Raw genomic sequence first — 52,687 nt, forward strand, 5'->3', positions numbered from 1 at the left:
GGTGCCGCCGGAGCCCTTGCCGCCGGACCCCTTTCCGGCCGCGGAGCCCTTGCCCGCACCGCGCCCGCCGCCGCGAGCACCCTGCGCCCCGCCTCGTCCGGCGCCCGCGCCCTTGCCCCGGCCGGGAGCGCCGCCGCGCCGCGGTCCCCCGCGGCGCTCCTGCGGCTCCTCGTCCCAGGAGGCGCGGCGCTCCTCGTTCGTGCGTCGCGCCTCGGCCTTGCGCTCGTCGGCGCCGCGGGAGCGGGAGAGGTCGAGCTTGCGGGGCGCGCCCTTGTACTTCACGCGGGCGGGGTCCTCGACGGGCTCCCCGGCCGGGGTGCGGCCGCCGAGCTCCTCGAGCACGGGGTGCTCGGCGTCCTCGACGTCCTCCACCCAGCGCGGCCCGACCTCGGCCTCGCCCAGGATCCGACGAGCCTGACGGGTCTGGTGGGGCAGGGCGAGGGTGACCACGCTGCCGGCGCCGCCGGCGCGTGCGGTGCGGCCGGAGCGGTGGACGTACTCCTTGACGTCGTCCGAGGGGTCCACGTGCACCACCATCGTCACGTCGTCGATGTGGAGGCCGCGGGCGGCGACGTCGGTCGCGACCAGCACGGGGAAGGCGCCCTGGCGGAACCCGGCCAGCACGTTCGTGCGCAGCCCCTGCTGCTTGTTGCCGTGCAGGGCCGCGGCGCCGATCCCCACCTCGACGAGCTCCTGGGCGACGCGCTCGGCGCCGAGCTGGGTGCGGGTGAACATCAGGGTGCGTCCCTCGCGGGCGCCGAGCTGGGCGGTCACGGCGCGCTTCGCGGCCGGTGCGATCGCCAGGACGGTGTGGTCCATGGTCTTCACCGCCGCGGTGACCGGGGTGGTCTCGTGGCTGATCGGGTCGACGAGGAAGGTGTCGACGATGTCCTCGACCTGCCCGTCGAGCGTCGCGGAGAAGAGCATCTTCTGGGTGCCCATCGGGACGGCCGCGAGGATGTCGCGCACATCGGGCAGGAACCCGAGGTCGGACATGTGGTCGGCCTCGTCGATCACGGTCGACTCCACCAGGTCCAGCTGCAGCGCGCCCCGCTCGGCGAGGTCGATCAGGCGTCCCGGGGTCGCCACCACGATGCCGACCCCGCGGGCCACGGCATCGGCCTGCTTCTCGATGTTCATGCCGCCGGAGACCAGCTGGGCGGAGATCCCGACCGCGCGGGCGAAGGGGTGGATCGTGTCGACGACCTGCACCGCGAGCTCGCGGGTGGGCACGAGCACCACGCCGAGCGGCCGACGGCGACGCACCTTGCGGCCGCGGAAGCGGGAGGTCATCGCGAGGGTGAAGGCGAGGGTCTTGCCGGAGCCGGTCTCCGCGCGGGCGAGCACGTCGCGGCCCGCGAGGGCGTCGGGCAGGATCGCGGACTGGATCTCGAAGGCGCGCTCGAGCCCCTGCGAGGCGAGGACGCCGAGCAGCTCGTCGGGCAGCGCCATGTCCTCGAACCGCTCCGAGAGATGGGCGGAGCGGCGGCGAGCCTTGGGCATGGTGATCCTCCTGACGACGACGTGCACTCCCATCATCCAGCATCTCGCACTCATGGGATACTGGGAGCGATGTTGCGCACTCTCATGACCTCGAAGATCCACCGGGCCACGGTCACGCAGGCGGACCTGCACTACGTGGGCTCGGTGACGATCGACCCCGTCCTCACCGAGGCCGCGGGTCTCGTCGAGCACGAGCAGGTCACGATCGTGGACATCGCCAACGGCCACCGCCTGACCACCTACGTGATCGAGGGTGAGCGCGGCAGCGGCGTGATCGGCATCAACGGCGCCGCGGCGCACCTGGTCTCCCCCGGCGACCTCGTGATCATCATGGCCTACGGACAGCTGGACGCGGCCGAGGTCGCCTCCCATCACCCGCGCGTGGTCCACGTCGACGAGGACAACCGCATCGTCGAGATCGGCGAGGATGGCGCGCAGCCCGTCCCCGGTATGCCCGATCAGATCGACGGCCGCACCTCCCACGGCATCCGCTGACCCCTCGTCTCCGCGGCATCCGGCCGCACGAGCCTCGGGAAGCGGGGCACGGGGTCGCACCCTCCCCACCGGCCGGTGTCCGACCCGCGAACGCAGGAAGCCCCTTTCCGCCTGGCCCTATAGGATCGGTGCGGTGACCTCCTCCGCACCCCTTCCTCCCCAGTGAGCGGCGTCCTCGCGGGCTTCTTCATCGTCTGGTCCATGATCGGCGTGGGCTGGGTGGTGGGGCGCACCGGCGTGCTCGGCGCCCACGGCCGCTACGTCCTGAACCGCACCACCTTCTTCGTCGCCTCCCCCGCGCTGGTCCTGGTGGGCCTGCTCGGCTCCGACGTCCGCTCCGTGTTCTCCCTGCCGATGCTGGTGGCCGGGCTGTCCGGGCTCGCAACGGGCGCGCTGCTGATCGCCGGGGTGGCCCTGTTCACGACACGGCGCGGAGCGGACCTGGTGGTCACCGCGATCAGCGGCTCCGTCGTCAACGGCGCGAACATGGGCTTCCCGATCGCGCTCTACGTGCTCGGCGACATCTCCCACGCCCTGCCGGTGATCCTCTTCCAGCAGGCGGTCTACACGCCGCTGTACCTCTTCGTGCTGCACCGGGTCACGGAAAGGGACGCCCAGGGCGCGGCCGGGGTGCTGCGCAGCATTGTCGCGAACCCCGTCATCATCGCCTCGGCCGTCGGGCTGGTGCTCGTGCTGCTCGGGGTGCAAGTCCCGCAGGTGCTGCTCGACCCGGTCCAGTCGCTCGCCGACATGGCGATCCCGGCGATGCTGCTGGCCTACGGGCTGTCGCTGCACGGCTCGCGTCCGCTCGCGAAGGACGACGGCTATCGTGGGCTGATCGCCGTCGCCTCCGGTGCGAAGCTCCTCGCCATGCCGCTGATCGCGCTCGGGATCGGTCTGCTGCTGGGGATGCGGGGGCCCATCTGTACGAGGTCGTCGTGATGGCGGCGCTGCCCACCGCGCAGAACGTGTACGTCGCCGCCGCCCGCTACCGGGCCTCGGAGAACCTCGCCCGGGACACGGTGCTCATCACGACGATCGGGACGGTGCTCGTGCTGCTGCTCATCTCCGCGGTGCTCGAGGTCTGAGAGCGCCGGGGTCAGGAGAGCGGCGCGCTAGGATGACCGGGTGACGGAACGGCTGCTGCTTATGCAGCCGCGTCGGACAAGGCCCGCGACCGTGTCGCGCTCCTGAGCGAGCGCCCGGCCACGACGAGGCACCGACGCGGCTCCCCTCGCCTGCGCGAGGGTTTTTTCATGTCACGAGACCATCACCCCACTTCCTGACCCACTGCCTGGCGGCCACGGCCGCACTGATCCTTCGGAGGACGATCCACCCATGAGCGAGGCACCCCACCGGTACACGGCCGCGATGGCGGACGAGATCGAGCTGCGCTGGCAGCAGCACTGGGACGAGGAGGGCACCTTCCACGCCGACAACCCCGTCGGCGAGCTGCGCGGCACCGCCCCCTCGCTCGAGGAGGCCACCGCCGCCGCCACCTCCTCGTCCGAGAAGATGTACATCATGGACATGTTCCCCTACCCCTCGGGGTCGGGGCTGCACGTCGGCCACCCGCTGGGCTACATCGCGACCGACGTGGTCGCGCGCCACCAGCGCATGCTCGGCAAGAACGTGCTGTACACGATGGGCTACGACGCCTTCGGCCTGCCCGCCGAGCAGTACGCCGTCCAGACCGGCACCCATCCGCGCACCACCACCGAGGCGAACGTCGCGAACATGCGCCGCCAGCTGCACCGGCTGGGCCTGTCCCATGACGCACGCCGCTCGCTCGCGACCACGGACCCCGAGTTCGTGAAGTGGACGCAGTGGATCTTCTTGCGCATCTTCGACTCCTGGTACGACCCGGACGCCCCGAACGCCGACGGCGTCACCGGGCGCGCCCGCCCGATCGCCGAGCTGCGCGAGGAGCTGCGCGCCGGCACGATCGATCCCTTCGTCCTCGCGGGCCGCCAGGGTCTGGAGATCCCCGCCTCCTGGCAGGGCCGCAGCGCCGCCGAGGTCCCCGGCGCCACCGACGCGGAGATCGCGCAGATCGCCGACGGCTTCCGCCTGGCCTACATCTCCGAGACGCCCGTGAACTGGTGCCCCGGCCTCGGCACGGTGCTGGCCAACGAGGAGGTCACTGCCGAGGGCCGCTCCGAGCGCGGCAACTTCCCCGTCTTCACCCGGCGCCTGCGCCAGTGGAACATGCGCATCACCGCCTACGGCGACCGCCTGGTCGACGACCTGGACCGGGTGGACTGGCCCGAGTCGATCCGCTCCATGCAGCGCAACTGGATCGGCCGCAGCCACGGCGCCCAGATCAGCTTCCCCGTCGCCGGTCTCGCGGGCCGCGAGGACGCCGGCTTCGACGTGTTCACCACGCGCGCCGACACCCTGTTCGGCGCGACCTTCTGCGTCCTCTCCCCCGAGCACTCCCTGCTGACGGACGTCTCCGCCCTACCGGAGGCGTGGCCCGAGGGCACGCACGAGGCCTGGACCGGCGGCGCCGCGAGCCCCCGCGAGGCCGTCGCCGCCTACCAGGCGCGCGCCGCCTCGCTGGACGAGGACGAGCGCACCGAGGAGGGCCGCGAGAAGACCGGCGTGTTCACCGGCCTGTTCGCGACGAACCCGATGGACGGCCGCGAGCTGCCCGTGTTCACCGCCGACTACGTGCTGATGGGATACGGCACCGGCGCGATCATGGCCGTGCCCGCCGAGGACGAGCGCGACTTCGCGTTCGCGGACCGCTTCGAGCTGCCCGTGATCCGCACCGTCCGCCCGCCGGAGGACTTCACCGGCGGGGCCTGGACCGGCGAGGGCGAGAAGATCAACTCCGCCTCCGCGGACCTGGATCTGAACGGCCTGGACAAGGAGGAGGCGAAGGCGCGCGCCACCGCCTACGCCGAGGAGAAGGGCTTCGGCCGGGCCCGCACCACCTACCGCCTGCGGGACTGGCTGTTCTCCCGCCAGCGCTACTGGGGCGAGCCCTTCCCGATCGTCTACGACCCCGCGGATCCCGAGACTCCGATCGCGCTGCCGGAGTCGATGCTGCCGGTGGACCTGCCGGAGGTCGCGGACTTCTCCCCGAAGACCTTCGACCCGATGGACGCCGATACCGAGCCGCAGACCCCGCTCTCGCGCGCCGAGGACTGGGTCGAGGTGGAGCTGGACCTCGGCGAGGGGCCGAAGACCTACCTGCGCGAGACCAACACGATGCCGCAGTGGGCGGGCTCGTCCTGGTACCACCTGCGCTACATCGACCCCACCGAGGACGAGGTCCTGGTGCGGCCCGAGAACGAGAAGTACTGGCTGGGCGCCCGTGAGGAGGGCGGCGTCGGCGGCGTGGACCTCTATGTCGGCGGCGTGGAGCACGCGGTGCTGCACCTGCTGTACGCGCGGTTCTGGCACAAGGTGCTCTTCGACCGCGGCGACGTGACCAGCCAGGAGCCCTTCCACCGCCTGTTCAACCAGGGCTACATCCAGGCCTACGCCTTTACCGACTCCCGCGGCGTGCACGTGCCGGCCGAGGAGGTCGTCGCGGAGGCCGACGGCACCTTCACCTACCAGGGCGAGCCGGTCACCCAGGAGTACGGGAAGATGGGCAAGTCGCTGAAGAACGCGGTCGCGCCCGACGACATGTACGAGGAGTACGGCGCGGACACCCTGCGCGTGTACGAGATGTCGATGGGACCGCTGGACCTCTCCCGCCCGTGGGAGACCCGCGCCGTGGTCGGCTCGCAGCGCTTCCTGCAGCGCCTGTGGCGCCTCGTGATCGACGAGGAGACCGGGAAGCTGACCGTCTCCGACGAGCCGGCCGACCTGCCCACGAAGCAGGCGGTGCACCGGACGATCGACGGCGTGCGCCGCGACATGGACCGGATGCAGTTCAACACTGCCATCGCGAAGCTCATCGAGCTGGTCAACCACCTCACCAAGCAGCTCACCTCGACCGGCTCCGTGCCGCGCGAGGCCGTGGAGCCGCTGGTGCTGATGGTCTCCCCGCTCGCCCCGCACCTGGCCGAGGAGCTGTGGGTGCGCCTGGGCCGCTCCGGCGGGGTCTCCCGCGTGGCGTACCCGGTCGCGGATCCGGAGCTGCTGAAGGCCGATCAGGTCACCTGCGTCGTCCAGGTCAAGGGCAAGGTCCGTCACCGGATCGAGGTCGACCCCGAGATCTCCGCCGAGGACCTCGAGGCCGCCGTCATGGCCGAGGACCGGGTCAAGGAGCTGCTCGAGGGGCAGACGGTGCGCAAGGTGATCGTCCGCGCCCCGAAGATCGTGAACATCGTGGTCTGAGACCGGGCGGCCGTCGGCCCCGTCGCTCCCTGGAGCGGCGGGGCCCTCGCATGTCCGGCCGTGGTCGTGTCGGGCTCGTATTCGGATTCGGACTCGGACCGAGGGCCTGGGACCGTTCCTCCACATCCGGCCGTCGTCCACATCGAGGCCCGGACCCGGGCGGCACGGACCGAGCGATCCCTAGCCTCGCGCCATGGACACCTTCTGCGGATGCGACACCGAGACCCTGGACGATCTGGCCGAGCGGGTGCGCGAGGGCGCGCTGCGCCTGATCCAGCTGATCGAGCTGCTGCGCGAGGCCGCCGAGTCGGTCGACTGGACCGGTCCCGACGCCGATGCCCACCGTCATCGCACCGCGACGATGGCCGAGCACGGCCTCGCCGCCGGCGCCGACCTGCGCGCGAAGGCGCTGGAGCTGAGACGCCATGCGTGGGAGCAGGAGCGGGCCTCGGAGCTCGACCCCGGAGTCGCGGTGCGGGCCGAGCTTCCCGGGGACAGGGGCGGCAAGGAGATCTTCGAGGAACCCGGCCGCTGGATCGGCGGCCCGATGGCGCCCGCGGACCCGCGCGATCCCGCCCCGGGCCTCCGCGGCCTGCCGACGCCGCCCGGCGGCTGGGGTCCGTGGATCGGGGGGCCGATGGCTCCGGCAGACCCGACTTCCCCGGTGCCATCGCTGCCGACCCCGCCCGGAGGCTGGGGTCCGTGGAGCGGCGGGCCCTTCATGCCGTCCCCTCCGCCGCCTGTGGTGTCGGGGCCGCTGCCCGAGGGTGAGCAGTTCGCGCTGGATCCCGGGATCGTCGCCGAGGCGCGCGGGGACCGCGAGCTCGCCCTCGGCTCCGTCCCGGTCGCCGGTCACATCCAGACCGCGCTCGGGCTGCACGAGGAGCTCGGGCACCTCAACGATCGCCTCGACGAGGCGGCCGACGGCACCGTCTTCGAGCCCCTGGCCCGCGTCGCGCGAGTTCCCCACACCGTGACCGAACCGGTGCTGGGCGAGGGCTCCACCGCCGGCCAGCTGGCGGGAGTCCTCGATCGGAGCTGGGCGAACGTCCTCCAGACCGGTTCCGAGGTGACCGCCGCCGTCGGCGAGGGCGACCTCGCAGCGGCCGCGCGCGCCGGCGAGCGCGGGTTGTACCGCAGCGCGGAGAACTCCGCGGACCTGCTCGCGATCACGCCGATCCCGGCCTATGCGGAGACGGGCGCGGATCTCCTCGGCGAGGGGGCCGACGCGGTCCGCGGGATCAGCCCGGAGGCGGCTGCCGCTCTGGAGAGCGCCGAGGCCACGGTCCGGGAGGACGTCGAGGGCCTCACGGACTTCCGCGAGACCCTCACCGACGGGGAGACCTGGTACGACGCACGACGTCGCTACGCGCCGATGCCCTGGGACCCTCAGGGCTGAGCCGTGCGGCCCAGTCCTGAGGGAGGGGCGGCGGGGTCTGTCCGGCGTGGCCGGCTGCAAGCCCGCTCAGTCGGACGGTCGCTCCTCGTCCGCCTCGTCCGCGGGGTGCTCCAGCTCCTCCGCAATGCCGAGCACGAGCCCGTCGCCGTCGGCCGCAGTGGTCACCGTGACCGTCTGGCCGTCCTGCACCTGACCGCGCAGGATGAGACGAGCGAGGCCGTCCCCGATCTCCTTCTGGACCAGGCGCTTGAGCGGCCGCGCCCCGTACATCGGGTCGAAGCCCTCCTCGGCGAGCCAGCGCGTGGCCGACTCGTCGACCTGCAGCTCGATGCGCCGTTCGGCCAGACGCTCCGCGACCTCCTGGATCTGCAGGGTGACGATGCGGCCGAGCTGCTCGGGGGAGAGCGCGTCGAACAGCACGATGTCGTCGAGCCGGTTGAGGAACTCGGGCTTGAAGGAGGCGCGCACCACCTGCATCACACGGTCGTGCTTCTCCTGCTCGGTCAGCGCCGGATCCTGCAGCGCATGGGCGCCGAGATTCGAGGTGAGGATCAGGATCGTGGAGCGGAAGTCCACGGTCCGGCCCTGTCCGTCGGTGAGCCGGCCGTCGTCGAGCACCTGCAGCAGCACGTCGAACACGTCCGGATGCGCCTTCTCGATCTCGTCCAGCAGCACCACCGAGTAGGGGCGTCGCCGCACCGCCTCGGTGAGCTGGCCGCCCTCGTCGTAGCCGACATAGCCCGGGGGCGCTCCGACCAGCCGTGCGACGGTGTGCTTCTCGGAGTACTCCGACATGTCGATGCGGATCATCGCCCGCTCGTCGTCGAAGAGGAACTCGGCCAGCGCCTTGGCCAGCTCGGTCTTGCCCACGCCCGTCGGGCCCAGGAACAGGAACGAGCCGGTGGGGCGGTTGGGGTCGGAGATCCCGGCCCGGGCCCGTCGCACCGCGTCGGAGACCTCGGAGACCGCACGTTCCTGCCCGATCAGCCGCTTGCCGATCAGCTGCTCCATCTGCAGCAGCTTCTCCGTCTCCCCCTGCATCAGACGCCCGGCGGGGATGCCCGTCCAGGCGGCGACCACCTCGGCGATGTCATCGGGGCCGACATGGTCGGCGACCATCGGCCGCTCGTCCTCGCCCTCTGCGCGGCCCTCCTGCTCCTCGGCCTCGCGCAGCTGCTGCTTGAGCGAGGGGATGTCGCCGTAGAGGATCTTCGAGGCCGCAGTGAGGTCGCCCTCGCGCTGCGCTCGGTCGGCCTGCATCCGCAGCTGCTCGAGCTGCGCCTTGAGATCGCCGACCAGGTTCAGCCCGGCCTTCTCGCGCTCCCAGCGGGCGGAGAGCTCCTGCATCGCCTCGGTGCGGTCGGCGAGCTGGGAGCGGACGGACTCCAGGCGGGCCAGCGAGCCCGGGTCGTCGCTCCCGGCGAGCGCGAGCTCCTCCATCTTCAGCCGGTCCACCTGGCGCCGCAGGATGTCCAGCTCCTCGGGGGAGGAGTCCAGCTCCATGCGCTGGCGCGAGGCGGCCTCGTCCACCAGGTCGATCGCCTTGTCCGGCAGCTGGCGCCCGGCGATGAACCGGTCGGAGAGGGAGGCCGCGGCGACCAGTGCGGAGTCGGTGATGGTGACCTTGTGGTGCGCCTCGTACTTGTCCTTCAGACCGCGCAGGATCGTCACGGTGTCCTCGACGCTCGGCTCCCCCACCAGCACCTGCTGGAATCGGCGCTCGAGCGCGGGGTCCTTCTCGATGTTCTCGCGGTACTCGTCGAGCGTGGTCGCGCCGACCATGCGCAGCTCGCCGCGGGCGAGCATGGGCTTGAGCATGTTTCCGGCGTCCATCGAGCCGTCGCCGGAGCCGCCCGCGCCGACCACGGTGTGCAGCTCGTCGATGAAGGTGATGATCTGGCCGTTGCTGGTGCGGATCTCGTCCAGGACCGCCTTCATCCGCTCCTCGAACTCGCCGCGGTACTTGGAGCCGGCGACCATCGACGAGAGGTCCAGGGAGATCAGGCGCTTGCCGCGCAGGGAGTCGGGGACGTCGCCGGCGACGATGCGCTGGGCGAGACCCTCGACCACGGCGGTCTTGCCCACGCCGGGCTCGCCGATCAGGACGGGGTTGTTCTTCGTACGGCGGCTGAGCACCTGCACGACGCGGCGGATCTCGGCGTCGCGTCCGATCACCGGGTCCAGGCGTCCCTCGCGGGCCTGCTCGGTGAGGTCGATGCCGAACTTCTCGAGGCTCTGGAAGGTGCCCTCGGGGTTCTGGGAGTCCATCTGATTCATGCGGTCATCTCCTGAGGTCAGTGTGCGGACGGCATCGCGGAGAGCTCGTGGGGTGGCGCCGACGCTGCTGAGCAGCCTCGAGGCCGCGTCCTTGCCGAGTGCGATGCCGATCAGCAGATGCTCGGTGGACAGGTAGGTGCGGTGGGCGGCGTCGGCCTCCTGGCGCGCCGCCTCGAGGGCGTCGTAGCCGGTGCCGACGAAGGTGGGCGAGGACTCCGCGCCCTCGCCGGAGACGCGGGGCAGGGAGTCGATCGCCTGCTCCGCGCGGCGGACCACGTCCAGGGGATCGACGCCGACGGCCTCGAGCGCGGCGCGGGCGATCCCGTCGACCTGCCCGGCGAGCGCCCACAGCAGGTGCATCGAGGTGATCTGGGGGTTGCCGAGCTCGACGGCCTTCTCCGCTGCCGCGGTGACGGCCTCCTGCGAGCGAGTGGTGAACTGGAACTCCACGGTGCTCCTTCCGCTGTGCGAGCCCTTCCGGGCGGTGGTCTCGGGATGATCATCCCTGCTCGATGGGGTCAACGTCGACAGGGTTGAGTCTATTCCGCTCAACCTTGTCGATCTCGAGCTGTGCGGGCGACGGGTCCGTCCACAGGCGCTCCGGCCCCCCGGTGCGCGGCGAACCTCCCCTGTAGCATCGTCCCGGAGCCGCGCACCGTCCGTCCAGGGGAACCGACACCGACGGGGTCGTCGGCCCCGCCCGCACCCCCGCACCTCCTCCAGAGACCGAGGCCTCCATGTCCCAGTCCCCGTACCCGCCGCAGGGCGGCCAGTACATGCCCAACGGTCGCCCGCGGCCGGGAGCGACCCACTCCGCGCCCGGGGCCCCGTCCTTCCAGCAGCAGCCGCGGTACATCGACTACGGCAATCCCCGGGCCTACGACACCTCGGTGCGTCCGGCCTCTGGGCTCACCGCCGCGCGCTTCGCCCCTGCACAGATCCAGCGTCCCGACCAGGCTCAGCCGCAGTCGGCCTGGTCCACCCAGACCCGTCGGGTGCAGGAGGTCTCGCAGAACCCCACGCAGCTTCCCGCGGTGAGCATCCTGGTGTGGATCTCGGCGATCGTGCTCGGATTCGCCCTGCTGCTGGTGCTGGGCTACTTCTTCCTCGAGTTCGTGCTCACCGCGAGCTCGAGCCCGGTGTGGTGGCCGGTGACCGCATTCCTCGCCGGGATCTCGCTGCTGGTGATCGCGCTGGTGATGTTCCTGGCCGACAGGTGGGACCCGCAGCCCTTCCCGCTGCTGCTGATCGCGGTGTTCTGGGGCGCGGCGATCGCCGCCTTCGGCAGCTACTGGATCAACACCCTCAACAGCCTGTTGGTCTACACGGTCACCGGCAGTGAGGCGGCCGTGAGCTTCGCAGGCCCGGTGATCAGCGCGCCGCTGGTGGAGGGGACGACCAAGGGCGCGGGCCTGCTCGTGCTGATGCTGCTGGCGCGCCGCTACTTCAACGGGCCGCTGGACGGGCTGATCTACGGCTCCCTGATCGGCGGCGGCTTCGCCTTCACCGAGAACATCATCTACTACACCCGGATCCTCGAGGAAGCCGGCGGCGCCGGCGTGCTCATCCTGTTCATCATGCGCGGCGTGCTGAACATCTTCGGCCACGCCATCTACACCGCCTGCACCGGCGTCATCGTGGGCTTCGTGACCCGCAAGTGGGGCACGATCATGGGCTTCCTGGTGTTCATCCCCGCGCTGATCCCGGGCATGCTGCTGCACGCCGCCTGGAACTTCACCGCGGGCCTCGGCGGCGGGATGGCGATGACGGTCCTGATGTACGGCACCAAGATGGTCGTCTCCTTCATCTTCCTGCTGGTCATCATCGCGCTGATCTGGGACGAGTCCCGGCTGACCCGCGTGCGCCTGGGCGACTACGCGAACCAGGGCTGGCTGACCCATGAGGAGGTCGACATGCTCGCGACCTGGAAGGGGCGCCGCGAGGGCATGCGCTGGGCCGCCCAGATCGGCGCGAAGCCCGTGATGAAGAGGTTCATCCGCGAGAGCGCGGACCTCGCCTCGATCCGTCAGCGCCTCCTGGCCGACGGCGCGAACCCGAAGGTCGTCCAGATCGAGCGGAACCTGCTGCAGCGTCTGACCAGCAACCGCCAGGAGCTGCTCTCCCACGCCCGCTGAGCAGAGCCGACACGAACAGGGCACAGCCCTCGCGCACAGGCCCCGCCCCCCGGTCACCGGGGGGCGGGGCGTGTGCCGTGAAGGACAGGTCAGCGCTCGTCCTCGCTCCAGGGGTGCTGGTCGCGGCCTCGCAGGCGCTCGAACTGGCGCCGCTCGCGCTTCGTGGGCCGTCCGGTCCCCCGCTCGCGGCGGGGCGGCGCCGCGGCGAGCTGCGGGACTGGCTCCGGGCTGTGGTCCTCGTAGGCCTCACGTGCGATGGGGGCGCCGACGCGTTTGGGGAGGATCTTCGTGACGACCACGATCTTCTCCCGGCCCGGGGAGCGCACCCGCAGCTCGTCGCCGACGGAGATCCGCTGGGCGGCCTTGACCGGCTCGCCGTTGCGGCGCACATGGCCGCCGCGGCAGGCGGCCGTCGCGGCCGAGCGCGTGGGCATCAGCCGGGCGCTCCACAGCCACACGTCCAGACGCACCGACGTCGGGCCCGACGACGCCCCGGTCCCGGAGGCCTGACCCGCTCCCCCGTCGCTCATGCGGACTGCAGCGTCCGCACGAGCGGCCACGGATCGTGCGCCTCGAGCTGGGCGGCGAGGGCGAGCAGGAGCGGCTCGTCGCCGGGCCGCGTGGCGCCGAGCTGGACGCCGAAGGGCAGCTCCACGCCGTCCACCGTCTCGCGATGCAGCGGCACCGAGAGCGCGGCGGTGCCGAGCATGTTCCAGGTGCTGGTCCACGGGGTGAAGGCGCACTGGGCGGCGAAGTCCTCGGCGCCGTCGGCGAGCTGGAGCGTCTCCGGGAACGCGGGCGGGGCCGCGAGGGACGGGGTGAGCACCACGTCGAAGGGGGCGAGGTCCTCGAGGGTGCCGCGGGCGAGGGCCTGCACCCCGCTGAACGCGGCGGCGAGGTCGACGCCCGTGTATGCCCTGCCCTGCTCGCGCAGCCAGCGGGTCAGCTCCAGCAGCTGCCCCTCCTGCGCGGGCCCGAGGGGGATGCTCGCCGCGCCGACGGTCCACAGCGGCATGAAAGCGGTCCACTGCTCCGGGGTGAACGGGGCGGGGATCTCCTGCGTGCTGTGCCCGAGCTCCTCCAGCAGGCGCACGGCCCGCTCGAGGCCGGCGAGCGCGGCCGGGTGCACCTCGGTGTCCGCGGCCAGCGGCTCGCGCAGCACGCCGATGCGCAGCCCCTGCGGCGCCGCGCCCCGCTCGAGCTGTGCGAGATAGCTCCCCTCGTGGGCGGGGGCCGGCATGAAGTCGCCGGGGCGGGGCCCGGCGATCAGGTCGAGGCCCGCCGCGAGATCGCGCACCTCACGGGCGAGGACCCCGTCGGTGACCAGCCCCATCCCCTCGCCGCCGTACGGTCCGGGCGAGACGAGGCCGCGGGACGGCTTCAGCCCCACGATCCCGCAGCAGGCGGCGGGGATCCGCACCGAACCGCCGCCGTCGGAGCCGTGGGCGATCGGCACGATGCCGCTGGCGACCGCGGCGGCGGCGCCGCCGCTGGATCCTCCGGCGGTGCGTCGCAGGTCCCAGGGGGTGCGGGCCGGCGCGCCGGTCGCGGGCTCGGTGTAGCAGGGCATCCCGAACTCGGGGGTCGTGGTCTTGCCGACGGTGAGGGTGCCGCCGTCGAGCAGACGCTGCGCGACCCCGTCGGTGCGCGTGGCGATGTTCCCGCGCAGCGCCGCGCTGCCGGCCTCGAAGGGGGCGCCGGCGAGCTGGGTGAGGTCCTTGATCGGCATCGGCACCCCGAGCAGGGGGTGGCTGCGGGAGAGCTCCTCGAGGGCGCCGTCGGTGCGGGCCGCCTCCAGGTGCTCCCCCGCCTCGCGGGCCTGGGCGAGGGTGAGCTCCTCGAGGACGTGGGCGAAGGCCCCGACCTCGGCGCCGACGGTGCGGGCGCCGTCGAGCGCCGCCTCGGCGAGGGAGACGGGATCGATCTCGCCGGAGCGCAGGGCCGCGGCGGTGGAGAGGGCGCCGAGCGGCGCATCCGTCGCGGAGGCGCCCCGAGGCGCTCCCGCTCCCCCGTCGGCCCTCAGGGCCGCGCCTGCCGGGTCGCCGGGCTGCGGGGTCGCGGCGGTCACCGCCTGACCCCGTCCTGGGCGCCCTGCTCGAGTCCGGCCCGCACGTGGTCGAGGATCCCGTCGACGGCCTCGGTGATCTGCTCCCAGGTGAGCTCGAAGTCGCTCTCGTCGCCGTACCAGGGATCGCGGATGCCGGTGTCCTCCACGGGCTCGGGGGCGAAGTCGCGGACCATGCGCAGCGTCTCCGCGGCCCGGTCGGCGCCGAGCACCGAACGGATCGGGTCGACGTGGTCGTGGTCCAGGGCGAGCACGAGATCCGCGCCCTTCAGCTCCTCGGGATCCATCCGTCGGGCCCGGTGGGCGGAGGGGTCGATCCCGTGCTCGCGCAGCAGCGCCCCGGCGCGCGGATCGATCGGGTTGCCGCTCTCCCAGCCGGTGGTGCCGGCGGAGGCGATCTCCACCTCCCCGGCGAGGCCCTCCGCCTCGACGGCCTCGCGCAGCGCGTACTCGGCCAGGGGCGAGCGGCAGATGTTGCCGGTGCAGACGGTGAGGATGCGGTAGGTCAACGTCACTCCTGTCAGGTGGTCGAAGGGGTCGTCCCGGGGTCCTCCAGCAGATCCGCGTACTCGGGATGACGCTCGATGAAGCCGCGGACGAACCAGCAGGTGGGGCGAACCTTCAACCCTCGGGCGCGGGTGTCCTCGAGGGCGAAGCGGACGATCGCCGTCCCGATCCCGCGCCCCGAGCGGTCCGGGGCGACGACGGTCGAGCGCAGGTCGCGCACCTCGTCCTCGTCCTCGAAGGCGAGGACGGCCACGACGGTCTCGCCCTCGAGGGCGGCGAAGCGGTCGCGATCGTCGTCGTGGACCAGGCGCACCGCGCCCCGGTCGGCGGAGGTCTCATCCATGCCGGTCACGGTACACTGCCGCTCATGCCCTCGCCCCTGATCTGGCACATCACCGAGTCGGCCGCCTGGGAGGCGGCGGTCCCGGAGGGCGTCTACACCCGCGCGACCCGCGGCAGGGACCTCGCCGAGGAGGGCTTCCTCCACGCCTCCTGGCCCGAGCAGGTCTCTAAGGTCGCCAAGCGCATCTACCCCGACCGCCCCTCGGACCTCGTGATCCTCGAGATCGACGTGGGCCGGGTCGAGGCGGCCGGCATCGCCGTGGACATCGAGGCCGACGTCGACGGGAAGGGCCGCGGCTACCCTCACATCATGGGGCCGCTCCCGGTCAGCGCGGTGGTGCGCCTGCGGCGCACCAAGTGGATCGGGCGGGAGTTCGTGGTCGTCGCCTGACCCGGCCCGTGCCCGCCCCAGCACCGGCCTCGACGCGCGCCCTGTCCGCGCGGGACCGCCCCGCCCGCCCCGTGCGGGCGTACCATCGGGCATGGCCAGATCACGTCGCTCCGCGAAGTATCTCGACATCCATCCGGAGGATCCGCAGCCCCGCCTGATCGCGCAGGCGGTCGCCGCGCTCGAGGAGGGCGGCCTGATCGCCTATCCGACGGACTCCTGCTACGCGCTGGGCTGCCGTCTCGGGGACGCGGACGGCCTCGAGCGGATCCGTCGCATCCGACAGGTCGGCAAGGACCACCACTTCACGCTCGTCTGCGCGGACTTCGCCCAGCTGGGGCAGTACGTGCTGGTCTCCAACCCGACCTTCCGCCTGGTCAAGAACGCGACCCCGGGGCCGTACACCTTCATCCTCCCCGCGACCCGGGAGGTGCCGCGCAAGATGGCCCATCCCAAGAAGCACACAGTCGGGGTGCGGATCCCCGATCATCGGGTGGCCCATGCGCTGGTCGAGGCGCTCGGCGAGCCGATCCTGTCCTCGACGCTGCTGCTGCCCGGGCAGGAGGACCCGCCCTCGGAGGGCTGGGTGGTGCAGGACCTGCTGGGCGAGCAGGTCGACGTGATCATCGACTCCGGCGAGGTGGGGATCGAGCCGACCACTGTCGTGGACCTCACCGGGTCCGAGCCCGTGATCGCCCGTGAGGGCGCGGGGGACGTCGACCGGATCTGAGCCGCGCGATCCTCGCCCCCTCCGTCCGATCCCGCGGTTCTCAGCCCTGCTGCGCGCTCCGGCGGGTGGAGAGGGCCCCGGAGAACGCGAGGATCCCCAACGCGTAGATCGGCACCAGCCACAGCGCGTAGCGCAGCGTCAGCGCGTCCGCGAGCGCGCCGACGAGCGGCGGGGTGAGGAAGAAGCCGAGCCGCGCGAACCAGCCCACCACCGTGATGCCGACGCCGGAGGGCACGCCCGGGAGGTTGTCGGCCGTGCGGAAGGCCGCCGGGAACAGGGTGGCGATCCCCCAGCCCGCCGCCGCGAAGCCGAGCAGCGCGGTCGCCGGGCTGGGCAGCACCAGGGCGATGCTCATCCCGACCAGGGCGATGAGGGCGCCGACGCGGGCGGTGACGCGGTCGCCGAGCCGGTCCACGATCGCGTCGCCGGTGAAGCGGCCGATCGTCTGGGCGCCCTGGAGGGCGACGAAGGCCATGCCGGCCAGGAACGGGGTCGCCTCGAAGGTGGAGCGCATGAACAGCGCGCCCCAGGTGTTGCCGGCGTCCTCGGTCGACCCCGCGAACACGAGCACCATGCCCAGCGCCGCCACGAGCCCCAGCGAGCGCAGGCTCATCCCCGCGATGCGCCGTCCCGCGGGCGCGACCGGCGGCACCTCGGCGGCGGAGGAGGCGGACGGACCCGCCGGGGAGTCGCTCGACGTCCCACCGGCACCGTCCGTCGCGGCGACCGGCGCGCGCTCGGTCGAGTCGTCGCCCGGCAGCAGGAACCGGTAGGAGCCCAGCACGAGCGCGCCGAAGACGATCAGGCCCGCCACGCCCTGCGCCCACAGCGGCAGTCCGACCTGCGCGGCGGCCGCGCCCAGCAGCCCGCCGAGGACCGCGCCGAGCGACCACCAGCCGTGGTAGCTGTTCATGATGGAGCGCCGGTAGCGGCGCTCGACCCGCATGCCGTGCGCGTTCATGGAGATGTCGGTGAGCGCGTCGGCGGCCTGGGCCAGCAGCAGCGCGGCCGTCAGCCACAGCCAGGAGCCGGAGACGTAGATCGCCAGGTGAGAGGTCGAGGCGAGCAGCTGGAAGGCCACGGAGGTGCGGGCCGAGCCGAAGCGGGACATCAGCCGGGCGGCGAACAGCCCCGCGAGCAGTCCGCCGAGCGGCCCCAGCCCGACCGCGAGGCCGAAGGCGGTGTTGCTCAGCCCGATCGACTCCACCAGCTCGGGATACCGCGGCAGGATCGCGCAGAAGGAGGCGCCGTTGAGGAAGAAGATCAGCGAGACCGCCCGGCGCGCGAGCATCGCGTCACGCGGCACGGCGGGGCGGAGGGCGTCGTCGGCCGACGGTGAGTGAGCGTTCACGATGCACCATTGTCCGTCACGACGGGGGCTGCGTCACGCCGGGCCCTCGCAGGGGCTCTCCCGTGCGGTCGGGCCGGGCAGGAGCGTCCCGGACATGACCGTGCCCGGCCGCCGCGAGGGCTGCCGGGCACGGTGGAGGATGAGGAGCGAGGGCTCAGGTGAGGAAGCGCGGCACCAGGTCGAAGGTGACGAACAGCGCCACCAGGCACATGGCCAGGCCCGCGATGAAGGTCGCGGCGGTGAACATCGCCATCACGTAGAGGCCGGCGACGAACAGGCCGAACAGCACGAGGAACAGCACCACCGACAGGACGACGTTGTTGCCCTTCGAGGTCATGTTCTCGTCCTGGTGCACCCGCGCGCGGCTCGTGTCCGCGACGTGCTCGTTGCTCATGCTGCCTTCTTTCCTGACTCTGCCGGTCCGCGACCGGTGGTGCGGCGTCCACGGCGCCCGTCATCAGGCGCGGGCGACCAGGTCCATCCTAGACCAGTGCGCGGCTGCTCGCCGCCACATCCCGGTGCCGGATCGCGGTGAGCAGGCTCTCGAACACCGCAGCGCCGCTCTCGCCGTCGATCTCGGGATGCCACTGCACCCCGGTCACGCCGGTGCCCGAGGCGGCCTCGACCGCGAGCGGGAGACCGCTCGCGTGCCGCGCGACGATGCGCAGGTCGCCGCGGACCTCGCGCACGCCCTGGTGGTGGAAGGCGGTGACCCGGGCCGAGGTGCCGAGGGCGAGGGCGAGGTCGCTGGCCGCGTCGATCTCGACGTCGACCGCGGTGGGGGCGAGCCCGGTGGTCGGGTGGGCGGGGACGTCCTCGGGCAGGTGGCGGTGCAGCCGGCCGCCCTCGGCGATCGTGATGATCTGCAGGCCGCGGCAGATCCCGAGCACGGGCACGCCGACGCGTCGGGCGGTGCGGTAGAGCGTGGTCTCGAAGGCGTCGCGGGCGGGGTCCGGGGTCATGTCGGTCCCGAGCGCGTCCTCACCCCAGGCCGCGGGGTCGAGGTCGGTGCCGCCGGTGAGGACGAGGCCGTCGAGCTCGGCGAGCTCCTCCTCGGTCCAGGGGTCCTGCGGGGAGAGGATCACGGGCCGGGCGCCGGCCTCGCGCAGTGCGCGGACGTAGTGCTCGTTGACGACGACGGCGTCGTGACCCTCCCAGGCGCCGGACATCATGGTGCGGGTCCCCGCGGTCACGCCGATGAGCGGGCGACGAGTGCGCTGCGCCATGATGTTGTCCTTTCCGCAGTGGAGCCGGGTCACGAGCCGCCGATCGGCGACAGGACTCAGTCCACCCTGCGGCAGCCCCTCCCCGCGAGCTGTGTGGCGGAATGTGACGGCGGCTCAGCGAGCGGGCACTCCGGCGTGCTCCTCGATCGCCCGGCGGTAGTAGCCGCGCAGCTGCTCGCTGAGCACCGGCCAGGTGCGCTTGCGCACGGACTCCAGCGCCGCCGTGCCGATGGCCTCGCGCTTCGCGTCGTCGAAGAGCAGGTCCGCGGCGCGGTCGCGGAGCTCGTCGAGCATCCCCGGAGTGTACAGCCAGCCGGTGCGGCTCGGGGTGACCAGATCCACCGGTCCTCCACGGCGCGGCGCGATGACGGGCAGGCCGGAGGCCATGGCCTCCTGGATCGTCTGCCCGAAGGTCTCGAGCTCGCCGGGGTGGACGAAGAGGTCGGCGCTGGCGAGGTGCGCGGCGAGGTCCGTGCCGGAGCGGAAGCCGGCGAAGCGCGCCCGGGGCATGTCGCGACGCAGGGCGTCCCGCTCGGGGCCGTCGCCGATGATCAGCAGGCGCACCCCGGGCATGTCGTGCAGCACGCGCAGATCGGCGACCTGCTTCTCGGGGGCGAGCCGGCCCACGTAGACCACGAGCTTCTCCTCCGGCGCGGCGTAGCGGGCCCGCAGCTTCGCGCTGCGCAGCGAGGGGGAGAACAGCGAGGTGTCCACGCCGCGCCGCCACAGGTGGACCCGCTCGATGCCGTGCTCGAGCATCTGGTCGCGGGTCGCGGTGGACGGGGCGAGGTTGAGGGTGGCGCGGTTGTGCACGTCGCGCAGCAGCTGCCAGGAGGCGTTCTCGAGGAAGGGCATGCCGTAGCGGGCCGTGTAGCCGGGGATGTCGGTCTGGTACACGGCGACCGTCGGCACCCCGGCCTTCTGCGCCGCGACCACGGCGCGGCCGCCGAGGATCATCGGCGAGGCGAGGTGGATGACGTCGGGCGCGAACTCGTCGATGCGACGGCGCAGGGTGGCGGCGCTGGTGGTGGCGATGCGCACCTCGGTGTAGCCCGGCATGGGCGCCGAGGCGATGCGGCGCACCCGGACCCTGCGTCCGCAGGAGGTGCGCAGGTGCTTGTCGGCCCCGGGCCACTTGGGGGCGATGATCCCGAGATCATCGCCCGAGGCGGCGAAGTGGTCGACGACGCGGAGCACCGAGTTGGTGACCCCGTTCATGTGCGGCAGGAACGATTCGGCGACGACGAGGATCCTCACGCCCCAGATGCTCCGCCGCCCGGGTCTCCGCGGCGCCACGGGGGCGTGACGTGTCGTCGACCAGGCGGTGAACTCTCGCCCCCGCCCGAGGGCCCGGACGCGGGGTCCCGACCGGCTCCGATCAGGACCCCGCGGGGCTCAGCGGCGCGCCGGCCTCACAGCCGGGAGGAGGCGAGGGCCGCGCCCTCCACGAGCGAGGCGAGCTTCGCCCAGGCGATCTGCGGGTGGATGCGCCCGCCGAGTCCGCAGTCGGTCGAGCCGATCACGCGCTCGGGGCCGACGATCCGCGCGAAGCGCTCCAGTCGCTGGGCGACCAGCTCGGGGTGCTCGACGACGTTGGTGGCGTGGGAGACGATGCCGGGGACGATCACCTTGTCCTCCGGCAGCTCGAGGTCCTGCCACACGGTCCACTCGTGCTCGTGGCGCACGTTGGCGGCCTCGAAGGAGTAGTACTTCGCGTCGATCTCGAGCAGCAGCGGCGCGATGTGGCGGAACTCGATGTCGGTGGTGTGCGGGCCGTGCCAGGAGCCCCAGCACAGGTGGAAGCGGGTCTGCTCGGTCGGTACGTTCACCAGCGCCCGGTTGACGGCGTCGACGCGCTTGCGGGTGAACTCGACGTAGTCGGCGACGGAGGGCTCGGGGTTGATCTGGTCCCAGTTCTCGGCGATCGACGGGTCGTCGATCTGCACGGTCAGGCCCGCGGCGGCGATCGCCTCGTACTCGGGGCGCATCACCTCGACCCAGGCGTCGAGGAAGGCGTCCTCGTCGCCGTAGTGGTCGTCGGTGATGCGGGAGCCGGAGCCCGGGGACAGCGCGGCGAGGTAGCCGTTCGCGTAGCCGGCGGAATCGAGCGCGGCGCGGAAGTTCGCCACGTCCTGCGCGACCAGCTCGCGACCGGTGTCGGAGTAGGCGATCGCGGAGGTCGCGGCGGGAAAGGTGGGCTGGGAGCCGACGGTGATGCCCGAGGTCGGGTCCTGGTACGCCTCCGCGAAGAGCGTCCAGTCCCGGCGATCGGGGAAGGTGGTCAGGCGCACGTTCCCGGGGGTGGAGCGCACCGGCTCGGAGGAGAAGTAGTCGCTGCCTGTGATCTCCAGGCCGCTGACCCGGTCGAAGATGTAGGACCACCAGGAGCCGTAGTTCACGGCCGAGCCCATCAGGTGCCCGTACTCGCCGTCGTTGGGGATCGAGATCCCGATCTCGCGCTGCTTCGCGACGACGTCGACGACGGCCTGGCGCAGCACCTCGCGGAACTCGTCGGTGGGGGCGGGGGTCAGCCCGTCCTCGCCGACGGGGCGGGCGGCGTTGGCGGCGATGAGCTCCGGGGTGCGAGGCAGGGAGCCGGCGTGGGTGGTGAGGATCTCGGTCATGGGCCGACCCTATGAGCAGGGGCGCCCGGACGCGAACCGGGCCGTCACAGCAGTTCACGAACACGCCCGCCCGGGCCGCGGGAGCGGTCCGGGCGGGCGAGGGGCGGGATCGGCCGAGGTCAGTCCAGCGGCCAGGTGGGCACCAGGTTGCGGTCGCCCCAGGCCTGGTCGATGCGACGCACCGGCGGCCAGTACTTCGACTGGATCCGCATCTGGGCGCTGTCGTGGACGGAGTCGTCCTCGGGCGCGGTCCAGGAGCCGGGGTAGACGGCGATCTCGCGGGAGTAGGGGTGGGTCCACTCCCCCGTCGCGATCGACGAGGCCGTGTGCGGCGCGTTCACCAGCGGGTTGTCCTCGGCGGGCCAGGTGCCGGCGATCACCTCGTCGGCCTCCTTCGCGATCATCAGCATCGCCTCGACGAAGCGGTCGATCTCGGCGAGGTCCTCGGACTCGGTGGGCTCGACCATGAGCGTCCCCGCGACGGGGAAGGACATGGTCGGGGCGTGGAAGCCGTAGTCGATGAGGCGCTTGGCGACGTCGTCGACGGTGATCCCGGTGCGCTCGGTGAAGGGGCGCAGGTCCACGATGCACTCGTGGGCGACCAGCCCGTTCTCACCGGTGTACAGGATCTCGTAGGACTCGGAGAGGCGGCGGGCCATGTAGTTCGCCGCGAGCACCGCCGAGGCGGTGGCGTGGCGCAGCCCGTCCGGCCCCATCAGGCGGATGTAGGTCCAGGTGATCGGCAGGATCGACGGCGATCCGTAGGGTGCCTGCGAGACGGGCGCGCCGCCGTGGACCTGCTCCCCCGCCCCGGCGACCGGGTGCGACTCGCGCTGGATCTCGGGGTGACCGGGCAGGAACGGCGCCAGGTGCGCCTTCGCCGCGACCGGGCCGACGCCCGGGCCGCCGCCGCCGTGCGGGATGCAGAAGGTCTTGTGGAGGTTCAGGTGGGAGACGTCGCCGCCGAACTCGCCGGGGCGCGCCACCTGCAGCAGCGCGTTGAGGTTCGCGCCGTCGACGTAGACCTGGCCGCCCGCGTCGTGCACCAGCTCGCACACGGTGCGCACCTGCTCCTCGTACACGCCGTGCGTGGAGGGGTAGGTGATCATGATGGCGGCGAGCTCGTCGCCGTGGTCCTTGATCTTCTGCCCCAGGTCCTCGAGGTCGATGTTGCCCTTCGCGTCCGAGGCGACGACCACGACGCGCAGGCCCGCGTTCACGGCGCTGGCGGCGTTGGTGCCGTGGGCGGAGCTCGGCACGAGGCACACGTCGCGGGAGGACTCGCCGCGGGAGGCGTGATACGCGCGGATCGCCAGCAGGCCCGCGAACTCGCCCTGCGAGCCCGCGTTGGGCTGCAGGGAGACCGTGTCGTAGCCGGTCAGGTCCGTCAGCCAGGTCTCGAGCTGGGTGATGAGGTCGAGATAGCCCGTCACGTCCTCGGCCGGGGCGAAGGGGTGGATCCCGTTGAACTCGGCCCAGGTGATGCCGGCCATCTCGGTGGCGGCGTTGAGCTTCATCGTGCACGAGCCCAGCGGGATCATGCCGCGGTCCAGCGCGAAGTCCCGGTCGGAGAGGCGGCGCAGGTAGCGCATCATCGCGGTCTCGGAGCGGAAGGAGGAGAACACCGGGTGGCGCAGGAAGGGGTCCTCGCGCACCAGGCCCTCCCAGCCGGCTCCGGAGCCGACCTCGGCGAGCTCCTGGCCGGGGGTCGGGGCATGCGGGGCGAAGGCCGCGGCGATCGCCTGCAGGTCCGCGGCGGTGATCGTCTCGTCCAGCGACAGGTGGACCACGTCGTCGCCGAGGACGCGGACCAGGAACCCGGCCTCGCGCAGGGAGGCGGCGATGTCGGAGGCGGTGCCGGTGGCCCGCACCTCGAGGGTGTCGAAGAAGGACTCCGCGACCAGCTCGAAGCCGCTGCGGCGCAGGAGGTCGGCGAGGGAGGCGGTGCGGTCGGCGACCGCGCGACCGATCCGGGTCAGCCCCTCCGGGCCGTGGTAGACGGCGTACATCGCGGCCATCACGGCCAGCAGCACCTGCGCGGTGGTGATGGAGCTGGTGGCCTTGTCGCGGCGGATGTGCTGCTCGCGGGTCTGCAGGGAGAGGCGGTAGGCGGGGTTGCCGTCGACGTCGCGGGAGACGCCGACCAGGCGGCCGGGCAGCTGCCGCTCGAGGCCCTTGCGCACGGCGACGAAGCCGGCGTGCGGGCCGCCGAATCCGAGCGGGATGCCGAAGCGCTGCGTGGTGCCGACGGTGACGTCGGCGCCGAGCGAGCCCGGGGAGGCGAGCATGGTCAGGGAGAGCAGGTCCGCGGCGACGATCGCGACGGCCTTGGTGGACCTGACCTCAGCGATGACGTCGCGTGGGTCCCAGATGCGGCCGGAGGCGCCGGGGTACTGGATCAGGGCGCCGAAGTAGTCGCCCTCGGGGGCGCCGCCCGTGCGGAAGTCGACCTCGCGCAGCTCGATGCCGAGCCCGTCGGCGCGGCCCTGCAGCACCGCCTTGGTGGCCGGCAGCGCGTCGGCGTCGACGAGGAAGACGTTCCCGTTGCGCTTGGCGGTGCGGCGGGCGAGCATCAGCGCCTCCGCCGCGGAGGTCGCCTCGTCGAGGGTGGAGGCGCCCGAGACGTCCATCCCGGTGAGGTCGCAGACCATGGTCTGGAAGGTCAGCAGCGCCTCGAGTCGGCCCTGCGAGATCTCGGGCTGGTACGGGGTGTAGGCGGTGTACCAGGCGGGGTTCTCCAGCACATTGCGCTGGATGACGGCGGGGGTGTGGGTCCCGTGGTAGCCGAGGCCGATCAGGGAGCGGTGCACGGTGTTGCGGTCCGCGAGGGCGCGGAGCTCTTCGAGCGCGGCGGGCTCGGTGATCCCGTCGGGGACGGATGTCGCGTCGAGCGCCTCCTCGTCCAGCAGGATCGTGGAGGGCACCGCGGCCCGCAGCATCTCGTCCAGGGACTCGTAGCCCAGGACCTCGAGCATGTGGCGCTGGGCGCCGGGGTCGGTGCCGACGTGGCGGCGGACGAAGGAGTCGTGATCGAGCGCAGGCGTTGCGGTCATGAAGGCGTGTCCCTGGGGTTCTACGTGGAGGTGCGGGGTCGTGGCCTGGGCGCGGGGCGGCCCGGCGCCGGGCCGCCCCTGCATGCTCAGGACTGGGTGAGGGCCTTGTACTCCTCGGCGCTGAGCAGGTCGTCGGGCAGCGCCTCGAAGGTGGCCTTGATCAGCCATCCCTCCTCGAAGGGTGAGGAGTTCACGAGCTCGGGCTCGTCGACGACGGCCTGGTTGGTCTCGGAGACGGTGCCGCTGATCGGCGAGAAGAGATCGGAGACGGACTTGGTCGACTCGATCTCGCCCATCTCGGTGCCGGAGGTGATCTCGGAGCCGACCTCGGGCAGGTCGACGTAGACGACGTCGCCGAGCTGCTCGGCGGCGAAGTCGGTCACGCCGATGACGGCGACGCCGTCGGACTCGACGCGGACCCACTCGTGGTCCTTGCTGTAGAGGAGTTCTGCGGACATTGCTGTGGTCCTTCCTGGGGACGGTCGGGGAACTCGGAGCCGCTCAGCCGCGGCGGTAGAAGGGCGTCTCGACGACGCGGACCGGCAGGTCCTTGCCGCGCACGTCGACCACCAGCTCGGTGCCGACCTCGCGGTGGGAGGAGTCGATGTAGGCCAGCGCGATGGGATGGCCGAGGGTCGGCGAGAGCACGCCGGAGGTGACGGCGCCGATCTCGTTCCCCTCCCCGTCGCGGACGGCGGAGCCGGCGCGGGCGGCCCGGCGGCCCTCGGCCGCGAGGCCCACCAGGACGGGCAGTACCTCGGTCTGCGCCGCCTCGGTGGCTTCCCGGCCGACGAAGTCGCCCTTGGAGGAGAGCGCGACGACGCGGCCCATGCCCGCCTGGGCGGGCAGCAGGTCCCGGCTCAGCTCGTTGCCGTACAGCGGCATGCCGGCCTCGAGGCGGAGGGTGTCGCGGCAGGCGAGGCCGCAGGGCACGATGCGGTCCCCGCCGACGGCGGTGAGGGCCTTCCAGAGCTCCTCGGCGGAGTCGTCGCCGACGTACAGCTCGAAGCCGTCCTCGCCGGTGTAGCCGGTGCGGGCCACGAGCAGGTCGCCGCCGCGGTAGGTGCCCTCGGCGAAGCGGTAGTACTTCATCGAGGTGATGTCCTCGGCGGTGACGCCCTCGACGGCGGAGTCCTCGACGACCAGCAGGTCCAGCAGGATCTGCTCACTGGCGGGGCCCTGCACCGCGATCAGGGAGGTGCGGTCCGAGGCGTCGTCGACCTCGACGTCGAAGCCCGCGACGCGGGCACGGATCTCCTCGGCGTCGACGACGGCATTGGAGGCGTTGGCGACGACGAGGAAGTGGTCCTCGGCGAGCCGGTAGACGATCACGTCGTCGATCACCCCGCCCTGCTCCGTCAGGAGCAGGGTGTACTTCGCCCGGCCGACGGCCACGGCGGAGAGCTTGCCGGCCATGGCGTGGTCGAGGGCCTCGCCCGCCTGCGGCCCGCGCAGGTGGATCTCGCCCATGTGGCTGAGGTCGAAGAGGCCTGCGCTCTCGCGCACCGCCCTGTGCTCGGCGAGGTCCGAGTCGTAGCGGACCGGCATCCGCCATCCCGCGAAATCCGTGAACGTCGCTCCGAGCGACTCGTGGACCGCCTCCAGTGCCGTGCTGCGAAGGTCCTGGTCGACCATGGTGCTCCTACTCGTCCGGGGACTGCGTGAATGTTCGTCACGACCGACTCGCGAGGCCCGGTGCGGGACCGGGCACCGACGCTCGGCGGCACACCGATGTGCCGCAGAGTCACCATACCGAACCCGGACACGCCTCGCGGTCCTCGTCGCACCCCGTCGCCACGGAGACGCGGACCCCGACGGGCGCGACCGGCCCGGTGCTTGTACCGTGGTGGTCGTGACGAAGGAAGGCACCGCCGAGTGGCCCGTCCGGATCCGCAGTCCCCGACTCGTGATCCGGCCGCCGGGCGACGGCGACCGCACCGCGCTGATCCGGCTGATGACCGACCCGGTCACCCGCGAGTACCTCGGCGGCGCCGTGGACTACGCCTCCCGCCAGGCGCTCGAGCTCTCCCCGCTGGGCATCACGTGGGGGCGCTGGGTGCTCGCCCTGGCCGAGGACGACACGATGATCGGCTCGATCACGCTGGACTACGACCGCGGGGAGCTGGAGCTGTCCTACGCGCTGCTGCCCGAATGGACCGGCCTGGGCTACGCCGCGGAGTCCTGCATCGCGCTGCTGGACTGGGCGCGCCGCGAGCTCGCGGACGAGGTCGTCATCGCGATCAGCCAGACCCGCAACAAGCGCAGCGTCGCCCTGCTGCGCAAGCTCGGGTTCACGGTGCGCAAGGGGCTCGAGGAGTTCGGCACCCAGCAGCTGCTGCTGGAGCGCTCGCTGCGCGAGCCGCTGCCCGCCCAGGAGACGACCCTGCAGACCGCTGAGGACCCGCCGCCCCCGACGCGCCGCTGAGGGCGCCGCGCTCAGCGACGGCGACGCTCAGCCGCGTCGGCGATCAGCCGCGACGGTGCTCAGCCGCGTGCTACGGGGCAGCTCATGCAGCGCGGACCGCCCCGACCGCGCCCCAGCTCGTCGCCCGCGAACTCGAGCACCTCCACCCCCTGGGCGCGGAGGTAGTCGTTGGTCGCCGCGGCCCGCTCGTAGGCGATGACCCTCCCCGGTGCGAGGGCGAGCACGTTGCACCCGTCGTCCCACTGCTCGCGCGCGGCGGCGTAGGCGTCCAGCGGCGGGGTGAGCACCCGCAGGGAGGGGACCCCGAGCCCGCGGGCGAGCACGGCGTCCATCTCGTCGGCCGACCGCGCCCGGGAGACCAGCCGGTCGCCGAGCCGCTCGATCTCGAAGGTCTCCAGCGCCGGCAGGGGCCCGAAGCGGAGCATCGATTCCTCGTCGACGACGGTCGTGACGGTGTCCAGGTGCATCATCGCGCGGCGGTGGGGCAGCGCGATCGCGATCACCCGGTCCACCGCGTCGTCGGCGAGGAGGGCGGCGGCCAGGCGCTCGACGCCGACGGCGCTGGTGCGCTCCGACATCCCGATCGCGACCGTGCGCGGGGACAGCATCATCACGTCGCCGCCCTCGACGCTCGCCGCCCCGGCGCCGTCGCGGCCGAGCAGGCGGCGCGGACCGCCGGGCCCGGCGAAGCGCGGATGGTGGCGGTAGACCATCTCCAGGTGGAGGCTCTCCCGCCGCCGGGCCGAGCGTCGCATGGCGCCGACCGAGACCACGTCGCCGATCCAAGCGGAGGTGTCGCGGGTGAACAGGTGGTTGGGCAGCGGGTCGAGCACGAGGTGCTCCTCCCCCACCCGCTGCAGCGCGATCGAGCGCGGCTCCGCCCCGAGCGACCTCAGCTCGCCGACGGTGATCCCGCCGATCAGCACGTCCACGAGCGCCTCGGCCTCGAGGTCGGCGAGCCCTCCGCGCAGGTCCTGGACGGCGATGTCGCCGAGCACGGCGGGGTCGAGGGCGCGGGCGAGCAGGTGCTCCCGCAGCCCCGCGTCGCGCACGATGTCGACGAGCAGGTCCCGCAGCTGGAGGACCTCGACCCCCTGGTCGCCCAGGAGGCGGGTGAACTCGTCGTGCTGCGCCTCGGCGCGGTCCCGCCACAGCACCTCGTCGAAGAGCAGCTCCTCGCGGGTGTCCGGGGTGAGCCGCTCGAGCTCGCGGCCGGGTCGGTGGACGAGGACGGTGCGCAGCGGCGAGATCTCGTCGTGCACCCCGTGTGCGCCCGCGGCGGGGGCCGCCTCCGGGGTCGGGGCCGTGCCGGTGCTGCTCATGCTGCGCTCTCCTCGCGGGTCGACGTCCTCGTCCTGCCGGACGCTAGCAGAGCACCGGGGCGGGATGATCGATACGCTGGGAGCACCCGTCACCGTCATCCAGGAGGATCCGTGTCCGAGCTGTCCATCCCCACCACCGCCCTCGCCGACGGCACCGTCTTCCCGCTGGTCGGCTTCGGCACCTCCGGCATGAAGGGCACGGGCGGCGCCGACGCGGTCGCGGCGGCGCTGCGCGCCGGCTACCGGCTCGTCGACACCGCCGCCCAGTACGGCAACGAGGCCGCCGTCGGCCAGGGCCTGCGCGACAGCGGCCTGGACCCCGACGAGGCGCTGATCACCACCAAGATCGCCGGCGGCGACCAGGGCCGGGAGGAGGCCCGCGAGGGCCTGCTCGGCTCGCTGCGCCGCCTGGGCCTGCCCCGCGTGGCCCTGACCCTCATCCACTGGCCGAACCCGTCGCGGGGCCTCGCCCTGGACACCTGGCGCACCCTCGTCGAGCTGAAGGAGCAGGGCCTGACCCAGCACATCGGCGTCTCGAACTTCCGCCCCGAGCAGCTGCAGCGGCTGATCGACGAGACCGGCGTCGTGCCCGAGGTGAACCAGATCCAGCTCTCCCCCGCCCTGCAGCGGCGGGAAGCCGTCGCCTTCCATCGCGAGCACGGCATCGTCACCCAGGCCTGGGGCCCGCTCGGCGGCCGCGAGGGCCTCGGCGAGCAGTTCGCGCTGCGCCGCGTCGCCGAGAAGCACGGCGTGAGCACCTCGCAGATCTCGCTGCGCTGGGCCGTGGACCAGGACATCGTCGTGATCCCGAAGTCGCAGGACCCGACCCGTCAGCGCACCAACGCGACGCTCGAGGGGATCTCCCTGGACGACGAGGACCGTGCGCTGCTGGCCTCCCTCGACCTCGGGGAGGACGCCGCCTGGGACTCCCGCGAGCACGAGGAGTGGTGAGCACGGCCGCTCCCTTCGTCCCGGGACCGGAGCACCGTGAGGTCGTCTTCCTCACGGGCTCCGGGCTCAGCGCCCGCACGGGGCTGGGCACCTTCCGCGGCCCGGAGGGCCTGTGGGCGCTCGAGCCGGAGACCGAGCGGGCGATGCACGCCTCGCTGCTGCCGGGCTCGCTGCCGCAGCTGTGGGCCGTGTGGGGGCGGATGGCCTCGATCGCGCTCGCGCACGGCCCCACGCCGGGGCACCGGGCGATCGCCCGCCTCGGTGCGCCGGTGATCACCCAGAACGTCGACGGGCTGCACCAGGCCGCGGGCAGCGAGGTCGTCGCCGAGCTCCACGGCAGCGCCCTGCACGCGGTGTGCCTGGGGCGGCGCTGCGACTGGCGGGCGGTGCTCGCACCGGGCGAGGGGTCCTCCCCCGAGGACCACGGCGTGCCCGGTCACTGCCCGCGCTGCGGGGAGCCGACCCGCCCGGACGTGGTGCTCTTCGACGAGCAGCTGCCCTCCGCGCAGCTCGAGCTCGCCATGCGCCTCGCGCAGCGTGCGGATCTCCTCGTCGTCGTCGGCACCAGCGGGGTCGTCTTCCCCGCGGCGCAGCTCGCGCCGCTGGCCCGGGAGCACGGGGCGACGACGGTGCTGGTGGACATCGCTCCTCCGCACGGCTCCTCGGAGCTGTTCGACCACGTCCTGACCGAGGACGCGCACGAGGTGCTGCCCGCCTGGGAGCGTCGCCTCCACCGCGTCGGCGGGACCTCGTTCCTCGATCCCTTCGGCGCCTGAGCGCAGCGGTCCCGGCGGGCGCGCGCGACCCGCGAGGCCAGGGCCCCGCGGGTCGTCGGCACCGGATCAGATCCAGATCGCCGGGTCGGTGTGCTCCTCGGGATGCGCGGCCTCGGGGCGGATCGTCGCCGGGATGCCGACCGCGGTCGCCCGGGCCGGGACGTCCTTGACGACCACGGCGTTGGCCCCGACCTGGGAGCCCTCGCCGAGGGTGATCGGGCCGAGCACCCGGGCACCGGCCCCGATCACCACGCCGTCGCCGACCGTGGGATGGCGCTTGACCCGCTCCATCGACCGGCCGCCGAGGGTCACGCCGTGGTAGAGCATCACGTCGTCGCCCACCTCGGCGGTCTCGCCGATCACCACGCCCATGCCGTGGTCGATGAAGAAGCGCCGGCCGATCATGGCGCCGGGATGGATCTCGATGCCGGTCACCGAGCGCGAGCCCTGGGCGAGGACGAGGGCGGGCAGCCTCGCCCCCCGCGCCCAGAGCCGATGCGCCACGCGGTGGGTCCAGATCGCGTGCAGCCCCGGGGAGGTCAGCAGGATCGCGAGGTCGTCGGTCGCCGCAGGGTCGCGGCGGTGCGCCGCCGCGAGGTCCTCCCGGACGCTCGCGACGACGCCCATCACCCGGTCCAGGGCGGCCATGGCGTCCTTCCTCAGTCCGCGTACTGCGCGAACAGCGGCGTGGAGAGGTAACGCTCGCCGAAGGAGGGCACGATCACCACGATGGTCTTCCCGGCGAACTCCTCACGGGCGCCGACGCGGGCGGCGGCCTCGATCGCGGCGCCGGAGGAGATGCCCACCAGCAGGCCCTCGCCGCGGGCCACGGAGCGGGCCCGCTCCATCGCAGTCTCGGCGTCGATGTCGAGCACCTCGTCGTAGACCTCGCGGTCCAGGATCGAGGGCACGAAGTTCGCGCCGATGCCCTGGATCTTGTGGGGGCCGGGCTGGCCGCCGTTGAGGATCGCGGACTCCTCGGGCTCGACGGCGAAGACCTTCACCTCGCCCTTGCGCTCCTTGAGCACCTGGCCGATGCCGGAGATGGTGCCGCCGGTGCCGATGCCGGCGACGACCGCGTCGACCTCGCCCTCGGTGTCCGCCCAGATCTCCTCGGCGGTGGTGCGGCGGTGGATGTCGAGGTTCGCGGGGTTGTCGAACTGCTTGACCTGCACGGCGCCGGTCTCCGCCGCGATCTCCTCGGCCTTCTCGACCGCGCCCTTCATGCCCTTGGCGGCCTCGGTGAGGACCAGCTCGGCGCCGTAGGCGCGCAGCAGCATCCGCCGCTCCTTGGACATCGACTCGGGCATGGTGAGGACGACCTTGTAGCCGCGGGAGCCTCCGATCATGGCCAGCGCGATGCCGGTGTTGCCGGAGGTCGCCTCGACGATGGTCCCGCCGGGCTTCAGCTCGCCGGACTTCTCCGCGGCATCGATCATGGCCACGCCGATGCGGTCCTTGACGGAGTTGGCGGGGTTGTAGAACTCGAGCTTGGCCAGGACGGTCGCGCGGACGTCGTCGCCCAGGCGGTTGAGCTTCACCAGCGGGGTGCGACCCACCAGATCGGAGACGTTCTCGTAGACGGGCATGCGGTACCTCCTCGTCGGGCCCCGCACGGTGCAGGGCCAAGGGTTTCTTGCGTCGATCATAACGGGGCGGGGCGTGAAGGGTTCGGGAGTTCGACGGGCGACCCACGGGACGCCGACGGGAGCGGCTGACGGGAGCGGCCGCGGAGACTCCCAGGGTTCTTCCGCAGGTCGACAGGAGGAGGGCCCGACACCGACGGAGGTCGTCCCCCTTCCCGCCGGTCGAGCCGTTACGGTCGCCCCATGTCCACGTCGCGTCCGTCCTCCGCCGCTCTCGGCGCACCCCGCACCCGCCGTCCCTCGAGAAAACTGCTGCTGCTCGCGCTCCTGGCCGTCCTCCTGCCGGCGGCGCTCGCCCCCGCACCCGCACGTGCCGAGCCGCCGGCCTCCGTCGAGGTCACCGACACCACCCGCTCCGTGGACCCGGAGATCCTCGAGCACCGCCTCGCGGAGATCGACTTCCGCACCGAGGTGCGCCTGATCGTGCTCGTCCTGGACGTCACCGAGCACGGCCTGGACCCGGCGGACGACAGGGCGCTGAACGACGCGGTGCTCGACCACGCCCGCAGCTCCGACCCCTCGCTGCTCTCCGCCGACGGCTCGCACTGGGCCGACGGGACGGTGATCCTCGCCCTGGATCCGAACAACCGCTTCCTGGGCTCCTATGCCGGCGAGGACGTGAAGCTCTCGGAGAGCGACTTCGAGGCGGTCCAGGACGCGATGCGCCATCCCGCCCGGGACGCGGACTGGGACGGATCGCTCGAGGCGGGTGCGAAGAAGTACGCCTCACTCCTGCACCGTCCCTGGTGGCGTCATCCCGCCGCGCTCGTCGCCGCAGCGGCCGTCGTGGTCGGAGCCGTCGTCGCGGCGGTCTCGACCCTCGGGCTGCGTCTCGCAGCACGGCGCCGGGTGGATCGTGCCCTGCCTCGACACCGGGACGTCCTGACCAAGCGCGCGATCACCGACGCCGCGGCGCGCACTCTTCCCGAGCACTCCGCCTACGCGCAGGCTGCGGTTCTCGCCCACGAGCGGTTCTCCCAGGACCTCGAGGAGGCGGCCCGGCTCCGCGCCGCCCTCCCAGAGCCTGCGGAGCGCCCCTGGGCGTGGGGCCTGCGCGGCCGCGAGCGGGCGACGGCCGCGGACTTCGAGCGCGTGGTGGAACGGCTCGACGACGCCGACGACGACATCCTCGCCGCCGCCGATCTGCTCCATCGCAGCGGGGAATGGCGAGCAGTCTGGGACCGGGAGCTCGAACCGCTGCGCGACTCCCTCGCCGCCCTCGGGGAGGTCGAGGAGGACCGCGGGGAGATGAGCACCGCCGAGCAGGCATCCGCGGACCGTCTGCTGACGCTCGGCGACGGGATCGCCCGCGAGCTGGATCGGCTCACCGCTCGACTCGAGGACGACGCGATCGATCCCGACTCGGCCCTCGAGGAGCTCGACACCCTCACCCGGGAGCTCTCGGCCGCGGTCGAGGAGCTTGCCGAGCACCGCATCGACGTGCTCGCCGAGGACGATGACGAGCGCGAGGTGCTGCGCGACGCCTTCGAGGACGCGGACGGCGGGGAGTACCGCTCCCTGCGCGCCCGACGTCACGCGCTGGCCCCCGGGACGTCACCGGGCCTCTGGCAGCTCAGCCCCGTGCTGTGGTATTCGAGCTGGCACCAGGAGTCCGGCTCCGCGCTCGAGACGCACCGCTCGCCCTCCTCGGGAGGCGGCGGCGTGACGGGCTACTCCGGCGGCGGGTTCTCCGGGGCGGGCAGCTCGAGCCGTTTCTGAGCCGGCACCGGGCGCGCCCGCCCGGGCGCGGGCCGCGGACGAGGACGGGCCCGTGGCCCGCCTGCGCAGGTCACGGGCCCGTCCCTGGGCAGGAGCGGTCAGTAGACCATCCCCATGAACTCGCGCACGCGCTGGAGGGTCTCGTCGGCCGCGGCGTTCGCGCGCTCGTTGCCGGCGCGCAGCACCTGCATCAGGTAACCGGGATCCTGCTCGAGCTCGGCGCGGCGGGCGCGCAGCGGGGCGAGGTGGGCGTTCAGGGCCTCGGCGGTGAAGATCTTCAGGGTCCCCGCGCCGCGGTCGCCGATCTCCTCGGCGATGTCCTCGGGGGTGCGGCCGGTGGACTGCGCGGCGATCGTGAGCAGGTTCGCGACCTCGGGGCGGTTCTCGGGGTCGTAGGTGATCTGCCGGTCGGCGTCGGTCTTGGCCTTCTTGATCTTCTTGATCGTCTCGGCCTCGTCCATCCGCAGCATGACGGTGTTGCCCAGCGACTTGCTCATCTTGTTCTCGCCGTCAAACCCCAGGATCGTCGGCGACTCGGAGAGCAGCGCATCGGGCTCGGGGAAGTACTCCTCGCCGCCCGCATAGCGCTCGTTGAAGCGCCGGGCGATGACGCGGGTCTGCTCGATGTGGGGCAGCTGGTCCTTGCCGACGGGCACGAGGTTCCCGTGGCAGAAGAGGATGTCCGCGGCCTGGTGCACGGGATAGGTGAGCATGAGCCCGCCCATCGCGGACTTCCCGGCGGCGGCCAGCTCGGCCTTGACGGTGGGGTTCCGCTCCAGCTCCGGCTGGGTGACCAGCGAGAGGAACGGCAGCATGAGCTGGTTCAGGGCGGGCACCGCCGAGTGGGTGAAGATCGTGGCGCGCTCGGGGTCGATGCCGACGGCGAGGTAGTCGGTGAGCAGCTCGCGCACGGAGCCCTGGATGTCGCCGAGGATCTCGCGGTCGGTGATCACCTGGTAGTCGGCGACGATCACCCAGGTCTCCACGCCGGCCTGCTGCAGGCGGACGCGGTTGCGCAGGGAGCCGAAGTAGTGGCCGATGTGCAGGGCGCCGGTGGGCCGGTCACCGGTGAGCATGCGCAGGCCGCTGGGGTCGCTCTCGATCTTCTGCCAGATCGCGTCGCTGCGCCGCTGGGCGGCGTCGTAGCTGGAGGGGGCGATTTCGGGGGTCGCATCGGCGACGGTATCGGTCATGCCCACCATGCTATCGGCGCCGGCGCGCCCCTCCGACGCGACCGACGACGGCCGGATCGTCGGGTGCCTCACCAGGCCAGGGAGAGCACCAGCACGGCGGTGGAGTGGAGCAGCATCCCCAGACAGTTCACCCAGAAGGCGGGACCGAGGAAGCGCGCCCGCAGGTGGGAGGCGGCGGCTGCGAGGAAGTGGACGACCCGGACAGGACGGCAGCACAGCCCGGAAGTCAGCGGTGAGCCGATTAGGGAGCTCGGAGAACAGGGTGGAGGGATAGCGACCCGTCATGAGGATCGCGACAAAGGGGCCGCGACAGCTCGGGGTGCGCGAACAGGCTCCCAGGAAGGGATCGACCAGCTCGAGCATGGCGTCCACGACGTCCAGCGCACCATACCCGGTGGTCTCCGGCTCGTACCCCTCGACCTCCGGGACGGCAGCATCGTGCGGCGATCACCCGCCGACTCGTCCCTGCGCGCTGTGCGTGCCGTCTTCCAGGCATCGGACCTCCCCGACCGTGGTGAACATGTTCAGTGAGCACGTCCACCGAGGTAAGTGCGACCCGAAATGATCGCACATCCGGACGGAGGAGCCGGTTTTCCTCGGCTCCCTTCCAGGGATGGAAGTCAGGTGATGAATACCGTGCCGTGCGGCGTTGCCGGGGTCGCTCGCGGCGTCCGACCGGGCGAGGAAGCCCCCGGTCCGCGGCCCCGGGTCAGGCTTCGGGGGCGGAGCCGGTGGAGCCGCGGACGACGAGCTGCGGCCGCACCACCACCAAGGTGCGGGAGGGGCGACGGGACTCCTCGCCGCCACTGAGCGCGGCGCGCACGGCCGCGCGAGCCAGGGCGGGCACGGCCTGGCGCATGGTGGTCAGCGGCGGGTTCGTCAGGGCCGACCAGAACACGTCGTCGTAGCCGACCACGGAGACGTCCCCCGGGATCGTCAGGCCCATCGCGCGCACGGCCTCCAGGGCGCCGGCGGCCATCACGTCGGACCCGCACATGATCGCGGTGGCGCCGCGGGCGACCAGGTCGCGGGCGGCTTCGTAGCCCCCGGCGTAGGAGAAGTCGGTGTAGGAGACGGGGCGCTCCTCGCGGTCGCTGTCGGCGGAGGCCTCCTCGAAGACCCGCACCTTCTCGCGCACCGGCCAGGTGCGCTCGTCCCCCACCGCGAGGCCGACGCGGCGGTGACCGAGGTCCTCGAGGTGCTGCAGGGTGGCGCGCACGGCGTGCTCGTCGTCGGTGGACAGGTAGGCGGCGTCCAGGTCCGGGCGCACGCCGTTGACCAGCACCAGGGGCCTCCCGGTATCGGTCACCTCGCGGTAGTGGTCGATGGGGCCACCTTCCTGGGCGTGGTGCCCGGAGACGACGATGATGCCGTCCACCCCGACCGACAGGAAACGCTGCAAGATCTCTCGCTCGCGTTCAGCGGTCCGGGCACGCATGGCCACCAGGCAGTCGGCCCCGCGCGCGAAGAGCTCGGCCTCGATGCGCTCGGCCCAGGAGGTGAAGACCTGGTTGTCGAGGTCGGGCACCAGCACCCCGACCAGCGGCCCGGTGCGGGTGGCGGCGGTGCCGACCTCCCGCCCCAGCCGGCGGGCCGTCTCGATCACGGAACGCCTGGTGGCCTCGTTGACCCCGGATCGCCCGTTGAGCACCCGGGAGACAGTGGCCTCGCTCACACCGGCGGCCTTGGCGATATCGATGAGTCGCGCCATCACACTCATCCCCCCTTGTCACGAGCGCCAACGCACCGTGTCCGAATCGTGTCCTGCAAGTTCTTGCTGATTCTTGCACAGGACGGCGGCAGGATCTATATTTTCTCCCAATCCGCACGGCCACCGACGGCCAGGTGCACCACGATTCGAAGGAGAAGACGTGCAGATCCGTCGCAAGAACTTCCTCGCCCTGAGCGGCATCGCCGCCACCACCGGTGTCCTCGCCGCCTGCGGCGGCAGCAGCGACTCCGGTTCCGACAGCTCCTCCGGCAGCTCGGACGCGGGCGGCTCCTCCGAGGGCGCGGCGCCCGAGCGCGCCGATGCCGACCTCGTGATCTGGACCGACGAGGTCAAGGCCGGCGCCCTCGAGGGCCCGGCGCAGGACTGGGCCGAGGCCAACAACCTCACCGTCGCGGTGCAGATCGTCGCCGACGATCTGCAGGGCAACTTCATCACCGCCAACCAGGCCGGCAACGGCCCCGACATGATCGTGGCCGCCCACGACTGGATCGGGAACCTGGTGCAGAACAGTGCCATCTCCCCGGTGCAGCTGCCCTCCGGCGCCTCCGACGCGATCGCCCCGGTCGGCCTCGAGGCCGTGACCTACGACGGCCAGACCTACGGCGCCCCCTACGCCGTGGAGACCCTGGTGCTCTACGCGAACAACGAGCTCACCGACGTGCCCGAGCCTTCCACCGTGGAGGAGCTGGTCGAGGCCGGCGAGGCCGGCGGCGCCGAGAACGTGCTGTCCCTGCCGGTCGGCGAGGAGGGCGACGCCTACCACATGCAGCCCTTCTACACCTCCGGCGGCGGCTACCTCTTCGGCGAGGACTCCGAGGGCAACCTCGACCCCTCCGACGTGGGCGTGGGCCAGGAGGGCTCGATCTCCGCGGCCGAGAAGATCATCGAGCTCGGCGAGCAGGGCGTGCTGAAGACCTCCATCAGCAACGACAACGCGATCTCGCTGTTCACCGACGGCAACGCCGCCTACCTGATCTCGGGCCCCTGGGCGCTGGCCGACATCCGCACCGCGGAGGTCGACTTCACCATGAGCCAGGTCCCCGGCTTCGAGGGCATGGACCCGGCGGTCCCCTTCGCCGGCGTCAACGCCTTCTTCGTCGCCTCCAGCGGCGCCAACCAGGGCTTCGCCCAGCAGTTCGCCACCGACGTGGTCTCCTCCCCCGACATCGCCGAGGCGATGTTCGCCGGCAACGAGCTGCCCCCGGTGAACCTCGAGCTGCAGGAGAAGCTCTCGGCCGACTACCCCGAGATCGTGAAGATCGCCGAGTACGCCGGGGACGCCTCCCCGATGCCCGCCATCCCCGAGATGGCCGCCATCTGGGAACCGCTCGGTCAGGCCGAGGCCAACCTGGTCGGCGGCGCGGACGCCGAGTCGACCATGACCTCCGCCGGCGAGCAGATCTCCAGCCAGATCGGCTGACCCTCTCCGCCATGGAGCGGGCAGCACGCCCGCTCCCCCGGCTCCCCCGGACGGGGTGCGACATCACGGCGTCGCACCCCGTCCGACCGACCTGCCCGGTCACACCCGCCACCCCGTGAAAGGCACCGTCGCCATGTCCAGCCCCCTGCCGCCCGTGCACCGCGAGCGCAGCACCTCGATCCCCGCGGTCCTGGTGCGCATCATCGTCCTCGGCGCCGTCCTCGCCGTCACCGCCTTCACCGTGCCGCTGATGATCCAGCAGCAGCAGTGGCTGTGGCTGGCCGTGATGGTCCTGGCCGCGATCGCGATCTTCGTCATCTACTCCACGAAGCGCTTCATCCCCGGGAAGTACCTCTTCCCCGGCACCTTCTTCCTCGCGGTCTTCCTGATCACCCCGATCATCCTCACGGTGGGCTACTCCTTCACCAACTACGGCGACGGCACCCGCGGCACCAAGGAGCAGGCGGTCAACTCGATCATCGCCAATTCGGTGGTCCAGACCGACGACTCCACCTGGTACAACATGTCGGTCGCCACCCAGGGCGACCCCGTCGAGGGCCCCTTCACCCTGTTCCTGGTGGACCCCGCCACCGGCGTCGTCTACTCCGGCGACGAGGAGACCGAGCTGGCCCAGGTGCCCGCCGCCGACGTCACCGTCGAGAACAACTACGTCACCGAGGCCTCCGGCTACACGATCCTCGAGGCGCGCGAGGTCAACGACGCCTACAACGCGCTGCAGGAGGTCGCCGTCCCCGTCGACGAGAACTCCGCGGTGCGGGTGCAGGGCGCCAATCAGGCCTACGTGGGCACCACCCTGCTGACCTACGACGAGGCCGCCGACACCATCACCGACACCCAGACGGGCGCGGTCTACGCGGTCGGCACCGTGGGCGACTCCGAGTACTTCGTGAACGAGAACGGCGAGCGCGCCTTCAGCCAGTCCTGGCTGCAGAACGTGGGCTGGTCCAACTACCAGCGCCTGTTCACCGACTCCAACATCGCCCGCCAGTTCCTCGCCGCCTTCGTCTGGACCCTGGTCTTCGCCCTCGGCTCGGTGGCGCTGACCTTCGTGGTCGGCTTCGCCCTGGCGCTGATCCTCAACGACGAGCGGCTGAAGGGCCGCCGCCTGTACCGCTCGATCCTACTGATGCCCTACGCAGTGCCGGGCTTCATCGCCCTGCTGGTGTGGTCGAACTTCTACAACCAGGATTTCGGCCTGATCAACACCACCCTCGGCATCAACGTGAACTGGCTGGGCGATCCGACGATGGCCAAGGTCGCGGTCCTGCTGACGAACCTGTGGATGGGCTTCCCCTACATGTTCATCGTCTCCACCGGCGCCCTGCAGGCGATCCCCGGTGACGTGATGGAGGCGGCCCGCATCGACGGCGCCAGCCGCTTCCAGACCACGGTGAAGGTGGTGACCCCGCTGCTGCTGGTGGCCGTGGCCCCGCTGCTGGTGGCGTCCTTCGCCTTCAACTTCAACAACTTCAACGCGATCGAGCTGCTCACCGAGGGCGGTCCGTTCCTGCCGGGCGAGTACACCCGCGGCGGCACCGACATCCTGATCTCGATGATCTACCGCATCGCCTTCGGCGGCTCGGGGGCCGACTTCGGCTTCGCCTCCGCCGTCTCCGTCGCCCTGTTCGCGCTGACCGGCGTGCTCGCGGCGATCCAGTTCCGGTTCACCAGCGTCCTCGAAGACGTCAACTGAGAGGCGGCCCGATCATGAGCACGCAGACTTCGCAGCAGACCTCCGTCACCGCGCAGCGGCGGATGCCCTTCGGCCGCTGGATGGCCGAGGTCGGGTGGCGCCACGTCGTCGGCATCCTCGCCGTCGCCTTCGCGGTGTTCCCCATCCTGTTCATCATCTCCGCCTCGGTGAACCCGCTGGGCACCGTCTCCAGCTCCGGCCTGATCCCCAAGGCCTTCTCCCTGGTGCACTACGAGTCCCTGATCGCGGGCGATCGCGGGCCCTTCCTGCGCTGGTACGTGAACACGATCATCGTGTGCGGCACCGTCGCCCTGGTGCAGGTGTTCCTCTCCACCCTGGCCGCCTACGCCTTCAGCCGCCTGCGATTCGCCGGTCGCCGCATCGGCCTGCTCTCGCTGCTGCTGGTGATGATGTTCCCGGCGTTCCTGGCGATGATCGCGGTCTACTCGATGGTCTCCGGGCTGGGCAAGGCGATCCCCTTCCTGGGTCTGGACTCGCTGCCGGGCTACATCATCGTGCTGCTGGGCGGCTCGCTCGGCCAGGTGTGGCTGATCAAGGGCTTCTTCGACACCGTGCCCAAGGAGCTGGACGAGGCCGCCATCATCGACGGCTGCTCCCACTGGCAGGTGTTCACCAAGATCCTGCTGCCCACCCTCACCCCGATCCTGGCCACCACCATCCTGCTGGCCCTGGTGGGTGTGCTCTCCGAGTTCCTGCTGGGCTCGATCTTCCTGACCAGCAACGACACCAAGACCCTGGCCGTGGGCCTGTACGGGATGCTCGAGGGCGACCGCTCCAACAACCTGGGCGTCTTCGCCGCCGGCTCGGTGATGATCATGGTGCCGGTGATCATCCTGTACCAGTTCCTGCAGCGCTACATCGTCGGCGGCTCCACCGCCGGCGCCGTGAAGGGCTGAACGGACCCTCCCGATGAGCGATCTCCCCTCCCCCGCCCCGCAGCCGGTCGATCCCGCGATCGAGCCCAGCGGCGTGCCCCTGACCGAGCAGCCCCACCACGACTCCGGCCCGTCCTTCGTGCCGGGTCCGCGGGCGGGCCTCGGCCAGGAGGCCACGCTGCGGGTCTGGGTGCCCGCCGCCTATCCGGCCCGCACCCTGGCCCTGCGGTCCGTGGTGGACGGGGAGATCCTCACCGGGGACCTCACCCCGCGTTCCGCGTCCGACGGCACCGGCACCTGGTGGGAAGCGACCCTGACCGTCGCGAACCCGGTCGTGCCCTACCGCGTCGCCGTGCTCGCCGAGCCCGGTGCCCGCACCGCCTCCGGCGCCCCGGTCCCCACCTACGCCTGGCTCACCGCCGCCGGCCTGGTGCCCTGGGACGTCTCCGACGCCACCGACTTCCGCCTGGTCGCGCACGAGCCGGCCCCGGACTGGGTGGACGACGCGATCGTCTACCAGGTCTTCCCCGACCGCTTCGCCCGCAGCTCCCGCATCCCCGAGGACGCCGAGGGCCGCCCCGTCCCGGAGGACCTGCCCGCCTGGGCGGTGCCGATGCGCTGGGACGAGGAGCCCGCCGTGCGCGGCGACCTCACCGGCGCCCAGTACTACGGCGGCGACCTCGACGGGATCATCGAGCGCCTGGACCACATCGCCTCCCTCGGCGCTGACACCGTCTACCTCACCCCGATCTTCCCCGCCGGCTCCGTGCACCGCTACGACGCCTCCACCTTCGAGGCGGTCGATCCGCTGCTCGGCGGCGAGGAGGCCCTGGTGCGGCTCTCGAAGGCGCTGCACGCGCGCGGTATGCGCCTGGTGCTGGACCTGACCACCAACCACACCGGGGACACCCACGAGTGGTTCCGCGCCGCCCAGGCCGATGCCGGGAGCGAAGAGGCCGGGTACTACCTGTTCACCGAGCACCCGGACCGCTACGTGAGCTGGCTGGACGTGCCGAGCCTGCCCAAGCTCGACCAGCGCAGCGCCGCCCTGCGCGCCCGCCTCACGCGCGGCGAGGGCTCCGTGACCGCGCGATTCCTCGACGAGCCCGTGCTCGCCGACGGCTGGCGCATCGACGTGGCCAACATGACCGGCCGCCACGGTGCGGTGGACCTCACCCGCGAGGTGGCCCGCGAGATGCGTGGCACCCTGCGCCGGGTCCGCGCCCGCACCGGCCGGGACACCTGGCTGGTCGCCGAGCACGGCCACGACGCCACCGGGGACCTGGACGGCGACGGCTGGCACGGCACCATGAACTACACCGGCTTCACCCGGCCCCTGTGGGCCTGGCTGGCCGAGCCCGGCAGCGCCCTGAACTGGCTGGGACTGCCCATGACGACGCCGCGGCTGCCCGGCGGTGCCGTCTCCCGCAGCCTGCGCGACTACAACGCGCAGATGCCCTGGCCCTCCCGCCTCCACTCCCAGAACCAGCTCTCCAGCCACGACACGCCCCGCACCCGCACCGTGGTCGGCGAGCGCGGCCGCCAGCTCACCTCCGTCGCCGCCCTGGCGGCCCTTCCCGGGGTGCCCACCGTCTTCGCCGGGGACGAGCTCGGCGCCGAGGGCCTCACCGGGGAGCACGCCCGCACCCCGATGCCCTGGGCCGCCATCGACGCCCTCTCCGAGCAGGCGGGTGATCCCGGGGACGCAGATCTTCCGGTCGATGCCGAGGTGCTGGAGGCCACCCGCACCCTGCTGGGCCTGCGCCGCGAGCGCCCGGCCCTGCGCCGCGGCGGCCTGCGCTGGCTGCACACCGGGGACGACGCCCTTGTGCTCGTGCGCACCCACCCGGACGGCGACATCATCGTGCACCTGGCCCGGGACGCCCACGATCCCGTCACCTTGGACCTGCGGTCCCTGCCCGGCGTGACCGGTGCCCATCCCCTGGCGGCCGTCGGCGGCGCCACCGCCGCCGCGGACGGACCGCTGCTGCACCTGCAGGCCACCGCGGCCGGCGCCACCGTGCTGGCTGCTGAGCCGACCACGGAACCGGCCACGGAACCGACCTCTGTCTGAGACTCCACGAATCCTCCGGGCCGGCACTCCCCGTCGGCCCGGCGCCCCGCACCGCCCCCATCGGAAGGACACCATGACCATCACCCCCTCGCCTGCCCGCGCGACCGCGCAGCCGGAGGCCGGCGCCCCCGAATGGTGGCGCGACGCCGTGGTCTACCAGGTGTATCCCCGCTCCTTCGCCGATGCGGACGGCGACGGCATGGGCGACCTGCCCGGCGTCACCTCCCGCCTGCCCTACCTGCGCGAGCTCGGCGTGGACGCCCTCTGGCTCTCGCCCTTCTACACCTCCCCGCAGCGCGACGGCGGCTACGACGTGGCCGACTACTGCGACGTGGACCCGCGCTTCGGCTCGCTCGCCGATGCCGACGAGCTCATCGCCTCCGCCCATGCGATGGGCCTGAAGGTGATCGTGGACATCGTCCCCAACCACTCCTCGAGCGAGCACGAGCTGTTCCAGCAGGCGCTGGCGGCCGGGCCCGGCTCCCCCGAGCGGGACATGTACGTGTTCGCCGATGGCCGGGGTGAGCACGGCGAGCTGCCGCCGAACAACTGGACCTCGATCTTCCACGGCGAGGCCTGGACCCGCGTCACCGAGGCGGACGGCACGCCCGGGCAGTGGTACCTGCACATCTTCGACACCTCCCAGCCGGACTGGAACTGGCAGAACCCGCGCGTGCACGCCCTGTTCCGGGATGTGCTGCGGTTCTGGCTGGATCGCGGGGCCGACGGGTTCCGCGTGGACGTCGCCCACGGGATGGTCAAGCCCGAGGGGCTGCCGGACGCCGCCGTCAACGCCGAGGGGCTGCTGGACATCCCCGAGGGCGAGGTGCCGATCTACTTCGACAACGACGGGGTGCTGGAGATCTACCGCGAGTGGCGGCCGATCCTGGACTCCTATGAGGGCGAGCGGATGATGGTGCTGGAGGCCTGGATCCCCGAGCACCGGCTGCCGCTGTACATCGGCCCCGAGGAGGCGCACCAGTCCTTCAACTTCGGGTTCCTCCAGGCCACCTGGGGCGTGGAGACGATGCGGGCGGCGATCGAGAAGCCGCTGGCCCTGGCCGATGCCGTGGGCGCGCCCACCACCTGGGTGCTGTCCAACCACGACGTGATCCGGCACGCCACCCGCTACGGCTTCCCGCCCGGCTACCGCTTCGGCGAGGGGCTGGGGCGCGAGGAGACGCCGGACACGGCGCTGGGCCTGGCCCGCGCCCGCGCGGCGACGCTGCTGATGCTGTCCCTGCCGGGCGCCGCCTACCTGTACCAGGGCGAGGAGCTGGGCCTGCCGGAGGTCGCGGAGATCCCCGACGCGCTGCGCGAGGACCCCGCCCATCTTCGGGCCGGCGTGCCCGGCCGCGACGGCTGCCGCGTGCCGCTGCCCTGGCGGGCGGACGCCCCGGCGTACGGCTTCTCCCCCACCGGCGAGAGCTGGCTGCCGCAGCCGGAGGAGTTCGGGGGGCTGGCGGCGGATGCGCAGGAGGGCGTGCCCGGGTCGACGCTGGAGATGTACCGCGCCGCGATCACGCTGCGCAGGGAGCACGGGCTGGGCCGCTCGGACGCCCCGGTGGAGTTCCTCGAGGACCTGCCCGAGGGCCTGCTGGGCCTGGTGCGCGGCGAGGTGGTGGTGCTGGTGAACACCTCGGAGCAGGAGCTGCCCCTGCCCGCCGGACCGGACGGCCTCGACCTCGCGGACGCGGAGGTGCTGGTCGGCTCCGCCGAGCCCGTGCCCGGCCGGCTCCCGGCCGACGCCGCCGTGTGGCTGCGTCGGCGCTGAGCCGCCGCTGCGCCGGGGAGGAGCAGCACTGACGCCGCCGGCGGATCGCCGGTGAGTCGCGGTGCTCACGTCCGGCCGCGCAGGGCCCGTCCCTGCGCGGCGGGAGCCCGCCTCCCCGCTAGGATCGCTCTCATGCGCTCGCCCTCCGCCCCGGTCGATCCCGGGTTCGACGTCGTCGTCCTCGGCGCCGGCCTGAACTCCCTGAACCTCACCATCGCCTTCCACGCCCAGTACGGGATGCGCTGCACCACCGTGGTGCGCACCCCGGTGGCGATGAACGAGCGCACGGTCACGACGGACCTCGTCACCCTCGGCGCCGACGCGAGCGACGAGGACCTGCGCGATGCGCTGATCGACCTGGCCGCCCAGCGCCCCGCCGGCCGGCCGGCGCTGCTGCTGACCAACGCGGACTCCCTCATCGAGCTGATCGATCGCTTCCGCGCCGATCTGGAGCCGCACTACCTGCTCGCGCAGGTCGACGCCCAGCTGCTGTCGCGCCTGGCGGACAAGGCCGAGTTCGCGGAGATCTGCGAGGAGCTCGGCATCGACACGGTCCCCACCGTCATCGTCGACTTCTCCCGGGCCGGGGAGCCGGACTGGAACGGGCACGAGGAGCTGCCATGGTCCTATCCCGTGGTCGGCAAGGCCGCGAACACCGCCGAGTACCACCACGTCGACTTCCCCGGGAAGAAGAAGGTGTTCTTCCTCGAGTCCGCGGAGGAGCAGCAGGCCCTCGTGCGATCCCTGCACGAGGCCGGCTTCACCGGGCGCTTCCTGTTCCAGGAGCTGATCGAGGGGGACGACACCGCGCAGCGCTCGATCACCGCCTACCGCTCCAGCCGCGGGAGGGTGACGCTGCTGTGCGCGGCGCAGGTGCTGCTGGGCGAGCACACCCCCGAGGCGCTCGGCCGGCCCGCCGCAATGGTCACCGGCGACTTCCCGAGCCTCACCGCCGCCGCGGAGCGCTTCCTGGACCATGTGGACTACGTGGGCTTCGCGAACTTCGACGTGAAGGTCGACCCGCGCACCGGCCGGGAGTGCTTCTTCGAGATCAACCCCCGCATCGGCCGGAACAACTACTACGTCACCGCCGCGGGCGAGCCGGTGGCGCGGCACGTGGTAGAGGACCGGGTGCACGGCCGGGACATCGCGCAGGTGCGCGTCACCCGGCCGATCCTCTACACGATCCTGCCGCTGCGGCTCGTGCTCTCCTATGTGCGCGATCCCGCCCTGCGCGAGCACGTCCGAGGTGTGGCGCGGCGCGGGCTGCGCAACCCCTTCCGGTACCGTCCTGAGGGCCTGTGGATGCGCGCCTACTCGGTCGTCTCCGGCCTGAACTTCGTGCGCAAGTACCGCGCCGTGTACCCGCGCCCCACCGACACCGGCTTCTGAGCGTCCGGGCCCGGCACGTCCCGCCGCTCCCCGATCCCACCGCTTCACCCCTCCCGCACCGCGCACGACCGACAAGGACCCCTCTGATGCCCGACACCCCGCCCCGCCCCTGCACCGCCGTGTCGACCCCGGAGGTGGACCTGGTGCTGCTCGGCGGCGACATCGGCATCTACGCCCTGGCCCGCGCCTTCCACGAGAAGTACGGGATCACCTCGACGGTCGTGACCCGGAAGGTCGCCGGCCCCGTCGCGGACTCCTCGATCCTGACGACCGTGGAGCTGGGCATGGCCGCCTCCGAGGAGGACATGGTCGCGGCGCTGCTGCAGGTGGGCCGCGACAAGGCCGCCCGCCCCGGCGGTACCCGCCCGGTGCTGCTGGCGAACGCGGACTTCCTGGTCGCGCTGCTGGCCGCGCACCGGGACGAGCTCGGCGAGCTCTTCCACCTGCCGCTGCTGGACGACGACGTGCTCGAGGCCGTCGCGGACAAGGCGACCTTCTCCCAGATGTGCTCCGAGATCGGCGTGGCCACCCCGCGCACCGTCGTGCTCGACTTCGAGGGCGGCACGGCGCCGGAGGTGCCGGAGCTGGACCTCGGCTGGCCCGTGGTCGCCAAGGCCTCCCGCTCCTCCGCGTACAACGCCGTCTCCTTCCCCGGCAAGCGGAAGGTCTTCGAGATCGAGGACCGCGCCCAGCTGCTCGACCTCGTCGGCCGTCTCACGGAGGCCGGCTATCAGGACCGCTTCGTGGTCCAGGAGATGATCCCCGGCGACGACACCTCGATGCTGTCGGTGACCGCCTATGTCGACACCCAGGGCCGGGTCACCCTGCTCGGCGGGGCGCAGGTGCTCCTCGAGGAGCACACCCCCGGCGCACTGGGGAACCCGGCGGCGATGTTCACGACCGACCTGCCGGAGGTGTTCGAGCAGTCGGTGCGCTTCCTGCACCACGCCGGGTACCGCGGCTACGCCAACTTCGACGTGAAGATCGATCCCCGCGACGGGGTCGGGAAGTTCTTCGAGGTCAACCCCCGCATCGGCCGGAACAACTACTACATGACCGCGGCCGGGGCGAACGTCGCGCTGCCCGTGGTGGCGGACCTCGTCGAGCAGCGCGAGATGGAGCGGCTGGTGCCGCGCGAGGAGATCCTCTACTCGATCGTGCCGTGGCCGCTGCTGCGCCGCTACATCATCGACCCGGACCTGCGCACCCGGGTGCGGGAGATCGGGAAGCGCCGCACCGTGCACCCGCTCGCCTACGGGGTCGAGGGAGCGAAGCGCCGCTTCTACGTGCTCGCCGCGAAGATGAACCAGGTCAAGAAGTTCCTCCAGCACTACCCGCGCCCCTCGGCCGACGGCTTCTGAGGGGCGGGAGACCGGCGCGGTCCGGTCGACTTCTCCGCGCGCCCTGCCTAGGCTGACCGGCATGAGCGAGAACGTCACCGAATCCGACGAGACCTTCAGCCTGCACTCCTCCGCCACGCCGGACGGGACGGAGGTCGCCCCGCCGCAGCTCGTCGAGGCCCTCGGCGGGCAGAACCTCTCCCCCGATCTCGCATGGAGCGATGCTCCCGAGGGGACGCGGTCCTTCGCGGTCACCTGCTATGACCCGGACGCCCCGACGGGCTCCGGGTTCTGGCACTGGGTCGCCTGGGACATCCCTGCCACTGCCGCGTCGCTGCCGCAGGGCGTGGCCCGCGAGGACGCCGGCTCGCCGATCCGCCAGGCCGTGAACGACTTCGGGAACGTCGGCTACGACGGGCCGGAGCCGCCCGCCGGTGCCCCGCACCGCTACCAGTTCTCGGTCCACGCCCTGCCGGTGGAGACCCTCGGCGTCGAGCACGGGGCCGCCAACGTCCAGGCGCGCTTCGCGATCTTCACCCAGCAGCTGGCGTCGACGTCGCTCACGGCCCGCTACCAGGTGACGGGCTGACGCACTAGGGGGAAACTCTCCGCGACGCGTCGGGCGCGCCCGGTTCTGGCCCCTGGGCACCGGTCATAGGCTCGGAGCATGAGCACGAGGACCAGGCACGACCAGGCGTCGGAGGCAGGATCAGACCACGGTCTGACCCCTCTCCTCCGCTCGGCGGAGGCGCTCGGCGCGACCACGTGCGAACCTCGAGGGGTGAACGTGACCAGGATGCGCCCGAGCCCCCGTCAGGACGCCGAGCCGACCCGTCCCCTGCGAGTGCTCCTCACCACCGACTGGTGGGAGCCGGTGGTCAACGGGGTGGTCGCCTCGGTCCAGACCCTGCGCCGCGAGCTGCTCGCCCTCGGCTGCGACGTGCGGGTGCTGACGCTGTCCCAGGGCATCCGCACCCGCAGCGAGCAGGGCGTCTACCGCATCGGCTCGGTCTCCGCCTCGATGGTCTACGACCGCGCCCGGATCGGCATGCCCGCCAGCCGCCGCGTGCTGCGCGAGATCCTGCGCTGGCGACCGGACGTCGTCCACTCCCAGTGCGAGTTCTCGACCCACGTGTGGGCGCGCCGCATCGCCCGCACCCTCGCCGTGCCGCTGGTGCACACCTACCACACGATCTACGAGGACTACACGCACTACTACTCCCCCAGCCGCTCCGTCGGAAGGAAGGTCGTGGAGACCTTCTCCCGCCGGGTCCTGGCGGGGACGGACGCCGTCGTGGTCCCCACCGCGAAGGTCCAGCGGATCCTCACCGGCTACGGGGTCCGCTCCCCCGTGCACGTCGTGCCGACGGGCCTGGACCTCGAGCGCTTCCGCCCCGCCGCGAGCGAGGCCGAGCACGAGGACGTCCGGTCGCTGCGCCGCGGGCTCGGCATCGCCCCCGAGCAGCGGGTGCTCGTCTCCGTCTCGCGCCTGGCCAAGGAGAAGAACCTCGAGGAGGTCCTCGACATGGTCGCGGCCGCGGACCGGGCGGACACGGTGCTCGTGCTCGTCGGCGACGGGCCCTACCGCCCCGAGCTCGAGGCCCACTCCCGGGCACTCGGGATCGCCGACCGGGTCCGCTTCGCGGGCGTCGCGGATCCCGCCGAGGTGCAGCGCTGGTACCGGATCGGCGAGCTGTTCGTCAGCGCCTCCCTCAGCGAGACCCAGGGCCTGACCTTCATCGAGGCGCTCGCCTCCGGGCTGCCGCTGCTGTGCCGCCGCGACCCGTCGCTGGCGAGCGTGGTCATCGAGGGGCGCACGGGCTGGCAGTACGAGGACGCCGAGCAGTTCTCCGCCCACCTGTCCACGCTGCTGGACGGCCCGCGCCGACGCGAGGAGATGGCGACCGCGGCCCGTGAGCACGCGCAGGCCACCTGCGGGGCGCAGGACTTCGGTCGGCACGTGCTCGAGGTGTACCGCCAGAGCCTGCGCCGCAGGCCCGCCCGGATCATCCCGCACCCGGTCGTGACCGCATGAGCACCACGACCGGGACGATCCCCGCGATCCGCACCGCACCGACGCGCCCGGCGACCCCTTCACGCCGCGTCGCCGACCGTGACCTCACCGGCCGGCCGTTCCCCGCACCCGTCTCCCGCCCGGGTGCGGTGCAGGCCCCGGCCGCCCCGCCCCGGCCCGGCGCCGACCGGATCTCCGGGACCGGCGGCCGGGAGGCGGGGATCCGACGGGACCCGCTGCGGATCGCCGCCCGGCTCTCCCCGCTGCTCGGCCTCGGCCTCTCCATCGCGCTGGTGGTCTGGGGGCTCGACACGGGGGTGCTGCGCTCGCTGACGAACCTGCAGGCCTTCATCGACTCGCTCGGCGCCTGGGGTCCGCTCGCCTTCTTCGTGGTCTCCGCCGCCTCGGTCGTCTTCCCCATCGTCCCCGGCGGCCTGCTGGTGATCGCGGGCCCGGTGCTCTTCGGTGCCGTCGAGGGGACCGTGCTGAACTACCTCGCCGTGTGCTCGGGCTCCCTGCTGAACTTCCTGATCGCGCGGCACGTGGGCCTGGGCCTCATCCAGCGGATGTTCCGTCCGCGCACGGTGGAGAAGCTCCTGGGCTGGACGCGCAGCGCGCACTTCACCCGCGCCTTCGCGCTCGCGATCGCGCTGCCCGTCGCACCCGACGACCTGCTGTGCTACATCGCGGGCACCACCCGCATGACGTGGCGCACCTACGTCGCGATAATCCTGCTGTGCAAGCCGTGGGCGCTGATCGCCTACGGCCTCGGCGTGAGCGCGCTGCTGCTGCGCTTCCTTCCCTGGTGAGGAGTACTCCCCGATGCTCATGAGCTCCCGCGCCGCGAGGCGCCGCCGCCGGCCCCTCGAGGCGGCCGGCCGCCGATTGGACCGCATCGCCCGCACCGTCCTCCCAGGACGCCCTCCCCGCCGCGGGGTGCGCGGCGACGAGCCGCTGCGCGTGCTGCTGCCGCGCGGTCTCGCCTCGCTGGCGAAGGAGTCCGGGATCGGCGCCGCGATCCGCCATCAGGAGATGGCCGTGCGGGCACTCGGCCACGAGGTGGTCACCAACCCCCTGCGCCCCTTCGACGTGGTGCACCTGAACACCCCGTTCCCGGACACGCCGCTGCTCGCGCACTGGGCGCGGCTGTGGCGTCGCCCGGTGCTGATGTGGGCGCACTCGACCGAGGAGGACTTCCGCGACTCCTTCCCCGGGGCGAACCGCGTCGCGCCGCTGTTCCGTCGCTGGATCGCGCACCTGTACCGCCGCGGCGACCTCGTGGTCACCCCGAGCGAGTACTCGCGCGGGCTCATCTCCCGGCCGGAGTACGGCCTGCGCGCCCCGGTGCGGGTGCTCTCCAACGGCGTGGACACGACCTTCTTCCGCCCCGATCCGGGAGCGCGACGGCGGCTGCGCGAGCAGCTGGGCCTCGGTCCGGAGGCGCGCGTGGCGGTCAGCGTCGGGATGCAGCTGGTGCGCAAGGGGATCCTCGACTGGGTGGAGGTGGCGAGACTGCTGCCGGAGGTGACCTTCGTCTGGTACGGCCGCACCGATCCCCCCATGCTCACCCGTGACGTCGAGCGGGCGCTGGCCTCCGCGCCGCCGAACGCCCTCTTCCCCGGCTACGTGCAGGCGGAGCAGGTGCGCGAGGCGTACTGCGGGGCGGACGTCTTCTGCTTCCTCACCAAGGAGGAGACCGAGGGGATCGTGCTGTGGGAGGCGCTGGCCTGCGAGGTGCCCGCGCTGGTGCGCGCGATCCCGATCTACCGCGACGGGATGCCCGACGGGGTGCTCACGCACCAGGTCGCGGGCGACGGCCCCGGCTTCCCGGGGCGCGCGGCGGAGAAGCTCGCTGCGCTGCTGGACGGGGAGCTCACCGACCTCCGCCGCGCGGGACGCGAGGCGGCCGAGAGCGTGGACATCCAGCAGATCGCGCGGACGCTCGGGGCGCTGTACGAGGAGGTCGGGGCGCAGCCGCACCGGCCTGCTGCCGGGAGGGACGGCTGAGGCCGGGCCGCCCGGGCGCGGGTGCCGGCCTCGGCCCTGCGTCGTCGGCCGCTCGCTCGGTGCAGGCGATGGAGGCTCGGCGCCTGCGGCTCAGCGCCGGTGGCCCGGCCGCCAGACGACGAGCGCGCCGCTGCCGGAGCTGCGGCGGGGACGCTCGCCGCGGCGCAGAGCGCTGATCTCCCCGTCGCGGTCGGCGGTGAACACGCGGCGCTGCGCGGGGCTCATCGACTCGAGGGTCTCACGCACGCGCTGCAGCTGGTCCTGGAGGGTCTGGACCTCGTCCTGCAGCTCGAGGATCCGCTTGATGCCGGCGAGGTTGACTCCCTGGTCCTGGGACAGCGCCTGGATCTCCCGCAGCCGCATCACGTCGCGCGCGCTGTAGCGGCGTCCCCGGCCGCGGGTGCGCTGCGGGACGACCAGGCCGAGCCGGTCGTACTGGCGCAGGGTCTGGGGGTGCAGGCCGGAGAGCTCGGCAGCGACCGAGATGGCGAAGACCGGCACGCGCTCGTCGAGACGGGACGAGGGGGCCATCGGAGAGCTCCTTCCGGGATGCGGGGATCGACGCGTCGGGACGGGCGCGGCGGCGGGCGGCGCCGATCTCCGAACGGACCGGCCGGAGACCTCCGTCCGGCCCGTTCGGCTCCGGTCAGCTGGCGGCGGCCGCGGCGAGCCCGGCGCGCGGGTCCTCGTCCTTGAGCGCCTCGCGGAGGTCCTCCACGGCCTTCTTCGCCTTCCCCTCGACGTGCGAGGGGACCGCGACCTGGACGGTGACGTGGAGGTCGCCGGTGCGCTTGGAGGTCACGAGCCCCTTGCCGCGCACGCGCAGGGTACGGCCGGACGGAGTGCCCGCGGGGACCTTCACCGACACGGTGCCACCGTCAAGCAGCGGGACGGACACGGTGGCGCCCAGCACGGCCTCGTCGAAGGAGACGGGCACCGTGATCTTCAGGTTCGCGCCGTCGGCGCTCCACACGGGGTGCTCCTCGACGTCCAGCGTGAGCAGCAGGTCTCCTGCCGGGCCGCCGCCGGGGCCGGGCCGGCCCTTGCCGCGCAGGCGGATCTTCTGCCCGTCGTGGACGCCCGCGGGGATGCGGGCGGTGACGGTCCTCCCGTCCACGGTCAGCCGGATCTCGGTGCCCAGCGCCGCGTCGCGGAAGCTGATCCTCGTGCGGGCCGAGATGTCCTGGCCCTTGGAGGGGCCGGGCTGGAAGCCGGCCGGTCCCCCGCCGCCGAAGCCGCCGCCGGCCTGGCCGCCGAACATCTTCAGCAGGTCGTCGAGGTCGGGGTTCGCGCCGCCTCCGCCGCCTGCGGCGTAGCCGCCTGGGGCACCCTGACCGGCGCCGAACATGGAGGAGAAGATGTCCTCGAAGCCGGCGGCCCCGGGGCCGCCCTGCCCGGCGGAGAAGCGGGCGCCGCCGGCGCCCATGGCGCGGATCGCGTCGTACTGCTCGCGCTGCTCGGGATCGTTGAGGACCGAGTAGGCCTCGCCGATCTCCTTGAACGTCTCCTCCGCCGCGGGGTCGTCGGGGTGGCGGTCGGGGTGGTACTGCCGGGCCTTCTTGCGATAGGCCTTCTTGATCTCCTGCGCGTCGGCGTCCTTGGAGACGCCGAGGACCGCGTAGAAGTCCTTGTCGAGCCAGTCCTGTCCGGACATCAGCGTCTCCTTCCGGGAGCCTCAGGTGCTTCTGCGTCGTTCGTGGTGTTCGTGGGGTTCGTGGTGTTCGTGGGGAATGAGCCGGGGCGGGGCCCGTCGGCGGGACCGACGGGCCCCGCCCCGGCGTGCTGGAGGCGCCTGCTCTCAGGCGGGTCCGCGCGTCCCGACCCGGGCGGGGCGCAGCACGCGATCGTTCATCGCATAGCCCGGCTGCATGACGAGCGAGATCGTGGCGGTCTCGACGTCG

The 52,687-nt window shown here is 72.4% G+C and carries 45 protein-coding genes; 23 read left to right on the forward strand and 22 right to left on the reverse strand.

Translation table 11 applies throughout. The annotated features are described in order from the left end of the window. Positions 1-1,503, reverse strand: a 1,503-nt coding sequence (locus L3K22_RS11805; RefSeq protein WP_263311534.1) for a DEAD/DEAH box helicase, incomplete at its 3' end; no start/stop codon positions are given. Positions 1,504-1,572: 69 nt separating this feature from the next. On the opposite strand from L3K22_RS11805, the gene panD reads away from it, so the two are divergent. From panD to L3K22_RS11830, 5 genes are all read left to right on the forward strand, one after another. Beyond that, positions 1,573-1,998, forward strand: coding sequence for an aspartate 1-decarboxylase (gene panD, locus L3K22_RS11810; protein WP_263311535.1), 426 nt, complete (start codon positions 1,573-1,575; stop codon positions 1,996-1,998). 162 nt (positions 1,999-2,160) lie between these two features. After that, positions 2,161-2,940, forward strand: coding sequence for an AEC family transporter (locus L3K22_RS11815; RefSeq protein WP_263311536.1), 780 nt, complete (start codon positions 2,161-2,163; stop codon positions 2,938-2,940). Then, on the forward strand, positions 2,940-3,086 hold the full coding sequence (locus tag L3K22_RS11820; RefSeq protein WP_263311537.1) for a hypothetical protein: 147 nt from the start codon (positions 2,940-2,942) through the stop codon (positions 3,084-3,086). The genes L3K22_RS11815 and L3K22_RS11820 overlap by 1 nt, the downstream gene beginning before the upstream one ends. A gap of 250 nt (positions 3,087-3,336) precedes the next feature. Further along, positions 3,337-6,294 carry a leucine--tRNA ligase gene (leuS, locus tag L3K22_RS11825; RefSeq protein WP_263311538.1) on the forward strand — a complete coding sequence of 986 codons (2,958 nt, stop codon included), beginning with the start codon at positions 3,337-3,339 and terminating at the stop codon, positions 6,292-6,294. A 193-nt stretch (positions 6,295-6,487) separates the two neighbouring features. After that, entirely contained in the window at positions 6,488-7,693 is a 1,206-nt protein-coding gene (locus L3K22_RS11830) for a hypothetical protein (RefSeq protein ID WP_263311539.1), read from the forward strand. A 66-nt stretch (positions 7,694-7,759) separates the two neighbouring features. On the opposite strand, the gene clpB is transcribed toward L3K22_RS11830, so the two are convergent. Continuing rightward, complete coding sequence (gene clpB / locus L3K22_RS11835) at positions 7,760-10,420, reverse strand: ATP-dependent chaperone ClpB (RefSeq protein WP_263311540.1); 2,661 nt, start codon at positions 10,418-10,420, stop codon at positions 7,760-7,762. 287 nt (positions 10,421-10,707) lie between these two features. Between clpB and L3K22_RS11840 the strand changes: the two genes are divergently transcribed. Then, complete coding sequence (locus tag L3K22_RS11840) at positions 10,708-12,105, forward strand: PrsW family intramembrane metalloprotease (RefSeq protein WP_263311541.1); 1,398 nt, start codon at positions 10,708-10,710, stop codon at positions 12,103-12,105. An 89-nt stretch (positions 12,106-12,194) separates the two neighbouring features. On the opposite strand, the gene L3K22_RS11845 is transcribed toward L3K22_RS11840, so the two are convergent. The 4 genes from L3K22_RS11845 to L3K22_RS11860 are packed head-to-tail and all read right to left on the reverse strand — an operon-like array spanning position 12,195 to position 15,020. Beyond that, the gene (locus L3K22_RS11845) at positions 12,195-12,635 is read right to left on the reverse strand and encodes an RNA-binding S4 domain-containing protein (RefSeq protein WP_263311542.1); all 441 of its coding nucleotides are present in this window, start codon (positions 12,633-12,635) and stop codon (positions 12,195-12,197) included. Beyond that, on the reverse strand, positions 12,632-14,173 hold the full coding sequence (locus L3K22_RS11850; RefSeq protein WP_263311543.1) for an amidase: 1,542 nt from the start codon (positions 14,171-14,173) through the stop codon (positions 12,632-12,634). Before L3K22_RS11850 ends, L3K22_RS11845 begins: the two co-directional genes overlap by 4 nt. Next, the gene (locus L3K22_RS11855) at positions 14,170-14,679 is read right to left on the reverse strand and encodes a low molecular weight protein-tyrosine-phosphatase (protein ID WP_263311544.1); all 510 of its coding nucleotides are present in this window, start codon (positions 14,677-14,679) and stop codon (positions 14,170-14,172) included. The genes L3K22_RS11850 and L3K22_RS11855 overlap by 4 nt, the downstream gene beginning before the upstream one ends. Positions 14,680-14,690: 11 nt before the next feature. Beyond that, entirely contained in the window at positions 14,691-15,020 is a 330-nt protein-coding gene (locus tag L3K22_RS11860; protein WP_263311545.1) for a GNAT family N-acetyltransferase, read from the reverse strand. Between the two features lie 24 nt (positions 15,021-15,044). On the opposite strand from L3K22_RS11860, the gene L3K22_RS11865 reads away from it, so the two are divergent. Then, positions 15,045-15,410, forward strand: coding sequence for a DUF952 domain-containing protein (locus tag L3K22_RS11865; protein WP_010551005.1), 366 nt, complete (start codon positions 15,045-15,047; stop codon positions 15,408-15,410). A 91-nt stretch (positions 15,411-15,501) separates the two neighbouring features. Continuing rightward, complete coding sequence (locus L3K22_RS11870) at positions 15,502-16,137, forward strand: L-threonylcarbamoyladenylate synthase (protein ID WP_263311546.1); 636 nt, start codon at positions 15,502-15,504, stop codon at positions 16,135-16,137. Positions 16,138-16,177: 40 nt separating this feature from the next. On the opposite strand, the gene L3K22_RS11875 is transcribed toward L3K22_RS11870, so the two are convergent. From L3K22_RS11875 to gcvT, 8 genes are all read right to left on the reverse strand, one after another. Continuing rightward, on the reverse strand, positions 16,178-17,488 hold the full coding sequence (locus tag L3K22_RS11875) for an MFS transporter (RefSeq protein ID WP_263311547.1): 1,311 nt from the start codon (positions 17,486-17,488) through the stop codon (positions 16,178-16,180). A 154-nt stretch (positions 17,489-17,642) separates the two neighbouring features. Continuing rightward, positions 17,643-17,882, reverse strand: coding sequence for a hypothetical protein (locus L3K22_RS11880; protein ID WP_263311548.1), 240 nt, complete (start codon positions 17,880-17,882; stop codon positions 17,643-17,645). 88 nt (positions 17,883-17,970) lie between these two features. Beyond that, positions 17,971-18,714 carry a gamma-glutamyl-gamma-aminobutyrate hydrolase family protein gene (locus L3K22_RS11885; protein ID WP_263311549.1) on the reverse strand — a complete coding sequence of 248 codons (744 nt, stop codon included), beginning with the start codon at positions 18,712-18,714 and terminating at the stop codon, positions 17,971-17,973. Between the two features lie 114 nt (positions 18,715-18,828). Then, positions 18,829-19,971: a glycosyltransferase family 4 protein gene (locus tag L3K22_RS11890; RefSeq protein ID WP_263311550.1), complete on the reverse strand. Its 1,143-nt coding sequence runs from the start codon at positions 19,969-19,971 to the stop codon at positions 18,829-18,831. A gap of 155 nt (positions 19,972-20,126) precedes the next feature. After that, positions 20,127-21,338 (reverse strand): cobalamin-independent methionine synthase II family protein, encoded by a 1,212-nt coding sequence (locus tag L3K22_RS11895; protein WP_263311551.1) that lies wholly within the window; start codon positions 21,336-21,338, stop codon positions 20,127-20,129. A 119-nt stretch (positions 21,339-21,457) separates the two neighbouring features. Next, positions 21,458-24,391, reverse strand: a complete 2,934-nt coding sequence (gcvP, locus tag L3K22_RS11900) for an aminomethyl-transferring glycine dehydrogenase (RefSeq protein WP_263311552.1) — start codon at positions 24,389-24,391, stop codon at positions 21,458-21,460. Positions 24,392-24,477: 86 nt separating this feature from the next. Then, a complete protein-coding gene (gene gcvH, locus L3K22_RS11905) occupies positions 24,478-24,849 on the reverse strand; it encodes a glycine cleavage system protein GcvH (protein WP_263311553.1) in 372 nt (123 codons plus the stop codon). A gap of 43 nt (positions 24,850-24,892) precedes the next feature. After that, the gene (gene gcvT / locus L3K22_RS11910; protein ID WP_263311554.1) at positions 24,893-26,026 is read right to left on the reverse strand and encodes a glycine cleavage system aminomethyltransferase GcvT; all 1,134 of its coding nucleotides are present in this window, start codon (positions 26,024-26,026) and stop codon (positions 24,893-24,895) included. A gap of 217 nt (positions 26,027-26,243) precedes the next feature. Here gcvT and L3K22_RS11915 point away from each other — a divergent pair, with 217 nt between their 5' ends. Next, positions 26,244-26,816: a GNAT family N-acetyltransferase gene (locus tag L3K22_RS11915; protein WP_263311555.1), complete on the forward strand. Its 573-nt coding sequence runs from the start codon at positions 26,244-26,246 to the stop codon at positions 26,814-26,816. Positions 26,817-26,875: 59 nt separating this feature from the next. Here the strand turns inward: L3K22_RS11915 and L3K22_RS11920 are convergent, their stop codons facing one another. Beyond that, positions 26,876-28,138, reverse strand: a complete 1,263-nt coding sequence (locus tag L3K22_RS11920) for an arginine deiminase (protein WP_263311556.1) — start codon at positions 28,136-28,138, stop codon at positions 26,876-26,878. Positions 28,139-28,249: 111 nt separating this feature from the next. Between L3K22_RS11920 and L3K22_RS11925 the strand changes: the two genes are divergently transcribed. Together L3K22_RS11925 and L3K22_RS11930 are read left to right on the forward strand one after the other, a co-directional pair. Beyond that, positions 28,250-29,089 (forward strand): aldo/keto reductase, encoded by an 840-nt coding sequence (locus L3K22_RS11925; RefSeq protein WP_263311557.1) that lies wholly within the window; start codon positions 28,250-28,252, stop codon positions 29,087-29,089. Further along, positions 29,086-29,865, forward strand: a complete 780-nt coding sequence (locus tag L3K22_RS11930; protein WP_263311558.1) for an SIR2 family NAD-dependent protein deacylase — start codon at positions 29,086-29,088, stop codon at positions 29,863-29,865. Before L3K22_RS11925 ends, L3K22_RS11930 begins: the two co-directional genes overlap by 4 nt. Before the next feature lie 66 nt (positions 29,866-29,931). On the opposite strand, the gene epsC is transcribed toward L3K22_RS11930, so the two are convergent. Further along, a complete protein-coding gene (epsC, locus tag L3K22_RS11935; RefSeq protein ID WP_263311559.1) occupies positions 29,932-30,513 on the reverse strand; it encodes a serine O-acetyltransferase EpsC in 582 nt (193 codons plus the stop codon). An 11-nt stretch (positions 30,514-30,524) separates the two neighbouring features. Next, complete coding sequence (gene cysK, locus L3K22_RS11940; RefSeq protein WP_263311560.1) at positions 30,525-31,454, reverse strand: cysteine synthase A; 930 nt, start codon at positions 31,452-31,454, stop codon at positions 30,525-30,527. A gap of 240 nt (positions 31,455-31,694) precedes the next feature. On the opposite strand from cysK, the gene L3K22_RS11945 reads away from it, so the two are divergent. Further along, positions 31,695-33,230 (forward strand): DUF5129 domain-containing protein, encoded by a 1,536-nt coding sequence (locus tag L3K22_RS11945; RefSeq protein WP_263311561.1) that lies wholly within the window; start codon positions 31,695-31,697, stop codon positions 33,228-33,230. 98 nt (positions 33,231-33,328) lie between these two features. Here L3K22_RS11945 and trpS read toward each other — a convergent pair whose 3' ends face one another. After that, the gene (gene trpS, locus L3K22_RS11950; RefSeq protein ID WP_263311562.1) at positions 33,329-34,423 is read right to left on the reverse strand and encodes a tryptophan--tRNA ligase; all 1,095 of its coding nucleotides are present in this window, start codon (positions 34,421-34,423) and stop codon (positions 33,329-33,331) included. 709 nt (positions 34,424-35,132) lie between these two features. Then, a complete protein-coding gene (locus L3K22_RS11955) occupies positions 35,133-36,134 on the reverse strand; it encodes a LacI family DNA-binding transcriptional regulator (RefSeq protein WP_263311563.1) in 1,002 nt (333 codons plus the stop codon). 160 nt (positions 36,135-36,294) lie between these two features. Here L3K22_RS11955 and L3K22_RS11960 point away from each other — a divergent pair, with 160 nt between their 5' ends. The 11 genes from L3K22_RS11960 to L3K22_RS12010 all read left to right on the forward strand — a co-directional run bounded on the left by L3K22_RS11960 (position 36,295) and on the right by L3K22_RS12010 (position 50,786). Next, complete coding sequence (locus L3K22_RS11960; RefSeq protein ID WP_263311564.1) at positions 36,295-37,575, forward strand: sugar ABC transporter substrate-binding protein; 1,281 nt, start codon at positions 36,295-36,297, stop codon at positions 37,573-37,575. A gap of 133 nt (positions 37,576-37,708) precedes the next feature. Continuing rightward, positions 37,709-39,289: an ABC transporter permease subunit gene (locus L3K22_RS11965; RefSeq protein WP_263311565.1), complete on the forward strand. Its 1,581-nt coding sequence runs from the start codon at positions 37,709-37,711 to the stop codon at positions 39,287-39,289. A 14-nt stretch (positions 39,290-39,303) separates the two neighbouring features. Further along, positions 39,304-40,206: a sugar ABC transporter permease gene (locus L3K22_RS11970; RefSeq protein ID WP_263311566.1), complete on the forward strand. Its 903-nt coding sequence runs from the start codon at positions 39,304-39,306 to the stop codon at positions 40,204-40,206. 13 nt (positions 40,207-40,219) lie between these two features. After that, complete coding sequence (locus L3K22_RS11975) at positions 40,220-42,259, forward strand: glycoside hydrolase family 13 protein (RefSeq protein ID WP_263311567.1); 2,040 nt, start codon at positions 40,220-40,222, stop codon at positions 42,257-42,259. A gap of 73 nt (positions 42,260-42,332) precedes the next feature. Next, complete coding sequence (locus L3K22_RS11980; RefSeq protein ID WP_263311568.1) at positions 42,333-44,033, forward strand: glycoside hydrolase family 13 protein; 1,701 nt, start codon at positions 42,333-42,335, stop codon at positions 44,031-44,033. Between the two features lie 132 nt (positions 44,034-44,165). Then, on the forward strand, positions 44,166-45,425 hold the full coding sequence (locus L3K22_RS11985) for a carboxylate--amine ligase (protein WP_263311569.1): 1,260 nt from the start codon (positions 44,166-44,168) through the stop codon (positions 45,423-45,425). 86 nt (positions 45,426-45,511) lie between these two features. Then, entirely contained in the window at positions 45,512-46,786 is a 1,275-nt protein-coding gene (locus L3K22_RS11990) for a carboxylate--amine ligase (RefSeq protein WP_263311570.1), read from the forward strand. A gap of 61 nt (positions 46,787-46,847) precedes the next feature. Then, positions 46,848-47,354, forward strand: a complete 507-nt coding sequence (locus tag L3K22_RS11995; RefSeq protein WP_263311571.1) for a YbhB/YbcL family Raf kinase inhibitor-like protein — start codon at positions 46,848-46,850, stop codon at positions 47,352-47,354. A gap of 207 nt (positions 47,355-47,561) precedes the next feature. Then, complete coding sequence (locus L3K22_RS12000) at positions 47,562-48,800, forward strand: glycosyltransferase (protein ID WP_263311576.1); 1,239 nt, start codon at positions 47,562-47,564, stop codon at positions 48,798-48,800. After that, on the forward strand, positions 48,797-49,588 hold the full coding sequence (locus L3K22_RS12005) for a TVP38/TMEM64 family protein (RefSeq protein ID WP_263311572.1): 792 nt from the start codon (positions 48,797-48,799) through the stop codon (positions 49,586-49,588). Before L3K22_RS12000 ends, L3K22_RS12005 begins: the two co-directional genes overlap by 4 nt. Positions 49,589-49,601: 13 nt before the next feature. Beyond that, positions 49,602-50,786, forward strand: a complete 1,185-nt coding sequence (locus L3K22_RS12010; protein WP_263311573.1) for a glycosyltransferase — start codon at positions 49,602-49,604, stop codon at positions 50,784-50,786. A 90-nt stretch (positions 50,787-50,876) separates the two neighbouring features. Here the strand turns inward: L3K22_RS12010 and L3K22_RS12015 are convergent, their stop codons facing one another. The 3 genes from L3K22_RS12015 to grpE form a co-directional block, all read right to left on the reverse strand. Further along, positions 50,877-51,317, reverse strand: a complete 441-nt coding sequence (locus tag L3K22_RS12015; protein WP_263311574.1) for a heat shock protein transcriptional repressor HspR — start codon at positions 51,315-51,317, stop codon at positions 50,877-50,879. Between the two features lie 115 nt (positions 51,318-51,432). Continuing rightward, positions 51,433-52,440: a DnaJ C-terminal domain-containing protein gene (locus L3K22_RS12020; protein WP_263311575.1), complete on the reverse strand. Its 1,008-nt coding sequence runs from the start codon at positions 52,438-52,440 to the stop codon at positions 51,433-51,435. A 144-nt stretch (positions 52,441-52,584) separates the two neighbouring features. Next, the coding region (gene grpE, locus L3K22_RS12025) for a nucleotide exchange factor GrpE (protein ID WP_263311577.1) at positions 52,585-52,687 on the reverse strand (103 nt) is incomplete at its 5' end.

Origin of the sequence: Brachybacterium atlanticum (assembly GCF_025669985.1) — a bacterium.
GTDB classification, from domain to species: Bacteria; Actinomycetota; Actinomycetes; order Actinomycetales; family Dermabacteraceae; genus Brachybacterium; species Brachybacterium conglomeratum.

Bases quoted from the DNA above. Each gene is read 5' to 3' on its own strand.
- L3K22_RS11845 (WP_263311542.1), bottom strand. From the start codon at position 12,635: ATGAGCGACGGGGGAGCGGGTCAGGCCTCCGGGACCGGGGCGTCGTCG.
- L3K22_RS11990 (WP_263311570.1), top strand. From the start codon at position 45,512: ATGCCCGACACCCCGCCCCGCCCCTGCACCGCCGTGTCGACCCCGGAG.
- L3K22_RS11860 (WP_263311545.1), bottom strand. From the start codon at position 15,020: ATGGATGAGACCTCCGCCGACCGGGGCGCGGTGCGCCTGGTCCACGAC.
- L3K22_RS11885 (WP_263311549.1), bottom strand. From the start codon at position 18,714: ATGGCGCAGCGCACTCGTCGCCCGCTCATCGGCGTGACCGCGGGGACC.
- cysK (WP_263311560.1), bottom strand. From the start codon at position 31,454: ATGCCCGTCTACGAGAACGTCTCCGATCTGGTGGGTCGCACCCCGCTG.
- L3K22_RS12010 (WP_263311573.1), top strand. From the start codon at position 49,602: ATGCTCATGAGCTCCCGCGCCGCGAGGCGCCGCCGCCGGCCCCTCGAG.
- L3K22_RS11945 (WP_263311561.1), top strand. From the start codon at position 31,695: ATGTCCACGTCGCGTCCGTCCTCCGCCGCTCTCGGCGCACCCCGCACC.
- L3K22_RS12005 (WP_263311572.1), top strand. From the start codon at position 48,797: ATGAGCACCACGACCGGGACGATCCCCGCGATCCGCACCGCACCGACG.
- L3K22_RS11975 (WP_263311567.1), top strand. From the start codon at position 40,220: ATGAGCGATCTCCCCTCCCCCGCCCCGCAGCCGGTCGATCCCGCGATC.
- L3K22_RS11970 (WP_263311566.1), top strand. From the start codon at position 39,304: ATGAGCACGCAGACTTCGCAGCAGACCTCCGTCACCGCGCAGCGGCGG.
- L3K22_RS11955 (WP_263311563.1), bottom strand. From the start codon at position 36,134: ATGGCGCGACTCATCGATATCGCCAAGGCCGCCGGTGTGAGCGAGGCC.
- gcvT (WP_263311554.1), bottom strand. From the start codon at position 26,026: ATGGTCGACCAGGACCTTCGCAGCACGGCACTGGAGGCGGTCCACGAG.
- epsC (WP_263311559.1), bottom strand. From the start codon at position 30,513: ATGGCCGCCCTGGACCGGGTGATGGGCGTCGTCGCGAGCGTCCGGGAG.
- L3K22_RS11865 (WP_010551005.1), top strand. From the start codon at position 15,045: ATGCCCTCGCCCCTGATCTGGCACATCACCGAGTCGGCCGCCTGGGAG.
- L3K22_RS12000 (WP_263311576.1), top strand. From the start codon at position 47,562: ATGCGCCCGAGCCCCCGTCAGGACGCCGAGCCGACCCGTCCCCTGCGA.
- gcvH (WP_263311553.1), bottom strand. From the start codon at position 24,849: ATGTCCGCAGAACTCCTCTACAGCAAGGACCACGAGTGGGTCCGCGTC.
- L3K22_RS11840 (WP_263311541.1), top strand. From the start codon at position 10,708: ATGTCCCAGTCCCCGTACCCGCCGCAGGGCGGCCAGTACATGCCCAAC.
- trpS (WP_263311562.1), bottom strand. From the start codon at position 34,423: ATGACCGATACCGTCGCCGATGCGACCCCCGAAATCGCCCCCTCCAGC.
- L3K22_RS12015 (WP_263311574.1), bottom strand. From the start codon at position 51,317: ATGGCCCCCTCGTCCCGTCTCGACGAGCGCGTGCCGGTCTTCGCCATC.
- gcvP (WP_263311552.1), bottom strand. From the start codon at position 24,391: ATGACCGCAACGCCTGCGCTCGATCACGACTCCTTCGTCCGCCGCCAC.
- L3K22_RS11920 (WP_263311556.1), bottom strand. From the start codon at position 28,138: ATGAGCAGCACCGGCACGGCCCCGACCCCGGAGGCGGCCCCCGCCGCG.
- L3K22_RS11820 (WP_263311537.1), top strand. From the start codon at position 2,940: ATGGCGGCGCTGCCCACCGCGCAGAACGTGTACGTCGCCGCCGCCCGC.
- L3K22_RS11980 (WP_263311568.1), top strand. From the start codon at position 42,333: ATGACCATCACCCCCTCGCCTGCCCGCGCGACCGCGCAGCCGGAGGCC.
- L3K22_RS11895 (WP_263311551.1), bottom strand. From the start codon at position 21,338: ATGACCGAGATCCTCACCACCCACGCCGGCTCCCTGCCTCGCACCCCG.
- leuS (WP_263311538.1), top strand. From the start codon at position 3,337: ATGAGCGAGGCACCCCACCGGTACACGGCCGCGATGGCGGACGAGATC.
- L3K22_RS11880 (WP_263311548.1), bottom strand. From the start codon at position 17,882: ATGAGCAACGAGCACGTCGCGGACACGAGCCGCGCGCGGGTGCACCAG.
- panD (WP_263311535.1), top strand. From the start codon at position 1,573: ATGTTGCGCACTCTCATGACCTCGAAGATCCACCGGGCCACGGTCACG.
- L3K22_RS11995 (WP_263311571.1), top strand. From the start codon at position 46,848: ATGAGCGAGAACGTCACCGAATCCGACGAGACCTTCAGCCTGCACTCC.
- L3K22_RS11870 (WP_263311546.1), top strand. From the start codon at position 15,502: ATGGCCAGATCACGTCGCTCCGCGAAGTATCTCGACATCCATCCGGAG.
- L3K22_RS11965 (WP_263311565.1), top strand. From the start codon at position 37,709: ATGTCCAGCCCCCTGCCGCCCGTGCACCGCGAGCGCAGCACCTCGATC.
- L3K22_RS11830 (WP_263311539.1), top strand. From the start codon at position 6,488: ATGGACACCTTCTGCGGATGCGACACCGAGACCCTGGACGATCTGGCC.
- L3K22_RS11985 (WP_263311569.1), top strand. From the start codon at position 44,166: ATGCGCTCGCCCTCCGCCCCGGTCGATCCCGGGTTCGACGTCGTCGTC.
- L3K22_RS12020 (WP_263311575.1), bottom strand. From the start codon at position 52,440: ATGTCCGGACAGGACTGGCTCGACAAGGACTTCTACGCGGTCCTCGGC.